Consider the following 48,084-nt stretch of genomic DNA (forward strand, 5'->3'; position numbering starts at 1 on the left):
GATCGAGGAATATAACCAGCATCGTTATCAATGGGGCTTAAATAAAATGACCCCGGTGCAATACCGGGGTCATTTACTAGCCGCATAGGCGCTTTTTAAACTGTCCGTAAATCGGGGCACAGTTCATAGGAGCCTGAGGGCTCTTTTTTTTATATTTTTTTGGAGCTGGTGGCATTTAGTTTCGGCGGGCTGCGGCGAAACGCGGGTTCCCGTGGGATTGTAGAATAACGACGGAAATGACGGAGTCCTAAGAAAAATGGTAATTACTCCTGAATATACTTCGCCCTCATCCTGTAAACGATTGCAACCTTTACCTTTAAATACGCTTCAGATAGGAGTATAATGGAAGACGATTAATAATTATAATTTTCATAAAAGATATAGCGATATAGGGAGCAAAGGGAAGGGGACTTAAGCAATGAATATCGACAAATTTCAGGAAAGCATGTATCAGCTGATTGTTGAAACATCCACGAATCTTCCGCGTGACGTGCGCCGTGCGATCAAATCAGCGAAAGAAAGAGAAAATGCCGGAACGAGAGCGGCGATGAGCCTGGATACGATTACAAATAATATTAAAATGGCTGATGATAATGTATCGCCAATCTGTCAGGATACCGGCTTGCCGACATTCAAAATTAAGACGCCTGTAGGTGCGAACCAGCTGGTCATGAAAGAAGCGATCAAAAATGCAATTGCCCAGGCAACCAAGGACGGAAAGCTTCGCCCGAACTCTGTTGATTCCTTAACTGGCGCCAACAGCGGGGATAATCTTGGCTTTGGCACCCCGGTTATTAAATTCGAGCAATGGGAAAAAGACTATATTGACGCACGTCTGATTCTAAAAGGCGGCGGCTGTGAAAATAAAAACATCCAATATAGCCTTCCATGTGAACTAGACGGTCTTGGCCGCGCTGGACGCGACCTGGATGGAATCCGCAAGTGCATCATGCACTCTGTTTACCAGGCCCAGGGACAAGGCTGCAGCGCCGGTTTCATCGGTGTGGGAATCGGAGGAGACCGCTCTTCAGGCTATGACCTGGCAAAAGAGCAGCTGTTCCGTTCTGTAGATGATGTGAACCCGAATGAAGATCTTCGCAAGCTTGAAGACTATGTGATGGAAAATGCCAATGAGCTTGGCATCGGAACAATGGGCTTCGGCGGGGAAACAACGCTTCTAGGCTGTAAAGTCGGTGTGATGAACCGCATTCCGGCAAGCTTTTTCGTATCTGTTGCCTATAATTGCTGGGCGTTCCGCCGTCTTGGCGTGTCAATCAGTATGGGTACAGGAGAAATTAATGAATGGATGTACCAGGAAGGCGAGCACATTGACTTTGGTGCAACTGAAGCTGAGCTTGAGACAGCGGCAGCAGCAGAAACAGCTGAGCAAACAAACATCATCACACTGCAGGCTCCTATCACGGAAGAACAGATTCGCGGTCTTAAGGTCGGTGATGTCGTTCAAATCAACGGCATGATGTACACAGGACGCGACGCCATCCACCACCACTTGATAGATCATGATGCTCCAGTTGACCTTAATGGACAGGTTATTTATCACTGCGGTCCGGTTATGATGAAGGATGAAGACGGCCAGTGGCATGTAAAAGCAGCCGGTCCGACTACAAGTATCCGTGAGGAGCCATATCAGGGCGATATCATGAAAAAGTTTGGAATCCGTGCCGTTATTGGAAAAGGCGGTATGGGGCCGAAAACATTAGCAGCACTTCAGGAACATGGCGGCGTTTACTTAAATGCGATTGGTGGAGCTGCACAATATTACGCAGACTGCATCAAGTCTGTTGAAGGTGTGGACCTGATGGAATTCGGCATTCCTGAAGCCATGTGGCACCTTAAGGTTGAAGGCTTTACCGCAGTGGTAACAATGGATTCCCACGGCAACAGCCTTCATCGTGATGTCGATAAATCTTCACTTGAGAAATTGGCTCAATTCAAAGAGCGTGTATTTTAATATTGGAACGAGAGAGACTGCATCTGGTCTCTCTTTTTTTGTGCATTTTTGCCAGCTGGCCCTGTGAATGTTTTCTTTTCGTTCACAAACACTAAGAAAAAATATTGGAGGAGCTCAGATGAAAAAATTAAGTATCTTCCTGAGTGTATTTTTTCTGTTTTTTTCCGGAACAGCTTATGCAAACTACGGCAACTCGCCGGTTCATTGGGGATTTAAGAAGGCAAAAAATGAGGTGCCCGCGGAAGCAGGCAAGCCTCTCGATTCGTTGCTTGAACGGCATGGTTCTTATTATAAGGGCGATACAAGCAAAAAGGAGATCTATTTAACATTTGATAATGGATATGAAAACGGCTATACCGGGCAGGTCCTGGACGTTTTAAAAAAGGAAAAGGTCCCTGCAGCTTTTTTCGTAACTGGCCATTATTTAAAAAGTGCACCCGAACTAGTTAAGAGGATGGCGTCTGAAGGACATATTATAGGCAATCACTCCTGGCATCATCCTGATATGACCAGAGTGAGCGATGAGAAATTTATCAAAGAGCTCGAAATGGTTCGTGCAGAAACCGAAAAGCTGACGGGTGTTAAGCAAATGGCTTATCTGCGGCCGCCACGAGGTATATTCAGTGAGCGCACATTGGCTCTTGCTAAAAAGGAAGGCTACACGCATGTATTTTGGTCACTAGCTTTTGTAGACTGGCACACTGACCGGCAGAAGGGCTGGCAGTATTCTTATGACAATATTATGCGCCAGATCCACCCTGGCTGTATTCTGCTTCTGCACACAGTCTCAAAGGACAATGCCGATGCTCTTGAAAAAGCCATTCAGGATCTGAAAAAGCGGGGGTACACGTTTAAGAGCCTTGATGATTTGACATGGGAGCAGGCGATTGGGGAACGGATGCTGTACTGAAGCTTGGCAGAAATACAATGATAGCAGAAATAGACCCAGCTCTTAAGGGTCTATTTTTGCATAGGTAAACAATTGTAGCGAAAAAATGCTATAATCGGGGAAAATGATAAAGGACGGATTCTTCTTGGAGAAGATACAAGTAGAAGGACCTTATAATTTTGATCTCGTACTGGACAGGCTTTCGAACGATCCTCTTAATCAGGTTAATATAGAGGATAGGTCTGTGAAAGTGCCCATGATGCTTAAGCGTCAGCCGGTTGTAGCAGAAGTAAAGGGAGTCGGAACGACGGAGCAGCCGGAGTTTTTAATTTCCGGAACGGATGGCCCCCTTAAGGAAAAGGCAGCTGAGCGCCTATCGGAAATATTCCACTGGCATCTGCCGCTTGAGACCATTCATAAACATTTTCAAAACACAGAATTACAGCCGATATTTGAAGAGCATTATGGGACCCCTATTGTGCTCGACTTTGATCCATATGCCTGTATTCTGAAATGTATAATCCACCAGCAGCTGAACCTTGCGTTTGCACACACATTAACAGAACGATTTGTAAAAACCTTTGGATTTGAACAAGACGGTGTGTGGTTCTATCCGCTGCCCGAAGAAGTGGCAGAACTTAAGGTGGAAGACCTGAGGGAACTGCAGTTCAGCGGACGGAAGGCTGAATACGTTATTGGCATTGCAAAAGAAACGGCTGCGGGAAGAATAAACTTTGATGAGCTTAAAAACCTTTCAGATGAAGAAATTTATGATAAACTGATCAAATTGCGCGGTGTCGGTCCATGGACTGTTCAGAATTTCCTAATGTTCGGGCTTGGTCGTCCAAATCTTTTTCCTGCTGCAGACATCGGCATCCAGAATGCCTTGAAAAAATTATATAAATTAGAAGCGAAACCGACTCTTGAAGAAATGGAGACATTTTCAAAGAGCTGGAATCCTTATTTGAGCTATGCTTCGCTTTATTTGTGGAGAAGCATCGAATAATTTGGAGTGATGAAGGATCATGAAACAAGAACAAACAGCTAAATTAAAACTAAAGCAGACGTTCCCGCTGACAATCAAAAGGCTTGGTATTAATGGCGAAGGTGTCGGTTATTTTAAAAGGCAGGTTGTATTTGTTCCTGGGGCACTGCCCGGCGAGGAAATTGTAGCAGAAGCAACAAAGGTAAATCCAAAGTTTTCTGAGGCCAAAATCAAGAAAATCCGCAAAAAGTCGGAGTTCCGCGTTCAGCCTCCATGCCCGGTCTATCATGAGTGCGGCGGCTGCCAGCTGCAGCATCTCCGCTATGATCAGCAGCTGAAGGAAAAGCGGGATATCATAATTCAAGCTTTAGAACGGCACACAAAGCTGAATCCTGAGAAGCTGGACATAAAAGAAACCATTGGAATGGAAGATCCCTGGAGCTACAGAAATAAAAGCCAGTTCCAGGTTGGCTTAAAAGACGGGAAAGTTCTGGCCGGTTTATATGGCATGAATTCGCACCGCCTGATTAATATTGAGCATTGTGCAGTCCAGCATCCGCAGACAACAAAGGCGACAGAAACAGTGAAGCGGATACTCCAGGACCTGCGAATCCCTATTTATAATGAGAGAAACCGAAAAGGCATCGTAAGAACCATCGTTGCAAGGGTGGGGATAAAGACAGGGGAGTTGCAGATCGTCTTAATTACAGCTCAAAAAGAGCTTCCTAAAAAAGAGATTATTATCGAAAAAATAAAAAATGAGCTCCCTGAAGTAAAGTCCATCATTCAAAATGTGAACGGGGAAAAAACCTCCATAATTTTTGGACAGGAAACCACCAATCTGGATGGCAGCGACTTTATCCAGGAAACACTTGGAGACCTTCAGTTTGAACTATCGGCACGGACTTTCTTCCAGCTGAACCCTGAACAGACCGTCAAGCTTTATAATGAAGTCAAAAGGGCAGCGGCTTTAACAGGCAAGGAAAAAGTAGCGGACGCATACTGCGGCGTCGGAACGATCGGACTTTGGGTAGCAGATCAGGCAGCCGAAATCCGCGGCATGGATATCATCAGGGAATCCATCGAAGATGCAAAGAAAAACGCGGCCCGCCATGGAATCAAGCATGCCCAATACGTGGTCGGCAAAGCAGAAGAATGGCTTCCGAAATGGACAAAAGAAGGCTGGAAACCGGACGTCATCATCGTCGATCCGCCAAGAACAGGACTGGACCAGCAGCTGTTAAAGACGATTTTGAAGGTCCAGCCGAAAAAAGTGGTTTATGTTTCTTGTAATCCATCCACATTGGCGAAGGATATTTCGGTCTTGAGCTCCAAATATCATGTAAATGGCATTCAGCCTGTGGATATGTTTCCGCAGACGGCACATGTCGAAGCGGTCTGTCTGTTAGAAAAGAAGTAAAGATTAATTTTAATTAACTTCTGAAATGATTCGGATAAGTATTCCCACTCATATGATAGTAATATCCGGGTTCTCTTCATTAGGAACCCGGATTTTATACTATAACCCCTTTCATTGTTCAAATTGTGTTAACTATGATTGACTGCATAAGGAATGAGAGTTGACTTTAGATGAATAAAGATGTGTATTCTCCTGGATGAATCATTCAGGGGTTTTTTGGCCTTCGTGCCAGTTTTGAATTGAAATCTGTTTCCTGATTCGTATGTACTGCAAGCTAAATGTATCGCACAAGTTGAATGTTAATTAGCCTGTCTAGGTCTTTGTTGCCTGCAGTTTAGGAAAATGTAAACTAAACATTACATGATATGTTTAGAATGGTTGGTTGAAGTATGCTAAAAACATGATTTAATTAAAATAAAGGGTGTGAAAAATATGATAAATATGAACCTGAAAGATTTACGGAAAACACATAAATATACCCAAGAAGAGATTGCTGAAAAATTAGGGATATCCAGACAAGCAGTTGCAAAATGGGAAAATGGGGAAACGGTAACTGATATCAATAATTGTTTAGCGCTGGCACAATTGTATAAGGTGAGCTTGGATGATTTAGTTAATCATTCGAAGCAAAGGGATGGAATAGGGATTCAGCCTGAAGGAAAACACGTATTTGGGACCGTTAAGGTTGGAGAAAGAGGACAAATTGTCATTCCTAAGAAAGCCAGGGAGATATTTAATATTTCACCTGAAGACTCCTTGTTAGTTCTAGGTGATGAGGCTCAGGGAATTGCCCTCGTTAAGCACGATAAATTTATGCATTTTGCAGAAGCTGTGTTTAAAGCGAAAGAATGCAAGGAGTAGCCATCCTCTTTAAACAGGAAAGGATGCGATATGGTTGAAAAAAAGAAAGAAAATCATACTAAGTGGAATAGTCGTATTTGTTTTATTTATGGTTGGGGGTTATTTTTATAAAAATAGTACTTATATGGAGAAGCCGCTTAAAAAAATGTATCGGGCGGGTTTTATTGAAAAACAAGCAGAGCTAAAGGATGGTACAGTTTTAAATTATGGAGAAGGTCCAAGCAATGGAAAGACCCCACTTCTTTTGATTCATGGTCAAGGCATGTCATGGGAGGATTATGCGAAAGTGCTGCCAGAATTGTCTAAGCATTATCATGTGTTTGCAGTTGATTGCCATGGTCATGGAGAATCAGAAAGAAATCCTGAGAAATATATGGCTAAAGAAATGGCAGAAGATTTTACAGAATTTATTGAGGCTGTAATAGGAGAAAAAACAGTGGTTTCCGGCCATTCGTCAGGCGGCATGATTGCTGCGTGGATGGCAGCATACTCGCCAGACAAAGTGCTTGGTATAGTAATTGAAGATTCGCCTTTCTTTTCAACTGAACCAGGCAGAAGAGAAAATACCTATGTGTGGGTATACGGTTTTCAATTATATGAATACTTCAAGAACCAGGATGAAGAGAAGGACTACTTCAAGTATAGTTTAGAAAAAAGTTATTGGAAGAATATGTTTGGGGACCTTCTTTGGAACAAGTTTTCTAAAGACGCTGTAGCATATCATGAGAAACATCCTAATGAACCTGTACACATAAAGTATCTGCCGCCACAGATAAACAGAATTTTTGAATCTGCCACTTATCAGTATGACCGCCAATTTGGAGAAGCCTTTTATGATAATAGCTGGTTTCAGGACTATAACCAATCAGAAGTGTTATCAAAAATTGATAGTCCTGCTGTATTTATTAAAGCTGATACAAGCTATGATGGAGATTTATTAGTTGCTGCATTATCTGATGAAGATGCTGACAGGGCAGTTGGGTTATTGAAAAATGGAAAAAGAATTGATGTGGATTCTCCGGGTCACGATATACATTACGATAAGCCTGAAGAATTTATTGAGGTCATGGTTGATTTTTTACAAGATATTCGAAGCTGATATAAACAAGCGGTGACTCAATCTCAGTCCGCATAATGCAGGCCTGAGAATGGAGTCAACTTCAAAGCCTGTTCTAAAGTGGTTGGATGGCGATCAGAAATTTGCGCAGGAGGTTGTGGCAATAAAAAATGCTTATTTTATTGCGTTTGTATCATTTTAGAAGGGGGGGAGAATTCAGTGGATGCGAATAAAAAATGGCTCTCCATTCCTAAAGAGTTTAGAAGCAAACTGAGAAAAAATGTCCTTTGTACAAATTGTCATGATGTTATCACAATTGAGAGTTTTACGATTGAAGACCATCAATTTGGGATAGTTCTGAAGGGCAAATGTCAGCAGTGCGGACATGATGTCGCGAGAGTAGTTGAAGCTGAGTAAAGCTGTGGAAGTTTTCTCAAAAACAACATGAAACTTTTATAGAATATGTTTCAGACCTATACTGGAACAAATCTGAATGAGGAGCGGTATGCTGACAACCGTTCTTTTTTGCTTTATCAAAGGATTTTCCTGACCCGCCTAATGGAGGATTGACCTCATTAAAGCACTCGCGCCTGAGCATACCAGAGAGTACTTCAAAGAATACTTACAAAATGTATTATATAGTCTCTCTTTTTCAGTCAGCTTTAAAGGTTCCGTTCCTGGTGTTTTACTCGGTCAGATTAAATTTAATTTACCCTGTCCTTTTGCTGTTTACTATATATAAGGGTTTGCCCTCTCAGATTTTCAAGAGGTTATCGATTTGAAGACTGCCAAAATGGAAGGGAGATCCTCAATATTCACGCAACCTGAGACTTGAAACACTGTTTGGATCAAAATTTGAAGCGTACTTAAATCAAAAGACGCAAGCAAAACATTTTCAGGAAAATGATTTCGAACTGGATAATTAGTGATTAAAAATCTGGTGTGAACCATTCGAAGCAAAAAGGGAATAGTAAATGCAAGGCGGACAGGCGGCAAAGTGTCTCATCAGAAGGGACAAACTGCCACATCTCAGCCATTGTATGAAATTTTAAACTTCTGCAGGGTGTTTGATAAAAAGCCCTTAACCATGGTATAAGTGTAAAAGAAGCATAGGTATGCTGCTTTTTAAATTAGGGATATGGAGTTATTAAGATATCCCTTAATGAGAGGATTGGAATTAAACGATGAAAGAAAATTTTTGGCTAGAGTTACCACGGCCATTTTTTATACTGGCACCAATGGAAGAAGTGACAGATGTTGTTTTTCGCCATGTGGTGAGTGAAGCAGCCAGACCAGATGTGTTTTTTACTGAATTTACAAACTCAGATAGTTATTGTCACCCTGATGGGATAAAAAGTGTGCGCGGCCGTTTGACCTTTACAGAGGATGAACAGCCAATTGTCGCTCATATATGGGGGGATAAGCCTGAGTTCTTCCGTCAAATGAGTATTGGGATGGCGGAAATGGGCTTTAAGGGAATAGATATCAACATGGGCTGTCCCGTACCTAATGTGACCCAGAACGGGAAGGGAAGCGGTCTGATCCGCCGCCCTGAATTGGCAGCAGAACTAATACAGGCAGCCAAAGCAGGAGGCTTGCCGGTTAGTGTTAAGACAAGGCTTGGCTTCACGGAAATAGACGAATGGAAGACCTGGCTGAAGCATATTTTGGAGCAGGACATTGCGAATCTTTCCATCCATCTGCGTACACGGGACGAAATGAGCAAAGTGCCAGCTCATTGGGAGCTGATTCCGGAGATTAAGGAACTTCGCGACCAGGTGGCACCGGATACCCTTTTGACCATTAATGGAGATATTCCTGACCGTCAAAAAGGCTTGGAGCTTGCCGAGAAATACGGAATTGATGGAGTTATGATCGGAAGAGGCATATTCCATAATCCATTTGCCTTTGAAATAGAGAAGAAGGATCACACTAGTGAGGAATTGCTGGACCTCTTAAGGTTGCACATGGATCTCCATGATCAATATTCACATTTAGAGCTGCGGCCGTTCACAGCTCTTCATCGCTTCTTCAAAATCTATGTCAAAGGATTCCCAGGGGCAAGTGCACTAAGAAATCATTTGATGAACACCAGGTCAACAAATGAAGTGCGTGAATTGCTAGATGCCTTTGCTTCAAAGAATCTTGAACAAAATATATGATTACTATAGGAGGAGGATGGGCTTGTGCTCCATCCTTCTTTTTTAAGGCTGTTTTCGCGTTTGTTGATTTTTCATAACATAGTTTAATTTACTGAGTTGATTGGAGCGGAAGGCACTGAACCTCGAAAATGCAGACGCATTTCCTTCGTGCGGTGTTCATTCGAGGAAGCTTATTCATGTCCTGCGGGAGGAGAGGGAAGTGTGAGACCCCGCAGACGCGAAGCGCCGAGGAGGCTCACCGCCCGCCCCGCGGAAAGCGAGCAGCCTTTCGCTGCAATCAACGGACAGCATTGCTAAGGAAAACATAATTTATAGGAAAAGAATCAAAATATTAAACTTGAGGTATGAGGATGAAAGCTATTTTATTATGTACATTCATGGCATTTTCTTTTGCTATCATAACAGGCTGTCAATCAGCTGAAACAATGGTTCTCCTGGATGAAGAAATCAGAGAAATCAAAGTTTCAAAATCAGAAGGTTTAGGCGGAATTAATGAAGAAAGTTTTAGTTCTTTCAAGGATAGAAAATCAATCACTGTGTTTGAAAAAGCAATAAAAACTGCTGTAAAACAATCAGGCAATCCAGATATCAGTGCACCTCAGTATGATATAGCAGTAGAATACAAAGGAAATCTACCTTCTCACGGCATTCACTTATGGCTCGGTGAGAATAATGAAAATAGCACCTTCATGTATATTACCAATGGTGATATTTACCAGACTTCACCGCAAATGACAAAGAAACTAAGAAGCCTAATCCTCTCAGATTAATTCTCTCCAAGGCCACCTCGCAATATTTGGAACATTATTCCACATGGTTAATGATTAGAAAAAGGGGTATATAATCACTAAATCCATAGGAGGTGGCCAAAAATGGAAGTAGAAGTTTTGTGTAACGTGGAAAACTGTAAGTATTGGGCTGAAGGTGATAAATGTGTAGCTGACTCTATTTATGTGATTGGCCAGAATGGCCGTGAAGCGGATGAAATAGAGGAAACAGCCTGTAAAACGTTTGAGCAAGATGCATAAGCATGAGAAAGCCTGACCGCCCGAGGATGAAAATCCCGGCTGTCAGGTTTTTTTACATACAAAAAGATGCCCGCTATGTTTTACAAGAAAGGGTATAATAAAGGAAAATGACTATAAAACCATGAAGGTAAGGAAGGAGTACTGATGACAATTAGCAATGAAATCGGATGGAATTTTGATAATAGCTATGCGCGACTCCCGCAGACTTTCTTCTCAAAAATGAAGCCAAACCCTGTACAATCCCCTGAGCTGGTGATCATTAACGAACGCCTGGCGAAATCTCTGGGATTAAATATTGATGCCTTGACAAGTGAAGGCATCGCGGTCCTTTCAGGCTCTCAAGTTCCAGTAGAAGCTGAACCTCTTGCTCAAGCTTATGCAGGACATCAGTTTGGACATTTTAATATGCTTGGGGATGGACGGGCAATGCTGATTGGCGAGCAGATTACACCTGAAGATAAACGAGTTGACATTCAGCTGAAAGGCTCCGGCAGAACGCTTTTTTCGCGCGGTGGAGATGGACGGGCGGCCTTGGGCCCGATGCTCCGGGAGTACATTATCAGTGAAGCCATGCATGGACTTGGAATTCCCACGACCCGCAGTCTGGCGGTTGTAACAACAGGGGAAGCTATTATTCGGGAAACTATGCTTCCGGGTGCGATCCTGACAAGAGTGGCGGATAGCCATATACGGGTGGGGACTTTTCAATATGCGGCGAATTGGCGACCGGTTGAGGAGCTTAGAACCCTGGCAGATTACACGATTGAGCGCCATTATCCTGAACTGAAAGAAGCTGAAAATCCTTACCTTGCTCTCCTGCAGAAGGTGATCCAGAAGCAGGCTGAACTTATTGCGAAATGGCAGCATATTGGCTTCATCCATGGAGTCATGAACACCGACAACATGTCAATCAGCGGGGAAACGATTGATTATGGTCCGTGCGCCTTTATGGATAAGTATGACTTGGCAACTGTTTTCAGTTCCATTGACAGAGAAGGCCGTTATGCTTATGGAAATCAGCCGTATATTGGCGGCTGGAATCTGGCGAGATTTGCGGAAACTCTTTTGCCTCTGCTGCATGAAGATGAAAAAGAAGCTGTTAAAATAGCTCAGGGCGCCATTTCAGAATACAATAAAATGTATCAGGACCATTGGCTTTCCGGCATGAGGGAAAAGCTGGGGATCTTTAATGAAGAAGCAGAAGATGAAGCCCTTTTTACAGGACTTCTAAAGGTGATGCAGAGGTCTGAAGCCGATTATACAAATACATTCCGTTCCTTAACATTGGGAGACATTGAGAACACTGTGTTAGGTAATGATCAGGATTTTGCCGGCTGGCATGGTCAATGGCAGGAAAGGCTGACGAGGCAGAAGGAAACGAAAGAAGAGGCAAATCAGTTAATGAGGGCCAGCAATCCGGCCATCATCCCGAGAAACCACCGGGTGGAAGAAGCTCTGGATGCCGCTGTTAACAATGGAGATTACAGCGTGATGATAAAGCTTCTTGCAGCGCTCGAGAATCCTTATGCTTATAGGGAAGAGCAGGAAGAATACTGCAAACTGCCGGATTCATCCGGCATTCCCTACCGTACGTATTGCGGAACATAAAAAGGTAAAGCCTAGCCCAATTAATGGGTCAGGCTTTGTATTATTTAAGCAGGAATCGTGATTAAAAAAAGACTATCTTCCCATAATTAAAAAAGGCGGTATTTCTCATCCTGTAAGGACAGGATAAGTGACTGCTTATTGTTGACATCAGGAGATCACAGTGTTATTTTTAAAACAGAACATACATTCGATTTTGTGATAACTTGAACATACAACTTAAAGAAATCGCATCAAAAAGTATCTTAACACCTGCCAAGGGTGCGATAGACAATTTTACTCATTCAATGAATCCCTATGCGGGCTGCACTTTTGGCTGTAAATATTGCTATGTAAGGGAGCTCCCTGTCTCCATTTTCCGTGAAGAGGAATGGGGTGAGTGGATTGATATAAAATCAAATGCGGCCGAGCTTTTAGAGAAGGAATTGGCTAAAGCTAAAAGAAGGGGAAAAGTGGCTTTATTTATGTCCTCTTCCACTGATCCATACCAGCCGATTGAATATACCTCAAAACTGACCAGAAGTTTATTGGAAGTAATGGTTGAAAATCAGCCTGACTTTTTACATGTTCAAACCCGTTCGCCAATGGTGAAAAGAGATATTGATCTATTTCAGCGATTCGGAGATAGAATCAGAATTTCCATGACAATCGAGACAGACAAGGAGGAAGTCAGAAAGGCATTTACACCCGCGGCCCCTCCGATCCCGGCTAGAATGGCTGCACTAAAAGACATAAAAGATGCAGGAATTATTACTCAGGCAACATTGGCCCCTTTACTTCCATGCTCTCGGGAGTTTCCTGCAAAACTTAAATCAATTGCAAACCGTGTGACAATTGACGATTTTTGGATGGGAGATGGAAGCGGAGGAAGTAGGACCGAAAGAATGGGAATCCGCAAAATTTTTGATGAGCTTGGTTTGGAGAAATGGTATAATCCATCTGCATATAAAGTGGTTCTTAAAATGCTGGAGCAGGAATTTCAAGATGCGCCCATTCAATTAGGAGTATCCAAAGCGGGCTTCAGCCCTGATGGCAAATAGCTGATTATAATTTAGATGAGGTATTTATATGGATCTATTAAGTTCACCATATGTAAGAGGCATTAGGCTTAAAAGAGAAGATATACCATCCTTCAAGCAGTATCCCTTCAGTCTTCCAAGTCTGAAAAAACTGGATGAGATGGCTTTTCACCCAAAAGTTACCTTTCTGATCGGCGAGAATGGGATGGGGAAGTCAACTCTGCTGGAGGCAGTTGCGGTTGCATTAGGGTTCAATGCGGAAGGCGGATCATTCAATTTTAATTTTTCTACCTTTGATTCACATTCCTTACTGGGCGATTATTTAAAGGTAATAAAAGGCGTTGACAGGCCGTCTGATGGCTTCTTCTTAAGGGCAGAGAGCTTCTATAATGTAGCTTCCAATATTGAGGAAATGGACAGGGAAGGCGGCGGACCAAAAGTGATTGATTCCTTTGGCGGCCGTTCTTTACATGAACAGTCACATGGGGAAGCGTTTTTCTCCACCTTCCTTCATCGTTTTCGCGGCAGCGGAATCTATATACTGGATGAGCCGGAAGCGGCACTTTCACCATTGAGGCAAATGTCCATGCTGACAAGGATTCATGATTTGGTAGGCGAACATTCACAATTTATTATTGCTACCCATTCTCCGATTATTATGGCCTATCCGGATGCAGCCATATTTGAATTAACTGATGACGGCATATCGGAAAAGAAGCTCGAAGAAACGAATCATTACCGCATTATAAAGCAATTCTTCGATGACAAGAATCGGATGCTCCATCACTTGCTGAATGAATAAAAAAATGGAGGCCGCATGCCTCCATTTAGACTATGTATGTTATTCACTTTCGTGGCTGAACATCCAGTTAACGCCGAATTTATCTGTTAACTGGCCAAAGCTCTTGCTCCAGAATGTTTCCTGCAGCTCCATAGTTACATTACCGCCATCTGACAGATTCTTAAAATACTTTCTCAGGTTGTCCAGATCATCAATGACAACTGCTAGATTAATGTTATTTCCTACTGTAAATGGCATACCTGGAAATGTATCTGAAAACATAACAGCACTGTCGCAAATAGTAAGGCTTGAATGCATAACCAGATTTTTGGCCTCCTCCGGCAGAGGGTATTCAGGATTCTGCGGAGCATCACCAAAAGTGGTAATCTCCGGCATTTCCAGTTCGAAAGCTTTTACATAAAACTCAATTGCTTCACGAGTATTTCCATCAAAATTTAAATAGGCATTAACAGCCAACCCGTCCACTCCTTCCTTTAAATACAACTCCATTATAGACGGAATACTCAAATATTAATATAGTTCAATCACAACGTCTTTATAATTCCTGAAGTGCTTGTTCTATACTGGTGAATCCGCTTCTATCAGGATTATCGGGTTCATCTGATTCAATGGTCCACTCATTTCTTTCAGGTGATAGTCCTCCATTCCCATCTTTAAGGAATGGGCTATGCACATGATATGTTTTCCCTGCTTTTTTCACTGTGTATCCCATATAGCAGTGCTGGTCCTGGCCTTCTTCCTCGAAAATGCCGATATCGTCGATTCCATATTTGTCTATATAGGACTGAAATGGCTCCTGCAGTGAATTTACAACTTGCTCTCTTGGTAAAAAATCCATTTAAGCTAGCTCCCTTCCATATTAACTATCCTTAATATGGCTATTTTTGGAGGGATTAAACACGGAATTGTGAAAAGAGTACCCCGCATCAGCGAGGTACTCTGCTCCTTAGCCTCATTCTCAGGTTTCCTAGAAGCTTCATAAGCTCTTCATATTCTTCCAGTTCAATGCTGCATGTCTGAATGGCCTCACCAACACTATTGGTGATATCCTGTTTTTCGTTATATGCTTTTTCTTCTAGGAAAATAAACACCTTGCGTTCATCCGCATTGGAGCGTTCCTTTCGAAGCCACCCGTTAGCAATCATCCTTGAGATCATCGGGGTAAGTGTCCCGGTGCCAAGGTTCAGTCTTTCTCCGAGCTCTTTGGCTGTCATGCCATCCTTTTCCCAAAGGGCCAGAAGAACCAGATATTGCGGATAGGTTAAGCCGAATGGTTGAAGGGCACTTGTATAGAGTTTGGTAAATTCGCCTGCTGTTTCATAAACAGCAAAACAAAGCTGTTTATCCAGTGTAAAAAAATCCTTCACATCATCACCTATTCCGGCATTATAATAACTTTGTCAAATCATCCTCAATTTTTCCCGGCTCAGTTGTCGGCGCATAGCGTGCTACAACCTGGCCACCCTGGTCCACGAGGAATTTGGTGAAGTTCCACTTAATGTTTTTGGAGAGAATGCCCTTTTTCTGTTCTTTCAAGTAAGCAAACAAGGGATCAGCATTGTCGCCATTTACATCAATTTTGGCGAAAATCGGGAAAGACACACCATAATTGAGCTGACAAAACTCAGTGGTTTCTTCAATATTATCGAATTCCTGGTTATTAAACTGATCACAAGGGAATCCAAGAATTTCAAGGCCCTTGTCTTTATACTTTTCATAGAGCTCCTGCAGCCCTTTAAATTGAGGCGTCAACCCGCACTTGCTTGCTGTGTTTACGATAATTAGAGGCTTTCCTTCGTATTCTTTCAGAGATTTCAATTCACCATTCGTTTTCTTGACTTCAAAATCATAAACCGTTGTCATTGGGATACCTCCTATTTTTAATCGTGTACGATTAAATCTTAAGCGATTTAAATCTATTTTGCAACAAATCAGCTTTTTATGGAACTGGTATTAAGGTTCATTCGTAGGAAAGATAGAAGTCCAATTCATTTACAAAGGGTAATCATATTGATGGAGAAATTGCAGGATAATTAATTAATAATATAGTAGACAATGATTTTTACGTATTTTGTTAACTGGAGGGGGAAGTGAAAATGAAAGAGAATACCAACGAAACACAACTTGGCATTTTTCATTCTCTTATTACTGTAGGGATCCTGTTTTTAATAATTTATTTAATCAAACAACCGAATGTAAATTCCTTCTTATATGCTGGAATGTTCTTTATTAGTAAAAGTGTGGTTGATATTATATTTCACAAAATAGGTTTTACATTTAGAGGGACTGGCATAAAGAAAATGCTTATTTTAAACAGTGTACTCTTATTGTTTTTCATTGTTTGGGGTTTTATAAAATAAGCCAGATTAATCTGGTTAGTGATAGGGCATCTGGATGAGCCAATTGGGGATGGCTTTGTTGAGTATAGAGTAAGATTCCTGATTTATAACGGAATATTTGCGATAAAGGGGATTCCGAAAAGTATGAGGTTTTATAACATTAAATTGAAAGAGATGTAGAATTTCATAAATCCCTCGGCTGGAATTTCATGCTGCCTTCCTTTATTCTAAGTAAAAGAAACGAATAGAAGAGGGATCTGCTTTGAAAAAGATTTATAGTGATATTATTCAATTCCGCGGCAATCACTTTGATTTTGGTTTTATGCAGGGAGAGAGAATAAAGGATTCTCTTTCTGTTAGGAATCGGGAGGATCAATGGAAGGTACGGAAGCCGCGTTTTTCAATAAATGAAGAAGAAGTAAAAAAAGCCATTACGAGGTTTGCGCCCGGAATTTGGGACGAGCTGCTTGGGTTGCAGGAAGCATTGCAATGGCCGATGGAGAGGGTGTTAAAGGAGTTTGGCGGATATCGCCTCGATTATGTCCGCTCAGGCTGTTCCATCCTGACAGGGGATAATTACCTAATCCGAAACTATGATTACCATCCGAAAACCTATGAGGGGCGCTATACTTTTTATCAGCCAACCGATCAGGGCTATGCAATTATGGGGCCCAGCCAGAGGGTAACTGGCCGGATGGATGGCATGAATGAAAAAGGACTTGTCATCGGGTATAATTTCATGAACCGTAAAAAGCCTGCTGATGGCTTTATCTGCTGCATGATCGGACGCCTGATTTTGGAGGCATGTGCAAATGTTAAAGAAGCGGTTGAGATGCTGAAGGAAATTCCGCACCGCAATTCCTTTACATACGTTGTGTATGACACAAGCGGAGAGACATATGCAGTGGAAACGTCTCCGAGAGGTGTAGAGGTCCGTCAGACGACTGCCTGTACAAATCATTTTGAAATCATGCAGGATGAAAACCGCAACCATCTGGCTGACAGCGTGCGAAGGCTGGATGTCATGAAAAGCCGTCAGGATGGGCATCTGGATGCACATGATGCATTCCGCCTTCTGAATGATAGTGATAAAGGTGTCTTTTCAGATCTTTATGGAAGCTGGGCGGGGACCATTCATACTTCAGCCTATCTGCCGCAGGAGATGAAGGCCTGGTTTTCGCTCGGCGGCGACAGGGACCCAGTTGTTTTTGACTTCAGAAGATGGCTCCAAGGCGAGGATATTGAAATGAATAGAATCACTGGTGAAGTGGATACGGATATTCCTTTTTTGCATATGGATGAGCACGCGAATTGGTTCAGGAAATAATAATTGTTTTTTTTTTTGAAAAATGGACAAACCCTTACATACTTTCACCTCTACAGGTTGTGGTACACTTTATATAATGAATTGGATGTAAACTGAGGTGCATACAAGTGAAAACAGTATTAGTCATAGGCGGCGGTGTAACAGGGTTGTCCGCCATGTATGAGTTGAATAAGTGGAAAAAAGAAAACAATCAGGATATACGGCTGGTGCTGGCAGAATCTGCAGAACAGCTTGGCGGAAAAATACGCACAGTAAGGGAAGGCGGCTTCACAATCGAAGCGGGAGCTGATTCGATTGTTGCCCGCAAAGCGGATTCGATGAATTTTATCCAGGAGCTTGGTTTGGAAGAAGAGGTTGTGTACAATGCGGCGGGACGGTCGTATATTTACACTGAAGGCGAACTGAAGCTGATCCCGGCAGATGCTGTATTTGGAATCCCGGCCAGTGTTGAATCTCTTGCCAAATCCACGCTAGTTTCAGCAGAAGGAAAGGTTGAAGCCCTGAAAGATTTTTATACGAAAAATGACCGCTTTACTAAGAATGATTCGATCGGCGATTTCCTTGAGCATTTCTTTGGTAAAGAACTGGTGGAAAAACAAATAGCGCCTGTTCTCTCGGGAGTATACTCAGGGAATCTCAGTGACTTAACCATCGCTTCGACTCTTCCGCAGGTGTTTGATTATAAAGAAAAATACGGCAGTATCATAAGAGGTTTCGAGGAAAATAAAAAGGTGTTCCAGAGCGGCGGGGGAAAGAAGTTCCTTTCCTTTAAAAAGGGTTTGGATGCCTTAATTGACGCTTATGAGGAAAGATTGGACGAAACAGAAATCTTAAAAAACAAACAGGCTGTTAAAATAGAAAAATCGGATCATGGATATATAGTTGTTTTCTCAAATGGCGAAACCCTGGAGGCGGATCATATAGTGCTGAGCATTCCGCATAATGCCGCTGAATCCCTATTCGATGATAAGGAGCTGAAAGCGGAGTTCGAACCGTTGAAGAACAGTTCCCTGATCTCAATTTATCTTGCTTATGATATACCAGACAGCGAGCTGCCTGAAGACGGGACAGGCTTCATCACGGCCAATACGGCTGAACTGACCTGCAATGCATGTACATGGACAAGCCGCAAGTGGAAGCATACGTCAGAAAGCGGTAATTTGCTTGTTAGGTTATTTTATAAAAGCAGCCATCCGGCCTTTGCCTCTCTAAAGGAAATGAATGAAGAAGAAATGCTGCAGGCGGCTCTGGCTGATATAGAAAAAAGCCTTGGCATAACGGCTGAGCCTTTGGCAAGTGAATTAACAAAGTGGACAGAAAAAATGCCAAATTATCTGATTTCCCATCCTGAGACAGTAGCAACGCTTGAAAGCAGGCTTGGCCGGGAATACCCTGGAATATGGCTTGCAGGCTGCTCTTATTACGGTGTCGGCATCCCTGATTGTATTAAAAATGGGGCAGAAACTGCCGGTAAAATTATTGAGAGTCTGTAAAGTGAAGAAAATCCCCCTCTTTTGAGAGTGGGGATTTCTTTTTGAAGATTTAAAAGGACCGCGTGTAGGAGTGTTAGGAGCAGCTCATTCAATATACTGCCCATTAGCGAAAAGGGGAACTGCAGAAGTGAATGTCTGTCTCGCAGTTTGCTGATGCTGACAATGGGAAAAATGATGAATTAACCATGGATATATACGAACAAAGATTCTAGTAAAAGGGCAATAGAATCATCACTCATGCAAATTATTATAAAATTTAAAAAATTAAACATTTACAAAATATTAACCAACTGTTAATATTTAATAAAAGTAAAACGCTTACAATCTAGATATAACTGGAGGGTCAAAATGAGCTACACTATTAACGATATAGCTGAAAGGGCGGGGGTATCCAAGTCAACAGTTTCGAGAGTAATAACTAATAGTGGCTACACAAGTATGGAAACAAGGCAGAAAGTTTGGAAGGTTATTGAAGAATTGAAATATCAGCCTAATGGATTGGCGAGAGCTATGGTTTCTCAGCAGACCAATACAATTGGAGTTATTATCATGGCTAATCACTATCCAGTAATCTCTCATCCTTTTTATGGGAAGGTATTAGATGGAATTTTAGAGGCTGCTGATCATTATCGTTATTCTGTAATTGTGACAACGGAAAAAGAGATGTCTTTAAGCTCCACTGAAGACATGATCATCAAGAGAGTTGATGGCATTATTCTCATCAGCCGTCTTCAAGATGAAGTAATTGATTTTATTGATAAATATAAAGTTCCTTATATTATGGTTAATGGAACTACCGAAAAGCAAAATGTAATTAATATAGTTAACGATGATATGCAGGGTGGAATGTTAGCAGCCGATCATTTATTTCAATCTGGCTACCGTAATATTGGAGTTATTGTGGGGCCGCAAGAACACAGAAGCCATAGTTTTCGGTACAAGGGTTTTTCTCGCAGGTTAAAAGAGCTGGGGTGCCAATTAAATGAAAATATGGTAGATCAGACAAAAAACTCTAAGTTTGAAAGTGGAAGAGAAGCTTTTTTAGCGATATGGGAGCGTTCCCATAATAAACCAGATGCTATTTTTGCAACAAATGATATTCTGGCATTTGGAGCAATTCGGGAAATGAATCATTTAGGTCTTAAAGTACCTGATGATATAGCTGTAATGGGCTTTGATAATATTGATTTTACCGAAATATCAACCCCTTCTATTACAACGGTGCATATTGAAAAGACAAAAATGGGGTATGATGCAGTTACTGTGCTGGAGCAAATTATTAAAAGGCAGGAAGTAAAGCTCGAAATGATCGAGTACAAGCCCAGGCTGATTGAACGTGAAAGTACTCGGAAAAGAGAAATTTAAGATATTAATTGTTTGCTGGTTCTTATATGGGAACGTTCCCATATTAGAACCAGCAGCTTCTCTATTTAACATCTCTTGTTTTAATTGCTGAATGGATACTAGTAATCTATAAAACTAAATGAGGAGGAAACAAAGTGAAAAAAAGTGTACTAAGTTTAGTTTCGTTTTTGACAGTGGCTGCTGCGGCTTTAACAGGCTGTCAAAAACAATCAGAGGCGGATGCACAGCCAGCGGATAATGGAGTGGTTACTATATCAGCATGGAGCGAGGGGGCTGAAGTCACACGATTAACGAATCTTGAGAAGGCGTCAGAGAAATTGAATGAGGAGTTGAAGTCTCAGGGAAAGGACATCCAGGTCAAGGTTGAACCCAAGTCATTCGATGGAGGATGGGATCAATATGCAAAACAGTTTATGCTCTCTGCGAAGGCAGGAAAAGCACCCGATATCTATATAACACCACATGAGACAATTGGCTGGCTTGCAGATGGTAATTATATCATGCCGCTGGATGAGCTGAGAGATTCTAAAGAGTATGCGGATGTATTCCCTAAATTATGGGACGCAGCTTCTTATAATGGACATATATGGGGAGCACTTCAAGATAACGAAGCCCGCCCGGTATTTTATAACAAAAACATACTAAAGGACCTGGGCTGGAATGAAACTGAAATTGAAGAACTTCCAGAGAAAGTCAGGAGGGGAGAGTTTACTCTTGATGATATGACAAAACTTGCTGAAGAAGTTGTAAAGCAGGGAAAGGCTAAATATGGAGTTATTCATCGCCCGGTAAATGGTGCAGATTTTCATTATTTTAATTATCTTTTTGGAGGACAACTTTATAGTGAAGAGGATAACAAAATAGTGTTGGATAAAAGTGCAGTTGGCAAACAGCTGGCTTACCACTATGAACTGGCTCAGAAGAAGCTGCTCCCCGATAAATTAATTTCAATGGAATGGAAGAATGTCCATAGAATGGTTGTAAATGGCGAGACATTATTTTATTATGGAGGAATTTGGAATGTTTTTAATTGGGGCAATGACAATTTTCACGATCAGTTAGGCAAGGTTGATGCTAAATGGGTTAATGAAAATTTCGGTATGATGCTTGTTCCAGCTGCTGAAAAAGGAGGAGAACCTATAACTTTATCCCATCCATTTCTTTATACTGTAAATGCTAAAACTAAACATCCAGATTTAACAAAAAGATTGCTGGAACTGGTGGCTGATCCTAAGCTGCAGACAGAGCATAATCTCCAAACTTTCCACCTTCCTGTCACTGAAAGAGCGGCAGAAGATCCGGAATTTAAAACAGATCTTACTTTAGGAAATATAGCGTATATGTCAGAATATACAACTTTTCTTCCGAATCATGAAGGATTTACTAAGTACAGCAATGTATTTTGGAATTCGCTGCAGGCTGTGGAATTAGGCAAGCAAACGCCAGATCAGGCATTGGAATCAATGGAAGCACAATTGAAAGTAGATCTTGGTGAAGACCTGAAAATTGTAGAATAATCAATGCTTTGCGTATCTGCTGTGATAACGGATACGATCTAAAAGAAAGGGGAGCAGTAAATGAAAAAGTCAAAATTTTTAATTAATGGGATGCGAAAACACAGTCTGCCATGGCTGATGCTTGCCCCTTTTCTTATTCTAATCGTCATTTTCTTTTTTCTGCCTATAATTCTTATCGCAGTAAATGCTTTTACAGATATGGATTCAGCACTCCAGTGGACATTCAATGGAATCGATAACTTTAAAAAAATGCTTTTGGATCCAAATATGCCAGAAATATTGAAAAATACCTTTATCTATGTATTTTTCACACTTGCTATCAATGTTCTATTCGGATTAGTTTTAGGGCTATTAACTTCATATTTTATTCAAAAGGAAAGCGTCGGTCTCTTATTTCGGACAATCTGGATGCTTCCGCGGATATCTCCACCAGTTGTATATGTTCTTCTTTGGCTTTGGTTTTTTGACCCTAGCCCATATGGAATCTTAAATAGCTTGCGTGCATTAGTGGATCTTCCTCCTGGAGAATGGCTCTCCAGCAATCCAAAAACGGCAATTGTACTAGCTAATGGAATGATTGGAGCCTCTTTCGGAATGATTATTTTCTCATCAGCAATCAAATCCATTCCCGAAAATTTATTTCAGGCGGCTAAAGTTGATGGAGCATCTCAATGGTCTATCATACAGGATATTATTATTCCAGCAATACGCTGGCCGCTTATGTTTGTAACAATGTGGCAACTCTTATCCCTCTTAACTTCTTATGAATATATCCTGCTGTTAACCGGCGGGGGGCCAATGGTCGAAAGTGAAGTGCTTTCATTGTATTCATACCATAAAGCGTTTGAAAGCTTTGAGTATGGATATGGGTCTGCTGTATCTCTTGTACTGGTGGTCATTGCATTAGGATTTAGCGCTATTATTTGGAAAGTGTTTGGAATGAAAAAGATGATGGGTACATCCAGAGTTGAATAGAAAGGAGTTTTGATATGGAGGGAATCTATGAGCCGAAAATGGAGGCTCCCAAAATTAAAACAGTTTCGAAATGGAATGCACGAATCCCCTATATTATAGCTTATGGAACTTTAGGAATTACTACGCTTCCTATTATATTAATGTATCTATGGCTGCTTATGAGCTCCTTTTCTACACAGATGAAACACGGGGTAATTCCTGTTGAGTTTACGCTGGAGAATTGGAGATTCTTATGGACGAACGTGGAAATGGTCGGTTCAGTCTATCCCAGTATTTGGACAGCTACCTGGAATTCATTTGTATTTGCTGGGGTTCTGACAGTCCTTGAGGTTATCATCGGAGTGATGGCAGGATATGCGCTCTCCCGTATGGAATTCCCAGGCCGTCAAGGGATTATGAAAATGACAATGATGCTGCACGCATTTCCTAGTGTAGCACTGCTGATTGCCGTATTTTTCATTTTAAACTTTATGGGTCTTTTCGACTCTCTCCTTGGAGTCATTCTGGTCAAGACTGCCTTGCAGATTCCGATGACTGCTTGGATTATTAAAGGATTTTTTGATGATGTGCCTTGGGATTTAGAGTGGGCAGGATTAATAGATGGGTGTAACCGATTTAAAGTTTGGTACACAATTGTTATTCCTATTATCAAGCCTGGCATAGCAGCAGTCTCCATTTTTTCTTTTTTGGCAGGCTGGTCTGAATTCTTATTATTGTATACTTTTGTACTCAGTGATGACAATATCACCTTATCCACGTATCTGCAGAAATTGATAAGTGACCCAAATTTAGTGAATTATGGTCTTTTGAGTGCCGTTTCTCTGTTTTATATGATTCCAGTTTTAATTTTCTTTATCTTTACGCAAAAATCGTTGATGCAAGTGAGTGCTGGAGGAGGCAAGGGTGTATGAAAATTGAACTTAAAAATATTTGTAAAACGTTCAATAAGCAGTCCAATACAATCAATAACCTGGATATGACAATAAATGATGGCGAATTTGTGGCTCTTGTTGGACCGAGCGGATGCGGAAAGTCGACAACGATGCTGATGATTGCAGGAATCTATAAGCCTACGAGCGGCAATTTATACTTTGACGGGCAATTGGTTAATGACTTGGAGCCGAAGGATCGAAATATTGGAATGGTATTCCAAAGTTATGCATTATATCCTCATATGACAGTACTGGATAATATAGCTTTTCCATTAAAGCAGCAGAAGGTGCCAAAGGAGGAGCGATACGAGCGGGCAAAAAATGCTGCGGATATGGTACACCTTGGACATCTCTTAGATCGCAAGCCAAGCCAATTGTCCGGCGGCCAGCAGCAGCGGGTGGCATTAGCGCGGGCTATTGTTAAGAAACCAAAGGTGCTGCTCCTTGATGAGCCCATGTCTAATCTGGATGCAAGACTTAAAATAGAAATGCGGGAGGAGATTTCCAGAATACAAAAGGAATTAGGTATTACGGCGATCATGGTTACACATGATCAGGAGGAGGCTATGACTACGGCTGACCGAGTGGCAATCATGAAAGAGGGAGAGCTAATACAGTACAGTTCTCCCATGGAACTGTATAACCGTCCCAAAAATTATTTTGTTGCTCAGTTTATAGGAAATCCGCCGATGAATTTCCTGAAATCCCAATTAGCAGTAAAAGATGGGAAGTGCCAGTTTTATATCAATGATACGACTGTTGATTTGAATAATCATTTGCCGAAAATTAAATCCCATAATTCTATTAAAGACATTTATGCAGGGATTCGTCCTTATGACTTAAAATTAGGGCAAAAGGGTGATATCACTCTTGATGGTGTAGTTAGCCTAGTCGAGCCCACTGGACATTCTAAAATGGTAAATGTAAAAGTAGGAGATGATCGAATTCGGTTTTTCGCGGACCCGCTTCAGAAAATTGAGAGGGGCAGCAAAATCACATTAACTGCATCCATCTCATCTATTCACTTGTTCGATTGTGAGTCAGGAGAAAACCTTACAGCAGAAACAATAGGAGAAGGACAAGATAATAAACTTGTCATAAATTCATAGATTATGAAAAGGAATGAAGTGATGGAAGAGAGAATGCAAACAGAGCTGGAAGAAGTGTTGTGTATATCTGCAGTGGAATATGCCAAAGAGGCTGGCAAGCTGATTCTGAATCATACTGAAAGCATGGGCCAGATTGAACAAAAGAAAAATTCATATGATCTTGTTACAGAAGTTGATCGTAAAAGTGAAGATTTTTTGAAGTCCAAAATTATGCAGAGATATCCTGATCATTGGATACTATCAGAGGAAGAGACCGGGCAGAAAAACGCCTATGATGCGTTAAAATCCAAATTTGGAGAATACGGATGGATTATTGACCCAATTGACGGTACCACAAATTTTATACATGGCATTCCCCACTTCTCAGTTTCTATAGGGATTGTAAAGAATGGCCAGCCTGTTATTGGTGTCGTTTATAATCCGGTTACAGGGGAACTTTTTACAGCAAGAAAGTCCTTTGGTGCTTTCTTGAATGGACAGTCTATTCATGTAGGCAAAGAAACAAAATTAATTGATTCAGTGCTTGCTACCGGATTTCAGGCCAATGACTGGAAACCTGATTCACGTGCAGTAAGACAGATTAATCAGTTGGCAGGAAAAGGAAGAAATGTTCGGATTATCGGTTCAGCAAGCTTAGACCTGTGCTGGACAGCGGCAGGAAGGCTGACCGGTTTTTGGCATGAAGGTCTCAATCCGTGGGATGCTGCTGCAGGAGTATTAATTTTAAGTGAGGCTGGAGGCTTTGTGACAGACAAATATGGTCAGCCTTATCAGCTTCATCTTGACTCTTTAGTTGCGAGCAATGCTAAAATTCATGAAGAGCTAATAGAAGTGATTCAAGGTTAAAGATAGGAGAGCTGTATGAGAAAGCCATTGATAACAGCCCATACGGGATGTATGAATACAAGGCCAAATTCTGTTTTGTCTGTGCTGGAAGGCATAAAAGCCGGTGCGGAAATAATTGAAGCTGATGTAAATTCTACGAAAGATGGAATCCCTGTTTTAGTCCATGATGAATTTATACCTGGAATTTCTGGCAATGTCCGAATTGGAGCGATCACCTTTGATGAACTGAAAGCGATTGATAAAAAGGGAGAGATCGTTCGGCTAGAAGAAATTTTACCGCTTATCCGGGAGCATCATAAAATTATTAACCTGGATGTCAAAACAGATCATGCAGTAGATGCGATGATTGCTGTCATAGAAAAGCATCGGATGCGTGATGAGGTAATCATTTCCGGATGTGAAAAAGAAAGGGCCACATATATTAAAGGATATTATCCGTCCTATCAAGTATTGCTGAATTCAAGTGCTCAATTATTTATCTCTAATCAAAATGATTATGAAGCTTTTGTGAAACAAACCTGTCAAGATGCAATTGGTGCATCGTGTTGCGGGATCAATATTAATTATAAGTTCTGTTCAAACATGTTAGTGGAAGTTGCTTCTTTAAGATGTTTGCCAGTTTTAGTCTGGACTATTGATGATATTCCAGCAATGGACCAGTTTTTAAGGAGCGGTGTACATTCCATTACTACTAATGAAGTAGAGGCACTTGTTAACTTAAGAGGCGAAATAAGGTAGGTCAAACTAATGGAGAAATGCGATGATAGATACTTTCTTATTTGAATATGAGAAAAGAAATAAAGATATTATTAAATATTTACAAGAGGGAAAAGTGACTAATAATGGTTTTTACCAACTGGCCATTTCTCAACTAGAGCAGCTAAATCTAGCAGATCCAGAGAATCCAGTTCATTTATCTCACCTTGCTGAATATCACCATTTAGATGGACATTTGAGAAAAGCGGGGGACCTGTACCGTAAAGTACTGGAGATAGACCCGCTCCAGTCAATATCTAAAGAAGAAAAGCGATTTATACAAAAGTTTTGTCCAAACCTGCTTGTAACTCCTAATGAATGTTTCCCTCTTAAGGATGTGGCAGCTATTCATCATCCCAGCAAACCTTTGATTGGTTATCACTTGTTTTGGGAAGATGATTATGACTTTCCAGATGACTATGAACCTTGTGATCATGAAGAGGTTTGGGTGCAATACGATCCCTTAAAGGAAGAAATAGTGAAGGTAATGTGCTGGTTTCATGCACGTGTGATCGAATCTGAACCAGCTGTAGAAGAAGCAAAAAGCAACTGCCATAGACCTGTCATTCGAATTGAATGGGGAAAACATGGATCATTGCTATGCGGGTGGCAAGAAATGAATGAACCGTTGACAGGAATCCCTATCAAGCAGTGGCTTAGAGAAACCTTCACTCAGGTTAAAACGGGAGGCAGGGTTCCTGACCATCCTTTGAAAAGATTCTGGCCCGCTGGATTTGAAGGAACATTTGAAGAATATATAAATTTTTCAGTTCCTGTTGATCCGTTGGAATGGCTGCAAAGAAAGCCGCTCATGTTTAAGACAAGATGGGTTAATGCAGCAATAGGTACGAATGCTCTGCATTATAATTTTCATCCTAAAATGGAGTGGCCAGACCGATTTTATGAATCTTCTGGAGTGAAGGAAGCGGAGTGAAACTCTAAGGAGGGGAATGAATGTGATTAACTGGTTTGCCAATCATTTTTTTACCGTGAATCCTGAAATTTATCTGCGCATCTTCCTCTCCATGATCATGGGAGCAATTATTGGATATGAGCGGTCCAGCAAAGGAAAGCCGGCTGGAATTAGGACGTATAGTTTAATAAGTTTGGGTTCAACCCTTATTATGGTTGTGTCCATTTTTAGTCTCGATTATATAGTCAGCCAGCACACCTATAATGAACAAATTAGCATAGTTAATGATCCAACACGGATTGCTGCTCAAGTTGTTTCTGGCATCGGGTTTATTGGAGCAGGAATTGTTTATACTACTGATTTAGGAAAAAAAGTCGGGCTCACCTCAGCAGCGCAATTGTGGGCAACTGCTATGGTAGGGTTAACCATCGGGGTGGGCATGTATGACATTGCTTTCCTTACTTTGATTTGTATCATTTTTATTGTAAAGCTTGTAGATTGGATGCATTTTATGCGAAATAAAAGGAATTTTTTGAAAAAAAAGCAATATAGCAATGAGTCTCCCCAAAAGTCTAACTACCACTGTTAGTCTATTACATACATCAAAGGGGCAGACTATGAATACAGTAATGAAACCAGATTTTCAGAAGCAAACGTGTACGGGGTTTGCTTTTTTTTCTGGTTTATTATTAGCTTTCAAGGGGTGACTCGTCTTTAGCGGGATTTATGTTAAACGGATTTATGGTTCATATGATATGGAAGATGGTTAGGTGTATTGATTTGACAGTGGCCACGCGGAGTGAAAAGAAAAGCCAGATATCGGCATGGGGAAAAGGCCGCTTCACCGAGAAGTGAATTTCGAAGAGCAATTAATCATAAGTCAGAGCTTTCTGCAAAATTCCAGGGAAAATATCTGGCAGAACTGCGTTCACAGGAAGTGAAAAAACGCAAAACTGAGGAACTGGCGAAAATGGCAGAAAAGCAGAATGTGACCTTGCTGTATAGTGCAAAATATCCCATACATATCCATGCACGTGTGTTGTGTGAAGAAATTACAAGGGTAATGAATGTTTAGCCCCATCAGCAAGAAGGGAAAACAATCGTATAGAGTAAATCTAAAATGCAGGAGGCAGAAAATGAGTTTAATTATACAAAAAGAAAATGGCCGGTTCTTTATGAATGATGAAAAAGGGAATATGATTGCCGAGATCACCTATACACCAAGCGATGATTCTGTCATCATGATAGACCATACATATGTAAGTGACTCCCTGCGCGGTCAGGGCATTGCAGGAAAGCTTCTGGAAAGCGTTGTACAGGAGGCGCGCAGCAAGGGATATAAGATCATTCCTGCCTGCTCATATGCCAAGGCTGCTTTTGACAGAAAAAGCGAATATCAGGATTTGCTTGCAAACTAAAGGAGGGTTTCTAAATGGATGCAAAAATAAAAGAGGTAAATGGAACATCTATTTCATACTATGATGAAGGTCAGGGAGAGCCGCTTGTATTACTTCATGGATTTTGCGGCAGCAAAGATTATTGGGCAAAAGTGATTCCATTATTGGCAGAGGACTACCGCGTCATTGCGGCCGATCTTCCGGGGCATGGAGGTTCAGGGCTGCCAGAAGGCGAACCCTCGATTGAAGGGATGGCAGAATCGATCAAAGGGGCTATAGATGAGCTGGGTCTTGAAAAGGTATCTCTTTTCGGCCATTCATTGGGCGGCTATGTAACCCTTGCATTTGCTGAAGAATACGAGGACAAGCTGAAATCCTTTTCCCTTATCCATTCAACAGCCAGCCCGGATTCCGAAGAAGGGAAGAAGGGAAGGGATGTTGCTGCAGGTAAAATTGATAAAGAGGGAATGGAATCATTTATAGATGGACTTGTGCCGAAGCTTTTTGCACCAGGGGAGAAACATCCCGAAGAAATTCAACTCGCAAAAGAAATTGGCTATCGAACAAGTGCTGAAGGTGCAAAGGCTGCCCTGAAAGCGATGAAACTGCGCGGTGACCGCAGTCAAGTCTTAAAAAATACGGAGCTGCCAGTATTAATTGTCGCTGGAGAACAGGACGAGGTTGTCCCTCCAGAAAAATCATTTGCAGTCAAAGGATCTAACATCAATCAGGTAACCATTGATGATGCGGGGCACATGAGCATGTACGAAGCACCGGAAGAACTGGCAGAAGCTATCCGCGGATTTTTGAAAGAGTAAGCAGTGTCTGTTTTGGAGCGCACATAATATTTTATCCGCACATAAATTTATAGGATCCGCACATAAAAAATCTTATCCGCACATAAATTGGCGTTATGCGCACAGAAAGATTCCTGTGCGGCCAAATCAAACATTTTGCGATTGAAATATAGAAAAAAAGCTCCTTTTCAAGCCGAAAAGGAGCTTTAACTTACTTAAATATAACGGAAATGATTTCGTCCGTCGTCATTCCGCTTTCTATTTCAAACGTGCCAGGACGCAGATCATTCTCAAGACCGCGTTTTTCTACATCTTTATAGAACTGGATGCCGCTTTCAATAATATGGGCTTTTTCAAGCGCGTTCCCAACATCAATGCTGGTCATTCCCATTGATACGGTTAAAATAGTCCGGTAAACAACTTTTTCGCCGGTTTTGTCATCAGCCTTCTTGTCTGCTTTGTCCTCTTTTTTCTCGCTGGACTTTGCGGCAGCAGCAAGCTGCTTGCTCCATTCATCTTCTGTGTTGATGACGTAGCCTTTGGATGCCAGCAGGTCAATCATTTCTTCATCTGACAGCTTTTCGGTTTTCTCTGTTTTATCCGCTGGTTTTTCAGAGCTTTTGGCTTCAGAAGGTCCAAATAGGTAAACGCTTCCTGTCAAAATGGCAGCCGCTAAAAGGCCCGCTGCAAAACTGCGCAAGGAATTTGGTGTCATTGGGCAACCATGCTCCTTTCATCCTTGTTCGCTGAATAGGGCAAGAGCATCAGATCAACTTCGTTAGGCGTAAGCTGTTTTTTTACTGCAATGCTTTCATTGGAATATCCGCGTTTATGCATATCCAGTACTTCGCGAAGCAGCAATCTTTCTTCTGATGACCCGCTCATAGCTCCTGATTGCTTAGCCGTAATCTCTGCGTCCAATTCAATATTTCTGATTTGCTGCTGAAGCTCATGAATTTCATTCTTTAGTGTAAAAGTAACCTGATCAATTTGCTGCTCAATATTTGATTTCGACTGCGCCGTTTTTAAAAACGATAAAATGAGCAGCACGACTGCTGAACCAAATAATATGGCAATTACCCATCCCATCCTAAAATCCTCCCTTATGTAAACACTTTTTTTCTCGGTATCTATTTTTTTACCAAACTAAATTATACCTTTATTGCCGGGGGATTTCGAATGATAACCTCAAAATAACACGATAGTCCTGTTTTTATGTCAGAAAAAGGGGATATTGGTAAATCCTATTTCTTATAAAAACCCGGACCATTCAGGACCGGGCTCCCATTTGTTCAATTTTCTTTCTTCAGCTGCGCGCGTTTGGCGTTCCGCTTCCCATAAGAACCATAGTCCTACTTCCATAATGTCTACAATGAAAACCATGTGCTAATAGGTATGAGTCAGAATACTGCAAAAGAGGTTTATTCAAAATAAAGCTCCATCCATTGAGGATAGAGCTTTGCCAATTATGCGAGCCGTTTAAAATTTTGGCCGAGTATTTCATTCATGGTATGAACAGTGATAAATGCTTTATTATCAACCTGGGTGATGTAGCCTTTCAGCTTTGTAAAATCTTTTCTGCACAGGATAGTGGTAATGACTTCTTTCTTATCTGAAGTGAATGCACCTGTTGCCGTGTGAATGGTTGCACCCTTCCCAAGTTCATGAACAATATAGGTTTTAATTTCATCACTGTGGTGGCTGATAATCACAATTTCCTTGTTTGAATTGAATTGCTGAAGTGCATAATCAATCACTAATCCATTAATAATGACTCCAAAAAAGGCATACATGCCGACTTGCGGACCAAATAGAATGGCGGAAGACAGAGCAATGGATAAATCAGCCAGAAGCACACCTCTGCCAACTTCAATATTTAAATATTTATTAAAAATCATAGCGATGATGTCTGTCCCACCGGTGGATGCCTGCTGGTTAAACACAATGGCCATGCCGGTTGCGGCGATGCATTGCCCGATAATAAGCTGAATAAGCAAGTCATCACTAAGCGGATGGGCCATCGGGGCGAACTTCTCAAGCGCCCACACATAAAAGGACAAGGCAAAGCTTGCATAAATGGTTTTTGCCCCAAAACCAGATCCAAGAAAAGCAAACCCAACTGCAAACAATATCAAATTGACAAGAATCATGAATGTACCAATCGAGAAATCTGGAAATAAATCATTCATGATAATCGACAATCCGCTGACCCCTCCTGTTGCTAAATTATTGGGGGACAAGAAAAAATGAACATTTATAGAAACCAGGAAAGCTCCCAGGTTGATCATCATAAAAGAAAATAGTTTTTGCCGCATCGCCGCAACCTCCTTTTTTATAGTATTTTTTCGGATTCCGTAAAAAGTGGAACAACGGGATTATAAAGCCCATCAAGCCCCTTTGTAAAGGGAATGAGAGGAAAAAAATAAGGTTTAATAATTAAGAAAATTGGGAGGGTTTACAGAAGTGGATGCTATTATCTATTTTTGTATAATTTTTATATAATAGATATGACTATCACGAGCACGAAAGGATGTAAGAAATCTTGAAAAATAGAAAGCTTATTGTCATTCCCATTATGATACTTGTAGCAGGGGCTGCCATGTGGATGCTGAATAAGGATTATCAGCAGATAGACCTGATGGTTCGCTTGATGATAGCAGCCGGTGCTGCACTATTATCAGGTGTGATCTCCTATTTTTTATTCAAGCCCGAAAAAGACGAACAATAAAATGCCTGCTCCCTGGAAAGGGGACAGGCATTTCTTTTGGGGAGCTTTGTCCTCCCCGCGATTTTATTTCCTCCGCTTAAGCAGCTGTAAATCAATATACAGCTGGCATCTTGTGTTAAAGTCATCAAAGTCGATTGAGGTCAGATCAGTAATTTGTTTCATCCGGTATTTTAATGTATTGGTATGGATGAAAAGCTGTTCCGCAGTCGGCTTGAGGCGGCAGTTGTTCAATAAATAGACCTCAAGCGTCTTCAAAAGGCTGGTTTGGCTCTCCATGTCTTTTTTCTGCAGCTTCATCAGGTCTTCACTTACATAGTTTGTCTTGCTGTTATGCTGGGCGATTGGTTCCAGGTAACGGAACACCCAAAGCTTTTTATATTCATAAGGCAGTTCTTCAGGTGAGCCAATGAATTTGGCAGCTTTAATAACTTCAAGGGCCTCTCTATAGCTTTTGGGAAGTTTTAGGATGGAGGAATATTCTCCTCCGATCCCCGCATAAACAGTCAGCTGCCTGAATTGGCTTAGAACGGTATTGGTTAATTCATGTGCGTCTTCTGAAAGGCTGCCGGGGGCAGGGGAGCTGCTGCCGATCATAACGATGATCTCATGCTGATTCGTAAAGATATGAGCTGGATGGCTGAGAGCATTTGCGAACAGCCGAACGGTTTCAGTTAATTCCGCAAACATCTCTTCATCCCCCTGGACGACCGTAAATACATTGATGATAAAGGCCTCCGGGAGGATGATTTTAACATTGGCTGCTTCCCACTTAATCTGATCCTCCGTCTGAAACGTTCGATCAATAATTCTTTGATAAAATTGATGTTTTTCTTCTTCTTTGCGCTGCTTTTTCAGGTTTTCCTGATATAATAGCTTTCCAATATGGAAGGAAACGTCATGAAGAAATTCCATATCGCTATCGGACAGACAGCCGTCCAATTCCTGAACCCAAATAAATCCAAGTATCTGTTCTTTATATTTAGCGCTTACAACTGCTCGCTGGTTAAGGCCGATTTCGTCCATTTTCTTTATTCTGAATGGTTCAGAGATGGTCTTTAATTGATCAACAATGCCTTCATCCATAAACTTCTCCAAAATGGGAATGGGCCATCTTTTCGAAAAAATAGTCTGCTGGTTTGCCAAATCAAAATGTTCAATATAATACGAGCTATAAGCCAGCAGTGAGAATTGCTCATCCTCAATGACAACAGGCTTCTTCAAAAAAGTGCTGACCATTTCTGTGATCTCATCAATATCAGTCAAAGTAAGAATTTTCTCCAGCGGCTGGCTCATTAAGCTCCCTCCAATTTATTGCTGTCCTTATTATAGTGAAAAACGGTGACAGGCACCACCCGAATTTTGTCGAAAGAAATAGGACCGGGCATTTTCTTAGCCCGGTCCTGATAAGTTTAGATTATTTTAAGGACTTTTCAAAATCTGTAAATTGTTGTTCGATTTCTGCTGATGGCTTAGCAGTTAGAAGGCTGACCACTATGATAGCGATTAAGCTGGCAGCAAAACCTGGAATCATTTCATAAAGGAAATCTGATAATCCGGCTTGAGACCAAATGATGACAGTGCTGGCCCCAACAATCATTCCGGCTAAAGCTCCCCATCTTGTCATGCGCTTCCAATAAAGACTAAGGATAATAAGCGGGCCGAACGAAGATCCAAAGCCTGCCCATGCATAACCAACCAGGCTTAATATCGTTTCGTTCTTTTCCCATGAAATAAACAATGCAATAAGAGAAACGAGCAATACAGATAATCTTCCAATAGTAACTAGCTCTTTGTCTGAGGCAGAACGGCGGAAGAAGGTTTTGTATAAATCTTCCGTCAAAGAGCTGGATGTAACAAGCAGCTGTGATGAAATTGTACTCATGATGGCTGCCAGAATTGCTGAGATTAAAAACCCGGTAATAATCGGATGGAATAAAACTTCCCCGAGCAGGATGAAAATCGTTTCAGGATCCTCGATTGCAGTACCTGAATCATGGATATAGGAAATTCCAATAAAGCCTGTCAGCATCGCACCAATTACTGAAAAGATCATCCACCCCATACCAATGCGAGTTGCTTTTTTGATTTCTTTGACGGATGTGATAGCCATAAAGCGGACAACAATATGAGGCTGTCCAAAATAACCAAGTCCCCATGCGAATAACGAGATTATACCCAGCAAGCTTGTTCCTGTAAAAATATTAAGCAATGAAGGATCGATGCTTCTGGCGGTATCAATGGCAGGTCCAAATCCGCCAACATGCATTAAGGTAACTATTGGAACCAGTATTAATGCAATAAACATAATCAGACCTTGAACAAAATCTGTCCAGCTGACTGCCAGGAATCCTCCAAACAGTGTATAAGCTACAACCACTCCTGTAATAATCCATAAGCCTGTATGGTAATCAAGGCCAAATGTGCTTTGGAATAATACTCCTCCGGAAACCATCCCTGATGAAACATAGAATGTAAAGAAAATTAAAATAACTAATCCGGAAATCAGGCGCAGGATTTTGGAAGAGTCGCCGAAGCGGTTTTCTAAATAACCTGGAATTGTGATCGAATCATTGGCTACCTCCGTATAAGAGCGAAGCCTCGGTGCAACGTAAAGCCAGTTCGCCCAGGCTCCCAATGTCAGGCCAATTGCAATCCAGGAAGCACTTAATCCAGTGGCATACATGGCGCCTGGCAGACCCATGAGAAGCCAGCCGCTCATATCGGATGCTCCGGCACTTAACGCAGTAACTGCAGGGCCCAGTGTTCTTCCGCCCAGCATGTAATCATTTAGATTTGATGTACGCTTATAGGCGTAATAGCCAATCAAAAGCATTCCAATCATATACACGGTAATAGATATAATTAATGCATAATCCATTTGTTATCCTCCTTTTTCTGGTTTAACAAAATATTTAGATAAAATAAGTGGTGAGAAAGCCGTGGTTTGCTTTCTCAATACCTAGAAATCAAGAATTGATTATTTTATTTTGGAAGAAAAATATTATTTTTTGAAAATACCCTTAAAAGCAAATGCAATATTAGCAGGCCGTTCAGCAAGCCTTCTCATGAAATAGCCGTACCAGTCCATGCCGTATGGTACATAAACGCGCATCCTATAGCCTTGCTTTGCAAGTTCCAGCTGTGTTTTGTTCCTCATGCCATAAAGCATTTGAAACTCAAAACGATCGTTTGAAATGTTATGCTTCTTCGCTAATTTTTTTGTGAACTCGATGATTTGATCATCGTGGGAAGCTATTGCGGTATAGTTTCCGTTTAGGAGACTTTGTTCTATCAATTTCTTATAGTTTTCATCAACATCTGACTTTTCAGGAAATGCATGCTCCGGTGCTTCTTTATAAGCGCCTTTTACCAGTCTTAAAAATGGCTGGTATTTCCCGAGATCCGCGAGATCCTTTTCAGTCCTGTAAAGGTAAGCCTGCAGAACCGTGCTTACAAAGCTGTATTTCTCTTTAAACTGTCTAAACAAATCGATCGTAGCCTGGCAGCGCGGAACATCCTCCATATCGATGGTCACCATGATCTTATGCTTTTCAGCAGTATCAAGAATTCTAGTCATGTTTTTCACAACAAGGTCATGATCAATATCCAGGCCAAGAGAAGTCATCTTTAAAGATACTTGTGAATCCAGTCCTTCTTTACTGATCATTTCTATAGTTGAAATACATTCTTCAGTCCGTTCATTCGCGACTTCTACGGAGTCAACAAATTCCCCCAAATGGTCCACTGTTACAGAAAGTCCCTGGTTATTTAGATCTCTGATAAAGCGGACGCTGCTTTTGAAATCAACCCCGCCAATTAATTTTCCTGCAGCAAAGCTTCCGCCTCTGTTCTGGGCGATTTTGTTCAGTAAGCCATTTTTAGATAAATATAGGAAAAAATCTCTTGTAATCGCTTCCATTTTTTTCGGCACCTCCATTGGGTCTATCTTTAAATTAATCTTACAATTCTGTGACAAGTTACGACAATGTTCATAAAAAACAAAGATTCTTTATTTCTATTGTTGACAGAAGACAATGAAAGGCTCTATTTTCCATATTTCACTCCAATTTAGTATGTAAGAAGTTTCTATATTAATTATTGTTTACAATGACAAGCATTTGTATTTAAATAGTAATATAGTTTTGAATATTTATTTATTTCAGAAAAATGGGGGTAAAAAGGAAATGAAAAAGCAGTTGAAGAAATTCGCACAATTTACAGCACTGTCCAGTTTGCTTGTCCTTTCTGCATGCGGCGGCAATCAGGCTGCAGGGGATGAGGATGGGGAAAGCAGCGGAGGTGTTGTTAAAGCGGATATAGGAGTTATTTCTTATATTAGCGGACCGGGAGCAGCATATGGTGAAGCTATTACAAATGGCTTAAAGCTTGCACTGGAAGAAATCAATGGCAAGGGTGAAGTCAAGATAAACCTTGTAGTTGAGGATTCTGCCGGCAAGCAGGATCAAGCATTGACAGCAGCTCAAAAGCTAATGAATTCGGAGAATGTTACAGGCATTATCGGGCCTACCTTAAGTACTGAAATGAATGTAGTAGGTCCTGAAGCCGATCTGAACGGAGTGCCGATCATGGGAACTTCAACAACGGCAGAAGGGATTCCGCAAATTGGGGATTATGTCTTCCGCAACTCGCTGCCTGAAGCATTGGCGATTCCGGCTGCAATAGATAAAGCCATTAAAAAATATGATGCAAAAAAAGTAGCAATTCTATATGGAAATGATGATGTTTTTACCAAATCGGGTTATGACACAATGAAAAAAGCAGCGGAAGAGAAGGGACTTGAAATCTTAACGACTGAAACGTTCCAAAAAGGCCAATCAGATTATAATGCGCAGCTGACAAAGATTAAAGGTTTAAAGCCCGACCTTATCCTGGCTTCAGCTCTGTACAATGAAGGGGCGGTCATCATGGATCAGGCCAGAAAAATGGGCATTGATGTTCCGTTTGTTGGTGGAAACGGATTCAATTCTCCTGAGGTCATCAATATTGCAGGGGATGCAGCAAATGGCCTGATTGTGGCAACTCCATGGTATGGCGAAAAAGAAGATGATAAGGTCAAGGAATTTGTAAGCAAATACGAAAAGGAATACGGCAAAAAACCGGATCAGTTTGCAGCGCAGGCCTACGATGCTCTGTACATCATGGCTGAGGCATTAAAGAATGCCGGTGAAGCTGACCGTGATGCACTTCGGGATGCCCTGGCAGAGGTAAAAGGATTTAATGGAATTCTTGGAGAGTTCTCTTTCGATGAAGAAGGAGATGTCGTAATGGATCCGACCGTCCTGATTATTGAAGGCGGAGCATTTAAGGAATTTAATTAAAGAAGCAGCAAAAGTGAAGCTCTGGCGCCTTCAGTGCCAGAGCTTACTTTTAAGAAAATTACGAGTAAGCAGGTGAATGCCGTGTTAATCGAACAATTAATAAACGGAATTACCCTTGGCAGCATTTATGCTATCGTTGCACTGGGGTTTACATTGGTTTTCGGGGTGCTTGGGATTATCAATATGGCACACGGAGAGATATTTATGTTCGGCGCCTTCATTGGTGTTGTTGTCACTTCTACATTTAAAGGGCCGCTTTGGCTGGCCTTTCTGGCAGCGGTAGCGGTAACTGCAGCTATGGGATATTTGCTTGAAAGATTTGCCCTGAGACCGCTTCGGAATAAGCAGGGGGTATCTCATCTGGCGCCATTGATCAGCACAATTGGTGTATCAATCCTCCTGGAAAACCTGTCCCACCATATTTTTGGCCCGGGCAACCATCCTTTCCGTGCTTCTTTTGCGGAAATAAGCTTCCAGATCGGTTCGATAACCGTATATCTTGTGCAGATTGTTATCTTTGTCATATCTGTCCTGCTCATGTATGCCCTCTCTTTTTGGCTGGGCAAAACAAAGGCAGGAAAAGCCCTAAGAGCAACTGCTGAAAATCTGGAAACGGCAAGTCTTCTTGGTGTTGATGTCAAAAGAACCATTACAATGACGGTTATTATCGCATCGGCAATGGGAGGGATCGCCGGTATCCTTGTCGGAATGGCCTTTAACTCTGTTACACCGCAGATGGGCTTGTCCATCGGGCTTAAAGGACTTGCCATCATCATTCTTGGCGGTATGGGGAATGTCAAAGGAGCGATGGCTGGGGGCCTTATCCTTGGTCTGGCCGAAACCTTTGTCGTTGTCTACGGCGATTCAGGATACAAGGATGCCATCGCTTTTGCGGCTATCATCATCATACTTCTCATCAGGCCGCAGGGATTGTTTGGTCAAAAAATTTCAGCGTAAGAAGGTGAACTCATGCTTGCAGAATTAATAAATCCATATTATTTACAAGTAGCTTCTTTTATATTAATCAACATTATATTAGGGGTTAGTATTTATATTACTCTATCAACTGGACAGCTTTCGCTCGCCAATGCCGGATTTATGGGGATTGGTGCCTATACCTCTGCACTATTGACGCTGAATTTTGACCTTCCGATTATTGTGGGTATAATGGCAGGAACTTTATTGGCAGGTGTTTTCGGAATCCTGATCGGGATACCGACATTAAGACTTCAGGGTGTATACCTAGCCATTGTTACCCTTGGGTTTGGAGAGGTTATCCGCGTTATTTTTGTAAACTGGGAGTCTATGACAAAGGGAGCTGTCGGTTTATCAGGCATACCGCATATGGGCCGGGAGCTGCTGAATACAGTAAAAGACTTAGGCTTTGATCCGAAAGTACTTGGACTTCAAAATAACCAGTTTGTATTTCTTGCAATCTTTCTCATTTTATTAGCCGTGACAGTCAGCATCATCGCATTTTTCAGAAGGCAGAACCGCTCAAGAGTAGGACGGGCTTTCGCAGCGATTAAGCTGGATGAAAAAGCTGCAGAATCAATGGGCATCAATATCACGTACTATAAGGTCCTGGCATTTGCACAGGGGGCCATGGTAGCCGGTTTTGCAGGTGCACTGTTTGCCCATGTTCTTGCGTATATAAGTCCTGCCGATTTTGCCTATCACCGTGCCGTTGAGATTCTGATTTTCGCCGTTTTTGGAGGAAGCGAAGTCATCTGGGGACCGGTGTTTGGGGCGCTCTTTTTAACTGTAATGCCGGAAGTGCTCCGATTTATCAGCGAATACCGCTACATGATTTACGGTCTGATCATTATTATTATGATGGCAGTCAGGCCACAGGGATTAATTGATGTAAATATTTTAAACTGGGTTAAGCTTAAAACATCAAAGAGGAGGCAAAAGCATGGTACTTCAAGTCAAAAAAGCATGTAAAAACTTTGGCGGGCTGAGTGCCCTGTCTGATGTCTCGTTCTCTATAAATCAGGGTGAAATCTTTGGGCTGATCGGACCGAACGGAGCAGGAAAGACTACGATGTTCAATCTGATTACATCGATGTTTACTCCTACCTCAGGCGAGATTATCTTTAATGAAGACAATATCAATGGCTTAAAGCCGCATCTGATCACGAAAAAAGGCATTTGCAGGACATTCCAGAATATTCGCCTGTTTCCTCAGATGACAGCAGAAGAAAACGTGATGGTTGGGGAGCACTGCCGAAGCAAATCAGGAGTCTTCAGCAGTGTATTCAGGACAAAATCACAGCGGCAGGAAGAAGAGAGAATCCGCAGCAAAGCGAATGAACTATTAGAGTTTGTGGGGCTGGGCGGCTTCGCCGAAACGGTGTCAGACAGCCTCGCATACGGCCAGCAAAGAAGGCTCGAGATTGCCCGTGCGCTGGCCAGCTCTCCAAAGCTATTGCTGCTCGATGAACCGGCAGCCGGTATGAATGAAACAGAAACAAGCGAATTATTTCGGCTTATTAAAAGAATTCAGGAACAGGGCATCACGGTCCTGCTGATTGAGCATGATATGCCGCTTGTCATGAAATTATGCGACCGTATTGCCGTCCTTAATTTCGGCAAGAAGATTGCTGAAGGCACACCTGCTGAAATCCAGAATAATCCTGATGTCATCGAAGCCTATCTCGGCAGTGAGGAGGAGGATATGTATGCTTAAGGTTAATGGGATTAACGCTTTTTACGGGAAAATCCAGGTTCTTAAAAACATCAGCCTCGAAGTGGAAGAAGGCAGTATTGTTACGATCCTTGGCGCAAATGGTGCCGGGAAGACAACGACCATGAAGACCATTTCCGGAATGCTTAAGCCCCAATCCGGCAGCATTCAATTTCAGGGGCAAGATGTAACGGGACTCCGCCCGGACCAGCTGCTGCGCAAAGGGATTGCCCTTGTTCCGGAAGGCCGCCAGATTCTTTCCGGAATGACTGTGCTTGAAAACCTGGAAATGGGAGCATACCATCGGAAGGATAATGAAATTGAGCGGGATATTAAGAGCGTTATGGAGCGATTTCCTATCCTCGAAGAAAGGCAAAAACAGCTTGGGGGAACATTATCCGGCGGACAGCAGCAAATGCTGGCCATTGCGCGGGCCATCCTCAGCAAACCAAAGCTGCTTCTTCTGGATGAACCGTCAATGGGACTGGCCCCTCTGATTGTGGCTGACATCTTTAAAATTATTAAAGAAATTAATGAAGCGGGCACGACTGTTCTATTGGTAGAACAGAATGCAAGGCAGGCACTGAAAATATCACATTATGGGTATGTCCTGGAAACAGGCAAAATGGTTGCTGAAGGAAGCTCACAGAAGCTTCTGAATGATCCGCGTATCATGGAAGCATACCTGGGACGGAAATCAAGTTAACCCTAAAAGGCCAAATCTTATGATTTGGCCTTTTATATTTCTGCCTGGTGTATTGTGGTAAAATTAGTGAGAAAAAATTATTTGGATAAAATTTCGGAGGACGCATGAAAAAGTTTATGAAGATCTTTAAACGGCTAATTATTGTTTTATTAGTTCTCGTTGTATTTATGTTTTTAAACAATACCTCCCTGTTTACAAAAGAAAGAAATAATGATCCGCTGCTTCTTGCACATAGAGGAATGGCACAGTCCTTTCATATGGAAGGGATCACAGGGGAGACATGTACCGCAGAAAGGATTTACGAGCCTGAACATAACTTTCTTGAGAATACGATTCCTTCCATGAAAGCAGCTTTTGAGGCAGGTGCAGATGTAGTTGAACTGGATATACAGCTTACAAAGGATGGACAATTTGCGGTCTTCCATGATTGGACGCTGGATTGCCGGACAAATGCAAAAGGCAATACGAGAGAGTATACAATGGAGGAATTAAAAAAGCTGGACATTGGATACGGCTATACAGCCGATCATGGTAAAACCCATCCGTTCCGTAGTAAAGGAATCGGTATGATGCCAAGTCTGGATGAAGTCATGGAAGAGTTCCCGAAAGGAGATCTCTTAATCCATATTAAAAGCAATGACCCTGAGGAAGGAGTCATGCTTGCTAAATACCTGTCGATGTTTCCAGCTGACAGATTGGAGAAAATATCTGTATATGGAGGAGACAATCCAATAGCCGCACTGAAGGAAGAAATGCCAGGAATGAGGGTAATGTCAAAGGCAACATTGAAAGAGTGCCTCCTGCCATATATAGGAGCAGGGTGGACAGGCTATATGCCAAATGCCTGCAAAAACACACAGGTTCATATTCCAGAATCGTATACAAAACTATTGTGGGGATGGCCAAATAAATTCCTGAACCGAATGGATGAAGCAGGCACAAGAGTCATTGTGGTTGCAGGGGATGGCAGCTGGTCGGAAGGCTTCGACAGACCGAAAGACCTGAAACGGCTCCCTGATGGCTATTCAGGAGGCATCTGGACAAACAGGATTGAGCTGATTGGCCCAGTATATAAGAAAGAATAGACGCCTGGTGTGATCCAGGTGTTTTTTAGATTTTTTTAATGGAATTATTTAAAAATTCCGTAAAAAAGATTATGATAATGATAGGGTTAGTTAGTTTAACGAAGGATTTTACGAGAATGATTATACATATATTAACTGCAATTACAGCTTGGGGGACTATAAATGGCAAAAATATTGGCACTTCTTAAGCCTTACCGGATAGCGGTGGCTATAGCTCTGCTATTAATGCTGACTGAGCTTGCTGTTGAGCTTATTCAGCCATTATTAATGGCGAAAATTATAGATGAAGGTATCCTGCAGAATGATCTTCAAGAGATCCTGAAGTGGGGAGGGATCATGCTGGCTGCTTCTTTTGCGGCATTTGCGGCTGGAGTCATTAATTCCTTTTATGCTGCCCATGTCAGCCAGAACTTCGGTTTTGATGTAAGGAAAAGCTTATATGACAAGGTTCAATCCTTCTCCTTTGCCAACTTTAATCTTTTTCCGATCTCTTCATTAATTACCCGTATGACCAATGATGTTACGCAGCTTCAAAATACTGTTTTTATGAGTCTTCGAATCATGATGAGAGCACCACTTTTAATTATCGGCGGCCTTATCATGGCATTTGTGGTGGACGTAAAGCTTGCTCTTATCTTATCAGCTGTGGCCCCATTCCTTTTTCTGTTTCTGTTTTGGGTCATGGGAAAAGGCGGAGCGCTTTTTAAGGCAGTACAGGAAAAGCTGGACTCTGTGAACAGTGTCATGCAGGAGAACCTGACGGGGATCAGGCTCATTAAAGCGTTTGTCCGCAGAAATCATGAAGTGGAACGTTTCACACGCACAAATGAGGATCTCAGAGATGGAACCGTTAAAGCATTGCGCCTGATGGAAGTGACCATGCCTGTTCTGCTTTTCATTATGAACCTTAGTATTCTTGGAGTACTTTGGTTTGGCAGCATACAGGTAAATGCAGGGGATGTAAAGGTAGGAGAGGTGGTTGCGATTGTGAACTATGCAACCAGAATAACGGCCGCCTTCTCCATTTTTTCCTGGATTATCATGGCTTTTTCCAGGGCAAGGGCCTCTGCAAAACGTGTAACAGAGGTACTGGACACTGACGTGGATCTGACTGACCGTCAAGGATCTCATGATAGGAAGGACTTAACAGTGAGCCGGGGGGAAATTCACTTTAAAGATGTATCTTTTAAATATCCCGGCACTTCAGAGAAGGTACTCGATGGCATCAGCTTTATCATCCAACCCGGGGAAACAGTGGCAATAATGGGTGCAACAGGCTCCGGGAAGACCTCTTTATTCCAGCTTATCCCCCGCCTTTATGATGTAACAGGCGGGAAGGTTGAAATTGACGGGCGGGATGTCAGGGAATTGAAAATGGAGAACCTCCGCAGGAAAATCGGCTTTGTTCCTCAGGAAGCCCTGCTCTTTACAGGCAGTGTGAGAGAAAACATATCATGGGGAAAAGAAGATGCAACGATGAAGGAAATCACTGAATCAGCTGTCAATGCGCAGATACATGAAACCATTTTGAAGCTTCCGCAGGGGTATGAAACAAGAGTGGGGCAAAAGGGTGTTAACTTATCCGGCGGGCAAAAACAGCGCCTTTCCATTGCTAGGGCGCTTGTGCGTAAGCCAAAAATCCTTCTTCTTGATGACAGTACAAGTGCACTGGATATGAAAACAGAAGCAAAACTTCTGAATTCATTGAAAGAGTATACCTGTACTACATTGATTATTACACAGAAAATCAGCACAGCAATGGAAGCGGACAGAATCCTGTTGCTTGAGGATGGAGTGCTTCTTGCTGAGGGAGACCATGAGACTCTTCTTAAATCATCCGGATTGTATAAACGGATTTTCCAATCCCAGTCTGGAGAGGAGAACAGAAACTATGCTTAAGCAGATTAAAGAACCTTTCCAGCATAAAAAAATTCCGGTTGAGCTGAATGGCGAAATTTCAAAAGGAAAAAAGCCAAAGTCTGAAAATATGGGGGCCACACTAAAAAGACTCTGGTCCTATTTAGCCTATAATAAGGGATTATTATTTCTCGTTTTAGTCATGGTGGTCATCAGCTCGGCGATGGGGCTGCTTGGTCCCTATTTAGTCGGAATGGCTATTGACGATTACATTGTCACAAAGAACAGCGCTGGGTTTATCGCTCTGCTAATCTGGCTTGGAGTCATTTATGTAATGCACTCACTTGCCCTTTGGTTTCAGAATTATTGGATGATCGGCATCGCACAGGAAACGGTTTTTACGATGAGAACGAAGCTTTTCGGCCAATTGCACAGGCTGCCTATTCCGTTTTTTGACAAGCGGCAGCAGGGCGAACTGATGAGCAGGGTCACAAACGATATTGAAAATGTCAGCTCGACTCTGAACAGTTCGGTGATCCAGGTCTTTTCCAGCCTGCTGACCTTGATTGGCACTGTCTCCGTCATGCTTTGGCTAAGTCCTTTGCTGACGCTCATTACCCTGATCATTGTGCCGCTGATGTTCTTTGGAATGAAATGGATTACAGCACGGACAGGAAGGCTGTTCAAAGAGCAGCAGAAGAATCTTGGGGAGCTTAACGGTTTTATTGAAGAAACCATATCCGGACAGAGGATCATCAAGACTTTCTCTCAAGAACAGAAAGTGATGGCCGAGTTCCGGGAAAAAGGAGAAAAACTTAAGCTGGCAGGGTTTTGGGCTCAAACCTATTCCGGGTTTATCCCGAAGCTGATGAATGTCCTGAACAACTTGAGCTTTGCCGTTATCGCCGGGGTAGGGGGCATTTTTGCCCTGAATGGGATGATCTCAATCGGTGTGATTGTCGTATTCACGGAGTATTCCCGGCAATTTACACGTCCGCTTAATGACCTGGCAAACCAATTTAACACACTTCTATCTGCACTTGCAGGAGCAGAGCGGGTCTTTTACATCTTGGATGAGGATGAAGAATTCCAAAATGAAGAGCAGCTGAAAGAGCTTGCCGGAATGAAAGGCGAAGTTGAATTCCGGGATGTTTCTTTTTCGTATGAAGAAGACGGAAATACGGTAAGAAACGTAAATCTTCATGTCAAAGCTGGCCAGACCGCTGCCTTCGTGGGTCCGACAGGTGCGGGGAAGACTACCATGATCAATTTGCTGTCCCGCTTTTATGAACGGGATTCAGGCTGTATTTTAATTGACGGTGAGGATATCGCCAATGTGAAAAAAGAAAGCCTTAGAAAGCATATGGGATTTGTCCTGCAGGATTCATTTCTATTCCGCGGCACTGTCCGCGAAAATATCCGCTACGGCAGGCTGGAAGCTTCGGATGAAGAAGTGATTGAGTCGGCTAAGCTTGCCAATGCCCATTCATTTATCATGAAACTTCCGCAACAGTATGATACAGTGCTGAGCCAGGACGGAAATGGCATCAGCCAGGGGCAAAAGCAGCTTCTTTCCATTGCACGTGCCTTTCTGGCCAATCCGGACATATTAATTCTGGATGAAGCCACAAGCAGCATTGATACAGTGACAGAGCTGAAAATTCAGGATGCCCTTCAGGAGCTGATGAAAGGAAGAACCAGCTTTGTGATTGCCCATCGTTTGAACACTATTCAAAATGCAGATAAGATTTTTGTTCTGGAGGAGGGAAGGATTATTGAGGAAGGAACACATAAATCACTGCTTGAACAGGAGGGCTTTTATTATCGGCTGCATGGTAAAGCGGCAGCAGGGGCAAATGCTTGAAATTAATAGTAATCCCAACACAAAAGGCGGACCTGATTACGATCAAATCCGCCTTTTTGCTATCTCTTAAATGACATTTTTTCTCTGCTGGGTATCAGAAATGGGCACTACATCTTTAATGTGGAAAAAGTTTATTGCGTTATCAATATAGCGGCCATCTATTTCTCTTTAATCAATCGTGTATTCCGATTTTTATCATCCCATGAGACTATCCGCATTAATATAGCCTACTAATTTGAAAACTTCATAGCAAAGTCGATCAGCATTTTTTCATATAAATGTATGGAATGCGGCAGAACGTATTCCTTATCACCGTGCCAGTTCATGCCGCTAGGTCCAAATTCGATGGCCGGTATCCCGTAATTGGCAAAGAACACAGTATCCGCAGAACCATGCTGTCCAAAGAAAACAGCTTTATCTTCAGTATGCTTTTCCACAATAGGTTCAAGCATTAGGATGAAAGGATTGTCTCTTGCTGTCACAAGCGGATTTGAGAACATATTCATGATAATTTCCCCATCTGTGATACCTTCGATTTGCTTGATGATCTCTTCATGGTTCTGGTGCGGCAAATAACGGATATCATACGACATTAAACATTTTTCAGGCACCTTGTTATAAACATCCCCACCGGTTATTTTTGCAAGGTTTATCGAAGGGGATGGGTAAAATTCAGATGATTCCTTTGCAAAAGGCAATTTTAATAGTTTTTGATGCACTTCAAAAGCCTTTTCGATGGCATTGACTCCTTCCCATGGACGGCTGCCGTGTGCTGGGTCTCCTTCTATCTCAATGTCCAGCCTGATAACGCCTTTTGCTTCGAGCGCAATCCCAAGTTGAGTAGGTTCAGAGCAAATAACAAAATCGCCGCGATATCCCTGTTCTGCCAGATACCCGGAACAATTAAAGCCGCCAATTTCTTCATCTGAAACAATTTGAAGCTGAATTTTTATGCCAATAGGCATATTTTTGAGCTCTTTTACCGCACACATCATAGCAGCAACCCCGGCCTTCATATCTGCAGCTCCACGTCCATAGATCTTATCGCGGACTTCTACAGGAATGAACTGTTCATCCTTTCCTGAAACAACATCCACATGTCCGTTAAAAATAATGGTCTGATCACCGCTTCCAATTTCACAGACAACCATTCTATAGCCATTATTTTCGACGATTTCAGAAGGGAGTTCATGTCCCGACAGCCATTGATGGCAATATTCAATGGCCTGGTTTGCTCCATCCTTTGTAGAGCTGTCAATGGAAATAAGATCTTTCAGTAAGTTTTCAAGCATATGTCAAAGGTCCTCCTTTAATACAGCAATAAATTCACAAAGTACTCTCTTACTATTCCCGCTTTGGCAGGTTGAAAACAGTTTGTTTAGGATAGCCCAATAATTGTGAATAATTGGTGAAGTGTATTGCGAAAAAGGGAGGGATGGAGTATATTATAAGTGAGGAAAGTTAGTGAAGAATTTCACAAAACAATTTATAAAAAACTTCACTACATCATCCTTTCCTTCTAAGAGCTGGCCGGCTTATTAATCCCCAAGAGGGAAAAAATTTAAGATATTATGTGAAACTATTCACAATAACAACTTGGAGATGATTATAATGAAATGGTGGAGAACACCTCAGGCAGCAGTTGTTTGGACAGTATTAAGAGTCTGGCTTGGTATACAATGGCTTGAAGCAGGATGGCATAAGGTAGCAGATGGATTTGATGCAGGCGGATTCATGCAGGGGGCCATTGCTAAAGCAGCTGGCGATCATCCGGCAGTGCAGGGCTGGTATGCGGGGTTCCTTGAAAATGTAGCACTGCCAAACGCGGATTTATTCAGCACTCTAGTGGCATGGGGCGAAGTTCTTGTGGGAGTTGGACTTATACTTGGAGCTGCGACCATACCGGCTTTAATTGCAGCAGCTTTCATGAATTTAAACTTCTTATTAGCAGGAACAACAAGCACTAACCCAATACTGTATACGGCAGCAATCATCCTTCTATTTACAGGCGCGGGTGCTTACTACTGGGGAATTGACAGATTTGCCATCCCTTATATCAAGACAATGATGAAAGGCGGTCACGGCATAGGCAAAAGAGGAGCACCCACTCACTAAGCAGAAATAGGAAGGGGCTGGGACAAAACTAGCTTCAGATAGTAAGAAAGGTGAATTTGAGTGCGCTCAAATTCACCTTTCTCTTATTTCAGGGTATTAATTCTTTAAATTCTTATTTTTTGGCAGTGAATTTCC

52 protein-coding genes are annotated in these 48,084 nt (G+C 42.0%); 40 read left to right on the forward strand and 12 right to left on the reverse strand.

Translation table 11 applies throughout. The annotated features are described in order from the left end of the window. Position 1 precedes the first annotated feature (1 nt). The 14 genes from M3205_RS25935 to M3205_RS14615 all read left to right on the forward strand — a co-directional run bounded on the left by M3205_RS25935 (position 2) and on the right by M3205_RS14615 (position 13,800). A complete protein-coding gene (locus M3205_RS25935) occupies positions 2 to 88 on the forward strand; it encodes an IS3 family transposase (protein ID WP_396105258.1) in 87 nt (28 codons plus the stop codon). Between the two features lie 330 nt (positions 89 to 418). Further along, positions 419 to 1,972, forward strand: a complete 1,554-nt coding sequence (locus M3205_RS14550) for a fumarate hydratase (RefSeq protein ID WP_285886383.1) — start codon at positions 419 to 421, stop codon at positions 1,970 to 1,972. A gap of 118 nt (positions 1,973 to 2,090) precedes the next feature. Continuing rightward, positions 2,091 to 2,882: a delta-lactam-biosynthetic de-N-acetylase gene (gene pdaA, locus M3205_RS14555; RefSeq protein ID WP_251170574.1), complete on the forward strand. Its 792-nt coding sequence runs from the start codon at positions 2,091 to 2,093 to the stop codon at positions 2,880 to 2,882. Positions 2,883 to 2,985: 103 nt separating this feature from the next. Further along, complete coding sequence (locus M3205_RS14560) at positions 2,986 to 3,867, forward strand: DNA-3-methyladenine glycosylase family protein (protein ID WP_251170575.1); 882 nt, start codon at positions 2,986 to 2,988, stop codon at positions 3,865 to 3,867. A 19-nt stretch (positions 3,868 to 3,886) separates the two neighbouring features. Continuing rightward, positions 3,887 to 5,266, forward strand: coding sequence for a 23S rRNA (uracil(1939)-C(5))-methyltransferase RlmD (gene rlmD, locus M3205_RS14565; protein ID WP_251170576.1), 1,380 nt, complete (start codon positions 3,887 to 3,889; stop codon positions 5,264 to 5,266). Between the two features lie 432 nt (positions 5,267 to 5,698). Then, the gene (locus tag M3205_RS14570) at positions 5,699 to 6,127 is read left to right on the forward strand and encodes a helix-turn-helix domain-containing protein (protein ID WP_251170577.1); all 429 of its coding nucleotides are present in this window, start codon (positions 5,699 to 5,701) and stop codon (positions 6,125 to 6,127) included. Between the two features lie 34 nt (positions 6,128 to 6,161). Next, positions 6,162 to 7,226 carry an alpha/beta fold hydrolase gene (locus M3205_RS14575; protein ID WP_251170578.1) on the forward strand — a complete coding sequence of 355 codons (1,065 nt, stop codon included), beginning with the start codon at positions 6,162 to 6,164 and terminating at the stop codon, positions 7,224 to 7,226. Positions 7,227 to 7,403: 177 nt separating this feature from the next. Further along, entirely contained in the window at positions 7,404 to 7,601 is a 198-nt protein-coding gene (locus M3205_RS14580; RefSeq protein WP_251170579.1) for a hypothetical protein, read from the forward strand. A gap of 767 nt (positions 7,602 to 8,368) precedes the next feature. Beyond that, positions 8,369 to 9,346 (forward strand): tRNA dihydrouridine synthase, encoded by a 978-nt coding sequence (locus M3205_RS14590; protein WP_251170580.1) that lies wholly within the window; start codon positions 8,369 to 8,371, stop codon positions 9,344 to 9,346. 350 nt (positions 9,347 to 9,696) lie between these two features. Next, a complete protein-coding gene (locus M3205_RS14595; protein ID WP_251170581.1) occupies positions 9,697 to 10,116 on the forward strand; it encodes a hypothetical protein in 420 nt (139 codons plus the stop codon). 102 nt (positions 10,117 to 10,218) lie between these two features. Then, complete coding sequence (locus tag M3205_RS14600; RefSeq protein WP_076260238.1) at positions 10,219 to 10,374, forward strand: DUF1540 domain-containing protein; 156 nt, start codon at positions 10,219 to 10,221, stop codon at positions 10,372 to 10,374. A 144-nt stretch (positions 10,375 to 10,518) separates the two neighbouring features. Further along, positions 10,519 to 11,982 carry a protein adenylyltransferase SelO gene (locus M3205_RS14605; RefSeq protein ID WP_251170582.1) on the forward strand — a complete coding sequence of 488 codons (1,464 nt, stop codon included), beginning with the start codon at positions 10,519 to 10,521 and terminating at the stop codon, positions 11,980 to 11,982. 203 nt (positions 11,983 to 12,185) lie between these two features. Next, positions 12,186 to 13,019 (forward strand): SPL family radical SAM protein, encoded by an 834-nt coding sequence (locus M3205_RS14610; RefSeq protein WP_251170583.1) that lies wholly within the window; start codon positions 12,186 to 12,188, stop codon positions 13,017 to 13,019. A gap of 28 nt (positions 13,020 to 13,047) precedes the next feature. Further along, positions 13,048 to 13,800 (forward strand): AAA family ATPase, encoded by a 753-nt coding sequence (locus tag M3205_RS14615; protein WP_251170584.1) that lies wholly within the window; start codon positions 13,048 to 13,050, stop codon positions 13,798 to 13,800. 39 nt (positions 13,801 to 13,839) lie between these two features. Here M3205_RS14615 and M3205_RS14620 read toward each other — a convergent pair whose 3' ends face one another. From M3205_RS14620 to M3205_RS14635, 4 genes are all read right to left on the reverse strand, one after another. Beyond that, positions 13,840 to 14,256 (reverse strand): VOC family protein, encoded by a 417-nt coding sequence (locus M3205_RS14620; protein ID WP_251170585.1) that lies wholly within the window; start codon positions 14,254 to 14,256, stop codon positions 13,840 to 13,842. Positions 14,257 to 14,335: 79 nt separating this feature from the next. Then, the gene (locus tag M3205_RS14625; RefSeq protein ID WP_251170586.1) at positions 14,336 to 14,638 is read right to left on the reverse strand and encodes a DUF5634 family protein; all 303 of its coding nucleotides are present in this window, start codon (positions 14,636 to 14,638) and stop codon (positions 14,336 to 14,338) included. Between the two features lie 88 nt (positions 14,639 to 14,726). Further along, positions 14,727 to 15,167: a MarR family winged helix-turn-helix transcriptional regulator gene (locus tag M3205_RS14630; RefSeq protein ID WP_251170587.1), complete on the reverse strand. Its 441-nt coding sequence runs from the start codon at positions 15,165 to 15,167 to the stop codon at positions 14,727 to 14,729. 19 nt (positions 15,168 to 15,186) lie between these two features. Next, positions 15,187 to 15,663, reverse strand: coding sequence for a glutathione peroxidase (locus M3205_RS14635; RefSeq protein WP_251170588.1), 477 nt, complete (start codon positions 15,661 to 15,663; stop codon positions 15,187 to 15,189). A 233-nt stretch (positions 15,664 to 15,896) separates the two neighbouring features. Between M3205_RS14635 and M3205_RS14640 the strand changes: the two genes are divergently transcribed. From M3205_RS14640 to M3205_RS14715, 16 genes are all read left to right on the forward strand, one after another. Beyond that, a complete protein-coding gene (locus M3205_RS14640; protein WP_251170589.1) occupies positions 15,897 to 16,160 on the forward strand; it encodes a hypothetical protein in 264 nt (87 codons plus the stop codon). Positions 16,161 to 16,169: 9 nt separating this feature from the next. Continuing rightward, positions 16,170 to 16,319: a DUF3658 domain-containing protein gene (locus M3205_RS14645; RefSeq protein WP_311315735.1), complete on the forward strand. Its 150-nt coding sequence runs from the start codon at positions 16,170 to 16,172 to the stop codon at positions 16,317 to 16,319. An 82-nt stretch (positions 16,320 to 16,401) separates the two neighbouring features. Then, positions 16,402 to 17,466, forward strand: coding sequence for a C45 family autoproteolytic acyltransferase/hydolase (locus M3205_RS14650; RefSeq protein WP_251170591.1), 1,065 nt, complete (start codon positions 16,402 to 16,404; stop codon positions 17,464 to 17,466). A gap of 107 nt (positions 17,467 to 17,573) precedes the next feature. Continuing rightward, a complete protein-coding gene (gene hemG, locus M3205_RS14655; RefSeq protein ID WP_251170592.1) occupies positions 17,574 to 18,959 on the forward strand; it encodes a protoporphyrinogen oxidase in 1,386 nt (461 codons plus the stop codon). 348 nt (positions 18,960 to 19,307) lie between these two features. Then, complete coding sequence (locus M3205_RS14660) at positions 19,308 to 20,324, forward strand: LacI family DNA-binding transcriptional regulator (protein ID WP_251170593.1); 1,017 nt, start codon at positions 19,308 to 19,310, stop codon at positions 20,322 to 20,324. A 134-nt stretch (positions 20,325 to 20,458) separates the two neighbouring features. Then, positions 20,459 to 21,841 (forward strand): sugar ABC transporter substrate-binding protein, encoded by a 1,383-nt coding sequence (locus tag M3205_RS14665; protein ID WP_251170594.1) that lies wholly within the window; start codon positions 20,459 to 20,461, stop codon positions 21,839 to 21,841. Between the two features lie 60 nt (positions 21,842 to 21,901). Beyond that, positions 21,902 to 22,816, forward strand: coding sequence for a carbohydrate ABC transporter permease (locus M3205_RS14670; protein WP_251170595.1), 915 nt, complete (start codon positions 21,902 to 21,904; stop codon positions 22,814 to 22,816). A 38-nt stretch (positions 22,817 to 22,854) separates the two neighbouring features. Continuing rightward, complete coding sequence (locus M3205_RS14675; protein ID WP_311315736.1) at positions 22,855 to 23,727, forward strand: carbohydrate ABC transporter permease; 873 nt, start codon at positions 22,855 to 22,857, stop codon at positions 23,725 to 23,727. After that, on the forward strand, positions 23,724 to 24,857 hold the full coding sequence (locus tag M3205_RS14680) for an ABC transporter ATP-binding protein (RefSeq protein ID WP_251170597.1): 1,134 nt from the start codon (positions 23,724 to 23,726) through the stop codon (positions 24,855 to 24,857). The genes M3205_RS14675 and M3205_RS14680 overlap by 4 nt, the downstream gene beginning before the upstream one ends. A 3-nt stretch (positions 24,858 to 24,860) precedes the next feature. Then, complete coding sequence (locus M3205_RS14685) at positions 24,861 to 25,703, forward strand: inositol monophosphatase family protein (RefSeq protein ID WP_251170598.1); 843 nt, start codon at positions 24,861 to 24,863, stop codon at positions 25,701 to 25,703. Positions 25,704 to 25,718: 15 nt separating this feature from the next. Next, on the forward strand, positions 25,719 to 26,441 hold the full coding sequence (locus tag M3205_RS14690) for a glycerophosphodiester phosphodiesterase (protein WP_251170599.1): 723 nt from the start codon (positions 25,719 to 25,721) through the stop codon (positions 26,439 to 26,441). 22 nt (positions 26,442 to 26,463) lie between these two features. Continuing rightward, positions 26,464 to 27,393 (forward strand): tetratricopeptide repeat protein, encoded by a 930-nt coding sequence (locus M3205_RS14695; RefSeq protein ID WP_251170600.1) that lies wholly within the window; start codon positions 26,464 to 26,466, stop codon positions 27,391 to 27,393. Positions 27,394 to 27,415: 22 nt separating this feature from the next. Then, positions 27,416 to 27,961 (forward strand): MgtC/SapB family protein, encoded by a 546-nt coding sequence (locus tag M3205_RS14700; protein WP_251170601.1) that lies wholly within the window; start codon positions 27,416 to 27,418, stop codon positions 27,959 to 27,961. Between the two features lie 210 nt (positions 27,962 to 28,171). Then, positions 28,172 to 28,447: a DUF488 domain-containing protein gene (locus M3205_RS14705; protein ID WP_251170602.1), complete on the forward strand. Its 276-nt coding sequence runs from the start codon at positions 28,172 to 28,174 to the stop codon at positions 28,445 to 28,447. A gap of 61 nt (positions 28,448 to 28,508) precedes the next feature. After that, on the forward strand, positions 28,509 to 28,790 hold the full coding sequence (locus tag M3205_RS14710) for a GNAT family N-acetyltransferase (protein WP_251170603.1): 282 nt from the start codon (positions 28,509 to 28,511) through the stop codon (positions 28,788 to 28,790). A gap of 14 nt (positions 28,791 to 28,804) precedes the next feature. Further along, positions 28,805 to 29,587: an alpha/beta fold hydrolase gene (locus M3205_RS14715; protein ID WP_251170604.1), complete on the forward strand. Its 783-nt coding sequence runs from the start codon at positions 28,805 to 28,807 to the stop codon at positions 29,585 to 29,587. 190 nt (positions 29,588 to 29,777) lie between these two features. Here the strand turns inward: M3205_RS14715 and M3205_RS14720 are convergent, their stop codons facing one another. The 4 genes from M3205_RS14720 to M3205_RS14730 form a co-directional block, all read right to left on the reverse strand. Further along, positions 29,778 to 30,281 carry an endolytic transglycosylase MltG gene (locus M3205_RS14720; RefSeq protein ID WP_251170605.1) on the reverse strand — a complete coding sequence of 168 codons (504 nt, stop codon included), beginning with the start codon at positions 30,279 to 30,281 and terminating at the stop codon, positions 29,778 to 29,780. Then, entirely contained in the window at positions 30,278 to 30,655 is a 378-nt protein-coding gene (locus tag M3205_RS14725; RefSeq protein WP_251170606.1) for a hypothetical protein, read from the reverse strand. The genes M3205_RS14720 and M3205_RS14725 overlap by 4 nt, the downstream gene beginning before the upstream one ends. 162 nt (positions 30,656 to 30,817) lie before the next feature. Next, positions 30,818 to 30,949, reverse strand: a complete 132-nt coding sequence (locus tag M3205_RS25645) for a hypothetical protein (protein WP_285886395.1) — start codon at positions 30,947 to 30,949, stop codon at positions 30,818 to 30,820. Positions 30,950 to 31,032: 83 nt separating this feature from the next. Continuing rightward, positions 31,033 to 31,881 (reverse strand): YitT family protein, encoded by an 849-nt coding sequence (locus M3205_RS14730; RefSeq protein ID WP_251170607.1) that lies wholly within the window; start codon positions 31,879 to 31,881, stop codon positions 31,033 to 31,035. Positions 31,882 to 32,108: 227 nt separating this feature from the next. On the opposite strand from M3205_RS14730, the gene M3205_RS14735 reads away from it, so the two are divergent. Then, a complete protein-coding gene (locus M3205_RS14735; RefSeq protein ID WP_251170608.1) occupies positions 32,109 to 32,294 on the forward strand; it encodes a histidine kinase in 186 nt (61 codons plus the stop codon). A 63-nt stretch (positions 32,295 to 32,357) separates the two neighbouring features. On the opposite strand, the gene M3205_RS14740 is transcribed toward M3205_RS14735, so the two are convergent. From M3205_RS14740 to M3205_RS14750, 3 genes are all read right to left on the reverse strand, one after another. Continuing rightward, positions 32,358 to 33,587 carry a PucR family transcriptional regulator gene (locus tag M3205_RS14740; RefSeq protein ID WP_251170609.1) on the reverse strand — a complete coding sequence of 410 codons (1,230 nt, stop codon included), beginning with the start codon at positions 33,585 to 33,587 and terminating at the stop codon, positions 32,358 to 32,360. A 121-nt stretch (positions 33,588 to 33,708) separates the two neighbouring features. After that, the gene (gene putP, locus M3205_RS14745) at positions 33,709 to 35,172 is read right to left on the reverse strand and encodes a sodium/proline symporter PutP (protein WP_251170610.1); all 1,464 of its coding nucleotides are present in this window, start codon (positions 35,170 to 35,172) and stop codon (positions 33,709 to 33,711) included. Between the two features lie 123 nt (positions 35,173 to 35,295). Further along, complete coding sequence (locus M3205_RS14750) at positions 35,296 to 36,213, reverse strand: proline dehydrogenase family protein (RefSeq protein ID WP_251170622.1); 918 nt, start codon at positions 36,211 to 36,213, stop codon at positions 35,296 to 35,298. 265 nt (positions 36,214 to 36,478) lie between these two features. On the opposite strand from M3205_RS14750, the gene M3205_RS14755 reads away from it, so the two are divergent. The 8 genes from M3205_RS14755 (at position 36,479) to M3205_RS14790 (ending at position 45,834) form a co-directional block, all read left to right on the forward strand. Next, positions 36,479 to 37,633 (forward strand): ABC transporter substrate-binding protein, encoded by a 1,155-nt coding sequence (locus M3205_RS14755; protein WP_251170611.1) that lies wholly within the window; start codon positions 36,479 to 36,481, stop codon positions 37,631 to 37,633. A gap of 81 nt (positions 37,634 to 37,714) precedes the next feature. Beyond that, on the forward strand, positions 37,715 to 38,590 hold the full coding sequence (locus tag M3205_RS14760; RefSeq protein WP_251170623.1) for a branched-chain amino acid ABC transporter permease: 876 nt from the start codon (positions 37,715 to 37,717) through the stop codon (positions 38,588 to 38,590). A gap of 12 nt (positions 38,591 to 38,602) precedes the next feature. Further along, on the forward strand, positions 38,603 to 39,580 hold the full coding sequence (locus tag M3205_RS14765) for a branched-chain amino acid ABC transporter permease (RefSeq protein WP_251170612.1): 978 nt from the start codon (positions 38,603 to 38,605) through the stop codon (positions 39,578 to 39,580). Beyond that, a complete protein-coding gene (locus M3205_RS14770; protein WP_251170613.1) occupies positions 39,552 to 40,325 on the forward strand; it encodes an ABC transporter ATP-binding protein in 774 nt (257 codons plus the stop codon). The genes M3205_RS14765 and M3205_RS14770 overlap by 29 nt, the downstream gene beginning before the upstream one ends. Next, positions 40,318 to 41,028 (forward strand): ABC transporter ATP-binding protein, encoded by a 711-nt coding sequence (locus M3205_RS14775; RefSeq protein ID WP_251170614.1) that lies wholly within the window; start codon positions 40,318 to 40,320, stop codon positions 41,026 to 41,028. The genes M3205_RS14770 and M3205_RS14775 overlap by 8 nt, the downstream gene beginning before the upstream one ends. 104 nt (positions 41,029 to 41,132) lie before the next feature. Next, a complete protein-coding gene (locus M3205_RS14780; protein ID WP_251170615.1) occupies positions 41,133 to 42,113 on the forward strand; it encodes a glycerophosphodiester phosphodiesterase family protein in 981 nt (326 codons plus the stop codon). A gap of 162 nt (positions 42,114 to 42,275) precedes the next feature. Further along, positions 42,276 to 44,012, forward strand: coding sequence for an ABC transporter ATP-binding protein (locus M3205_RS14785; RefSeq protein ID WP_251170616.1), 1,737 nt, complete (start codon positions 42,276 to 42,278; stop codon positions 44,010 to 44,012). After that, positions 44,005 to 45,834: an ABC transporter ATP-binding protein gene (locus tag M3205_RS14790; protein ID WP_251170617.1), complete on the forward strand. Its 1,830-nt coding sequence runs from the start codon at positions 44,005 to 44,007 to the stop codon at positions 45,832 to 45,834. Before M3205_RS14785 ends, M3205_RS14790 begins: the two co-directional genes overlap by 8 nt. A gap of 230 nt (positions 45,835 to 46,064) precedes the next feature. Here the strand turns inward: M3205_RS14790 and M3205_RS14795 are convergent, their stop codons facing one another. Then, entirely contained in the window at positions 46,065 to 47,126 is a 1,062-nt protein-coding gene (locus M3205_RS14795) for a M20 family metallopeptidase (protein ID WP_251170618.1), read from the reverse strand. Between the two features lie 319 nt (positions 47,127 to 47,445). Here M3205_RS14795 and M3205_RS14800 point away from each other — a divergent pair, with 319 nt between their 5' ends. Next, positions 47,446 to 47,949 (forward strand): DoxX family protein, encoded by a 504-nt coding sequence (locus M3205_RS14800; protein ID WP_251170619.1) that lies wholly within the window; start codon positions 47,446 to 47,448, stop codon positions 47,947 to 47,949. Positions 47,950 to 48,084 lie beyond the last annotated feature (135 nt).

This window comes from Cytobacillus firmus (assembly GCF_023715565.1).
Lineage (GTDB): Bacteria > Bacillota > Bacilli > Bacillales > Cytobacillaceae > Cytobacillus > Cytobacillus firmus_C.

Bases quoted from the DNA above. Each gene is read 5' to 3' on its own strand.
- M3205_RS14635 (WP_251170588.1), bottom strand. From the start codon at position 15,663: ATGACAACGGTTTATGATTTTGAAGTCAAGAAAACGAATGGTGAATTG.
- rlmD (WP_251170576.1), top strand. From the start codon at position 3,887: ATGAAACAAGAACAAACAGCTAAATTAAAACTAAAGCAGACGTTCCCG.
- M3205_RS14570 (WP_251170577.1), top strand. From the start codon at position 5,699: ATGATAAATATGAACCTGAAAGATTTACGGAAAACACATAAATATACC.
- M3205_RS14590 (WP_251170580.1), top strand. From the start codon at position 8,369: ATGAAAGAAAATTTTTGGCTAGAGTTACCACGGCCATTTTTTATACTG.
- M3205_RS14695 (WP_251170600.1), top strand. From the start codon at position 26,464: ATGATAGATACTTTCTTATTTGAATATGAGAAAAGAAATAAAGATATT.
- M3205_RS14715 (WP_251170604.1), top strand. From the start codon at position 28,805: ATGGATGCAAAAATAAAAGAGGTAAATGGAACATCTATTTCATACTAT.
- M3205_RS14800 (WP_251170619.1), top strand. From the start codon at position 47,446: ATGAAATGGTGGAGAACACCTCAGGCAGCAGTTGTTTGGACAGTATTA.
- M3205_RS14730 (WP_251170607.1), bottom strand. From the start codon at position 31,881: ATGCGGCAAAAACTATTTTCTTTTATGATGATCAACCTGGGAGCTTTC.
- pdaA (WP_251170574.1), top strand. From the start codon at position 2,091: ATGAAAAAATTAAGTATCTTCCTGAGTGTATTTTTTCTGTTTTTTTCC.
- M3205_RS14550 (WP_285886383.1), top strand. From the start codon at position 419: ATGAATATCGACAAATTTCAGGAAAGCATGTATCAGCTGATTGTTGAA.
- M3205_RS14750 (WP_251170622.1), bottom strand. From the start codon at position 36,213: ATGGAAGCGATTACAAGAGATTTTTTCCTATATTTATCTAAAAATGGC.
- M3205_RS14560 (WP_251170575.1), top strand. From the start codon at position 2,986: ATGATAAAGGACGGATTCTTCTTGGAGAAGATACAAGTAGAAGGACCT.
- M3205_RS14790 (WP_251170617.1), top strand. From the start codon at position 44,005: ATGCTTAAGCAGATTAAAGAACCTTTCCAGCATAAAAAAATTCCGGTT.
- M3205_RS14685 (WP_251170598.1), top strand. From the start codon at position 24,861: ATGAAAAGGAATGAAGTGATGGAAGAGAGAATGCAAACAGAGCTGGAA.
- M3205_RS25645 (WP_285886395.1), bottom strand. From the start codon at position 30,949: ATGGTTTTCATTGTAGACATTATGGAAGTAGGACTATGGTTCTTATGG.
- M3205_RS14795 (WP_251170618.1), bottom strand. From the start codon at position 47,126: ATGCTTGAAAACTTACTGAAAGATCTTATTTCCATTGACAGCTCTACA.
- putP (WP_251170610.1), bottom strand. From the start codon at position 35,172: ATGGATTATGCATTAATTATATCTATTACCGTGTATATGATTGGAATG.
- M3205_RS14680 (WP_251170597.1), top strand. From the start codon at position 23,724: ATGAAAATTGAACTTAAAAATATTTGTAAAACGTTCAATAAGCAGTCC.
- M3205_RS14740 (WP_251170609.1), bottom strand. From the start codon at position 33,587: ATGAGCCAGCCGCTGGAGAAAATTCTTACTTTGACTGATATTGATGAG.
- M3205_RS14765 (WP_251170612.1), top strand. From the start codon at position 38,603: ATGCTTGCAGAATTAATAAATCCATATTATTTACAAGTAGCTTCTTTT.
- M3205_RS14600 (WP_076260238.1), top strand. From the start codon at position 10,219: ATGGAAGTAGAAGTTTTGTGTAACGTGGAAAACTGTAAGTATTGGGCT.
- M3205_RS14720 (WP_251170605.1), bottom strand. From the start codon at position 30,281: ATGACACCAAATTCCTTGCGCAGTTTTGCAGCGGGCCTTTTAGCGGCT.
- M3205_RS14770 (WP_251170613.1), top strand. From the start codon at position 39,552: ATGGTACTTCAAGTCAAAAAAGCATGTAAAAACTTTGGCGGGCTGAGT.
- M3205_RS14595 (WP_251170581.1), top strand. From the start codon at position 9,697: ATGAAAGCTATTTTATTATGTACATTCATGGCATTTTCTTTTGCTATC.
- M3205_RS14670 (WP_251170595.1), top strand. From the start codon at position 21,902: ATGAAAAAGTCAAAATTTTTAATTAATGGGATGCGAAAACACAGTCTG.
- M3205_RS14710 (WP_251170603.1), top strand. From the start codon at position 28,509: ATGAGTTTAATTATACAAAAAGAAAATGGCCGGTTCTTTATGAATGAT.
- M3205_RS14660 (WP_251170593.1), top strand. From the start codon at position 19,308: ATGAGCTACACTATTAACGATATAGCTGAAAGGGCGGGGGTATCCAAG.
- M3205_RS14725 (WP_251170606.1), bottom strand. From the start codon at position 30,655: ATGGGATGGGTAATTGCCATATTATTTGGTTCAGCAGTCGTGCTGCTC.
- M3205_RS14640 (WP_251170589.1), top strand. From the start codon at position 15,897: ATGAAAGAGAATACCAACGAAACACAACTTGGCATTTTTCATTCTCTT.
- M3205_RS14785 (WP_251170616.1), top strand. From the start codon at position 42,276: ATGGCAAAAATATTGGCACTTCTTAAGCCTTACCGGATAGCGGTGGCT.
- M3205_RS14755 (WP_251170611.1), top strand. From the start codon at position 36,479: ATGAAAAAGCAGTTGAAGAAATTCGCACAATTTACAGCACTGTCCAGT.
- M3205_RS14775 (WP_251170614.1), top strand. From the start codon at position 40,318: ATGCTTAAGGTTAATGGGATTAACGCTTTTTACGGGAAAATCCAGGTT.
- M3205_RS14690 (WP_251170599.1), top strand. From the start codon at position 25,719: ATGAGAAAGCCATTGATAACAGCCCATACGGGATGTATGAATACAAGG.
- M3205_RS14780 (WP_251170615.1), top strand. From the start codon at position 41,133: ATGAAAAAGTTTATGAAGATCTTTAAACGGCTAATTATTGTTTTATTA.
- M3205_RS14675 (WP_311315736.1), top strand. From the start codon at position 22,855: ATGGAGGCTCCCAAAATTAAAACAGTTTCGAAATGGAATGCACGAATC.
- M3205_RS14625 (WP_251170586.1), bottom strand. From the start codon at position 14,638: ATGGATTTTTTACCAAGAGAGCAAGTTGTAAATTCACTGCAGGAGCCA.
- M3205_RS14615 (WP_251170584.1), top strand. From the start codon at position 13,048: ATGGATCTATTAAGTTCACCATATGTAAGAGGCATTAGGCTTAAAAGA.
- M3205_RS14605 (WP_251170582.1), top strand. From the start codon at position 10,519: ATGACAATTAGCAATGAAATCGGATGGAATTTTGATAATAGCTATGCG.